General features: G+C 58.0%; 52 protein-coding genes, 1 tRNA gene and 3 pseudogenes (2 of these 56 running past the window's edge). 28 read left to right on the top strand and 28 right to left on the bottom strand.

Annotation, left to right across the window (positions count from 1 at the left end; genetic code table 11):
* Positions 1 to 1663, bottom strand: the 5' portion of a protein-coding gene (locus ACHPFG_RS24230) for an electron transfer flavoprotein-ubiquinone oxidoreductase (RefSeq protein WP_431700626.1). Its footprint begins 2 nt before the window's first position; the window shows 1663 of its 1665 coding nt (coding positions 1-1663); the start codon lies at positions 1661 to 1663; only part of the stop codon is in view: it crosses the left edge, with 1 base visible at position 1.
* A gap of 533 nt (positions 1664 to 2196) precedes the next feature.
* Between ACHPFG_RS24230 and ACHPFG_RS24225 the strand changes: the two genes are divergently transcribed.
* The 14 genes from ACHPFG_RS24225 (at position 2197) to ACHPFG_RS24160 (ending at position 13848) form a co-directional block, all read left to right on the top strand.
* Positions 2197 to 2946 carry an electron transfer flavoprotein subunit beta/FixA family protein gene (locus ACHPFG_RS24225; protein WP_065924817.1) on the top strand — a complete coding sequence of 250 codons (750 nt, stop codon included), beginning with the start codon at positions 2197 to 2199 and terminating at the stop codon, positions 2944 to 2946.
* Between the two features lie 2 nt (positions 2947 to 2948).
* Positions 2949 to 3878 (top strand): electron transfer flavoprotein subunit alpha/FixB family protein, encoded by a 930-nt coding sequence (locus ACHPFG_RS24220; protein ID WP_098478899.1) that lies wholly within the window; start codon positions 2949 to 2951, stop codon positions 3876 to 3878.
* Positions 3879 to 3961: 83 nt separating this feature from the next.
* Positions 3962 to 4777, top strand: coding sequence for a substrate-binding periplasmic protein (locus ACHPFG_RS24215; RefSeq protein WP_431700625.1), 816 nt, complete (start codon positions 3962 to 3964; stop codon positions 4775 to 4777).
* Between the two features lie 9 nt (positions 4778 to 4786).
* Positions 4787 to 5149 carry a DUF4398 domain-containing protein gene (locus ACHPFG_RS24210; protein WP_131699728.1) on the top strand — a complete coding sequence of 121 codons (363 nt, stop codon included), beginning with the start codon at positions 4787 to 4789 and terminating at the stop codon, positions 5147 to 5149.
* The gene (locus ACHPFG_RS24205) at positions 5146 to 5961 is read left to right on the top strand and encodes an OmpA family protein (protein WP_431700624.1); all 816 of its coding nucleotides are present in this window, start codon (positions 5146 to 5148) and stop codon (positions 5959 to 5961) included. The genes ACHPFG_RS24210 and ACHPFG_RS24205 overlap by 4 nt, the downstream gene beginning before the upstream one ends.
* A 271-nt stretch (positions 5962 to 6232) precedes the next feature.
* Positions 6233 to 7672, top strand: a complete 1440-nt coding sequence (locus ACHPFG_RS24200) for a PLP-dependent aminotransferase family protein (RefSeq protein ID WP_017527404.1) — start codon at positions 6233 to 6235, stop codon at positions 7670 to 7672.
* Positions 7673 to 7776: 104 nt separating this feature from the next.
* Positions 7777 to 8268, top strand: coding sequence for a translation initiation factor 2 (locus ACHPFG_RS24195; protein ID WP_431700623.1), 492 nt, complete (start codon positions 7777 to 7779; stop codon positions 8266 to 8268).
* A gap of 162 nt (positions 8269 to 8430) precedes the next feature.
* Positions 8431 to 8685, top strand: a complete 255-nt coding sequence (locus ACHPFG_RS24190) for a YkgJ family cysteine cluster protein (RefSeq protein ID WP_017527406.1) — start codon at positions 8431 to 8433, stop codon at positions 8683 to 8685.
* A 41-nt stretch (positions 8686 to 8726) separates the two neighbouring features.
* Positions 8727 to 9332 (top strand): START domain-containing protein, encoded by a 606-nt coding sequence (locus ACHPFG_RS24185; protein WP_431700622.1) that lies wholly within the window; start codon positions 8727 to 8729, stop codon positions 9330 to 9332.
* Positions 9333 to 9435: 103 nt separating this feature from the next.
* Entirely contained in the window at positions 9436 to 9672 is a 237-nt protein-coding gene (locus tag ACHPFG_RS24180; RefSeq protein WP_048731221.1) for a hypothetical protein, read from the top strand.
* Between the two features lie 213 nt (positions 9673 to 9885).
* Complete coding sequence (locus ACHPFG_RS24175; protein WP_015885395.1) at positions 9886 to 10227, top strand: ribonuclease E inhibitor RraB; 342 nt, start codon at positions 9886 to 9888, stop codon at positions 10225 to 10227.
* A gap of 456 nt (positions 10228 to 10683) precedes the next feature.
* Positions 10684 to 12093: a circularly permuted type 2 ATP-grasp protein gene (locus ACHPFG_RS24170; protein ID WP_131699724.1), complete on the top strand. Its 1410-nt coding sequence runs from the start codon at positions 10684 to 10686 to the stop codon at positions 12091 to 12093.
* 4 nt (positions 12094 to 12097) lie between these two features.
* Entirely contained in the window at positions 12098 to 13048 is a 951-nt protein-coding gene (locus ACHPFG_RS24165) for an alpha-E domain-containing protein (protein WP_053139428.1), read from the top strand.
* Positions 13045 to 13848 (top strand): transglutaminase family protein, encoded by an 804-nt coding sequence (locus ACHPFG_RS24160; RefSeq protein ID WP_431700621.1) that lies wholly within the window; start codon positions 13045 to 13047, stop codon positions 13846 to 13848. The genes ACHPFG_RS24165 and ACHPFG_RS24160 overlap by 4 nt, the downstream gene beginning before the upstream one ends.
* A gap of 28 nt (positions 13849 to 13876) precedes the next feature.
* On the opposite strand, the gene ACHPFG_RS24155 is transcribed toward ACHPFG_RS24160, so the two are convergent.
* Positions 13877 to 14683, bottom strand: a complete 807-nt coding sequence (locus ACHPFG_RS24155) for a c-type cytochrome (protein WP_131699722.1) — start codon at positions 14681 to 14683, stop codon at positions 13877 to 13879.
* A 648-nt stretch (positions 14684 to 15331) separates the two neighbouring features.
* Here ACHPFG_RS24155 and ACHPFG_RS24150 point away from each other — a divergent pair.
* The 3 genes from ACHPFG_RS24150 to ACHPFG_RS24140 all read left to right on the top strand — a co-directional run bounded on the left by ACHPFG_RS24150 (position 15332) and on the right by ACHPFG_RS24140 (position 19518).
* Positions 15332 to 16537 carry an acetyl-CoA C-acetyltransferase gene (locus tag ACHPFG_RS24150; RefSeq protein ID WP_431700620.1) on the top strand — a complete coding sequence of 402 codons (1206 nt, stop codon included), beginning with the start codon at positions 15332 to 15334 and terminating at the stop codon, positions 16535 to 16537.
* Between the two features lie 16 nt (positions 16538 to 16553).
* Positions 16554 to 18698, top strand: coding sequence for a 3-hydroxyacyl-CoA dehydrogenase NAD-binding domain-containing protein (locus ACHPFG_RS24145; protein WP_431700619.1), 2145 nt, complete (start codon positions 16554 to 16556; stop codon positions 18696 to 18698).
* Positions 18699 to 18792: 94 nt separating this feature from the next.
* On the top strand, positions 18793 to 19518 hold the full coding sequence (locus ACHPFG_RS24140) for an amidotransferase (protein WP_131699719.1): 726 nt from the start codon (positions 18793 to 18795) through the stop codon (positions 19516 to 19518).
* Here the strand turns inward: ACHPFG_RS24140 and ACHPFG_RS24135 are convergent.
* The 3 genes from ACHPFG_RS24135 to ACHPFG_RS24125 form a co-directional block, all read right to left on the bottom strand.
* Positions 19515 to 20486, bottom strand: coding sequence for a magnesium and cobalt transport protein CorA (locus tag ACHPFG_RS24135; RefSeq protein ID WP_167656070.1), 972 nt, complete (start codon positions 20484 to 20486; stop codon positions 19515 to 19517). The genes ACHPFG_RS24140 and ACHPFG_RS24135 overlap by 4 nt on opposite strands.
* Before the next feature lie 138 nt (positions 20487 to 20624).
* Positions 20625 to 21347: a lysophospholipid acyltransferase family protein gene (locus ACHPFG_RS24130; protein ID WP_131699717.1), complete on the bottom strand. Its 723-nt coding sequence runs from the start codon at positions 21345 to 21347 to the stop codon at positions 20625 to 20627.
* A gap of 212 nt (positions 21348 to 21559) precedes the next feature.
* A complete protein-coding gene (locus ACHPFG_RS24125) occupies positions 21560 to 22252 on the bottom strand; it encodes a crotonase/enoyl-CoA hydratase family protein (protein ID WP_065940705.1) in 693 nt (230 codons plus the stop codon).
* Positions 22253 to 22588: 336 nt separating this feature from the next.
* Between ACHPFG_RS24125 and ACHPFG_RS24120 the strand changes: the two genes are divergently transcribed.
* Positions 22589 to 22678: transfer RNA gene (locus ACHPFG_RS24120), tRNA-Ser, on the top strand.
* Between the two features lie 704 nt (positions 22679 to 23382).
* On the opposite strand, the gene ACHPFG_RS24115 is transcribed toward ACHPFG_RS24120, so the two are convergent.
* From ACHPFG_RS24115 to ACHPFG_RS24090, 6 genes and pseudogenes are all read right to left on the bottom strand, one after another.
* Entirely contained in the window at positions 23383 to 24036 is a 654-nt protein-coding gene (locus ACHPFG_RS24115) for a hypothetical protein (RefSeq protein ID WP_431700618.1), read from the bottom strand.
* An 83-nt stretch (positions 24037 to 24119) separates the two neighbouring features.
* Positions 24120 to 25295, bottom strand: a complete 1176-nt coding sequence (locus tag ACHPFG_RS24110) for an AAA family ATPase (protein ID WP_431700617.1) — start codon at positions 25293 to 25295, stop codon at positions 24120 to 24122.
* Between the two features lie 175 nt (positions 25296 to 25470).
* On the bottom strand, positions 25471 to 26634 hold the full coding sequence (locus ACHPFG_RS24105; RefSeq protein WP_431700616.1) for an Arm DNA-binding domain-containing protein: 1164 nt from the start codon (positions 26632 to 26634) through the stop codon (positions 25471 to 25473).
* Between the two features lie 266 nt (positions 26635 to 26900).
* A complete protein-coding gene (locus tag ACHPFG_RS24100) occupies positions 26901 to 27149 on the bottom strand; it encodes a hypothetical protein (RefSeq protein ID WP_078834491.1) in 249 nt (82 codons plus the stop codon).
* Between the two features lie 66 nt (positions 27150 to 27215).
* Complete coding sequence (locus tag ACHPFG_RS24095; protein WP_431700615.1) at positions 27216 to 27509, bottom strand: hypothetical protein; 294 nt, start codon at positions 27507 to 27509, stop codon at positions 27216 to 27218.
* 15 nt (positions 27510 to 27524) lie between these two features.
* Positions 27525 to 28430: pseudogene (locus tag ACHPFG_RS24090) on the bottom strand (bifunctional DNA primase/helicase); the annotation flags it as partial.
* Here ACHPFG_RS24090 and ACHPFG_RS24085 point away from each other — a divergent pair.
* Together ACHPFG_RS24085 and ACHPFG_RS24080 are read left to right on the top strand one after the other, a co-directional pair.
* Positions 28431 to 28988: pseudogene (locus ACHPFG_RS24085) on the top strand (hypothetical protein); the annotation flags it as partial.
* A gap of 64 nt (positions 28989 to 29052) precedes the next feature.
* A complete protein-coding gene (locus ACHPFG_RS24080; RefSeq protein WP_431700614.1) occupies positions 29053 to 30492 on the top strand; it encodes an SEFIR domain-containing protein in 1440 nt (479 codons plus the stop codon).
* A gap of 39 nt (positions 30493 to 30531) precedes the next feature.
* Here the strand turns inward: ACHPFG_RS24080 and ACHPFG_RS24075 are convergent, their stop codons facing one another.
* Complete coding sequence (locus ACHPFG_RS24075; protein WP_431700613.1) at positions 30532 to 32043, bottom strand: hypothetical protein; 1512 nt, start codon at positions 32041 to 32043, stop codon at positions 30532 to 30534.
* A 1271-nt stretch (positions 32044 to 33314) separates the two neighbouring features.
* On the opposite strand from ACHPFG_RS24075, the gene ACHPFG_RS24070 reads away from it, so the two are divergent.
* Positions 33315 to 34874, top strand: coding sequence for a sensor domain-containing diguanylate cyclase (locus tag ACHPFG_RS24070; protein WP_431700612.1), 1560 nt, complete (start codon positions 33315 to 33317; stop codon positions 34872 to 34874).
* A 43-nt stretch (positions 34875 to 34917) separates the two neighbouring features.
* Here the strand turns inward: ACHPFG_RS24070 and ACHPFG_RS24065 are convergent, their stop codons facing one another.
* From ACHPFG_RS24065 to ACHPFG_RS24040, 6 genes and pseudogenes are all read right to left on the bottom strand, one after another.
* The gene (locus ACHPFG_RS24065; protein WP_431700611.1) at positions 34918 to 35958 is read right to left on the bottom strand and encodes an EamA family transporter; all 1041 of its coding nucleotides are present in this window, start codon (positions 35956 to 35958) and stop codon (positions 34918 to 34920) included.
* A gap of 62 nt (positions 35959 to 36020) precedes the next feature.
* Complete coding sequence (locus ACHPFG_RS24060) at positions 36021 to 36356, bottom strand: hypothetical protein (protein WP_131699711.1); 336 nt, start codon at positions 36354 to 36356, stop codon at positions 36021 to 36023.
* Positions 36357 to 36447: 91 nt separating this feature from the next.
* The gene (locus ACHPFG_RS24055; RefSeq protein ID WP_259243267.1) at positions 36448 to 37026 is read right to left on the bottom strand and encodes a DUF4337 domain-containing protein; all 579 of its coding nucleotides are present in this window, start codon (positions 37024 to 37026) and stop codon (positions 36448 to 36450) included.
* 63 nt (positions 37027 to 37089) lie between these two features.
* Positions 37090 to 37455, bottom strand: a complete 366-nt coding sequence (locus tag ACHPFG_RS24050) for a DUF2784 domain-containing protein (RefSeq protein ID WP_431700610.1) — start codon at positions 37453 to 37455, stop codon at positions 37090 to 37092.
* Between the two features lie 49 nt (positions 37456 to 37504).
* Positions 37505 to 37831 carry a helix-turn-helix domain-containing protein gene (locus ACHPFG_RS24045; protein ID WP_131699708.1) on the bottom strand — a complete coding sequence of 109 codons (327 nt, stop codon included), beginning with the start codon at positions 37829 to 37831 and terminating at the stop codon, positions 37505 to 37507.
* A pseudogene (locus tag ACHPFG_RS24040) lies at positions 37815 to 38066 on the bottom strand (type II toxin-antitoxin system RelE/ParE family toxin); the annotation flags it as partial. The pseudogene ACHPFG_RS24040 and the gene ACHPFG_RS24045, both read right to left, overlap by 17 nt.
* 260 nt (positions 38067 to 38326) lie before the next feature.
* Here ACHPFG_RS24040 and ACHPFG_RS24035 point away from each other — a divergent pair.
* Complete coding sequence (locus tag ACHPFG_RS24035; RefSeq protein ID WP_092486836.1) at positions 38327 to 39016, top strand: HAD-IA family hydrolase; 690 nt, start codon at positions 38327 to 38329, stop codon at positions 39014 to 39016.
* 48 nt (positions 39017 to 39064) lie between these two features.
* On the opposite strand, the gene ACHPFG_RS24030 is transcribed toward ACHPFG_RS24035, so the two are convergent.
* On the bottom strand, positions 39065 to 39811 hold the full coding sequence (locus ACHPFG_RS24030; RefSeq protein ID WP_145337034.1) for a 3-oxoacyl-ACP reductase family protein: 747 nt from the start codon (positions 39809 to 39811) through the stop codon (positions 39065 to 39067).
* A gap of 126 nt (positions 39812 to 39937) precedes the next feature.
* Here ACHPFG_RS24030 and ACHPFG_RS24025 point away from each other — a divergent pair, with 126 nt between their 5' ends.
* Positions 39938 to 40861, top strand: a complete 924-nt coding sequence (locus tag ACHPFG_RS24025) for a LysR substrate-binding domain-containing protein (protein ID WP_431703516.1) — start codon at positions 39938 to 39940, stop codon at positions 40859 to 40861.
* Between the two features lie 13 nt (positions 40862 to 40874).
* Here the strand turns inward: ACHPFG_RS24025 and ACHPFG_RS24020 are convergent, their stop codons facing one another.
* The 3 genes from ACHPFG_RS24020 to ACHPFG_RS24010 all read right to left on the bottom strand — a co-directional run bounded on the left by ACHPFG_RS24020 (position 40875) and on the right by ACHPFG_RS24010 (position 44350).
* Positions 40875 to 41603: an aspartate/glutamate racemase family protein gene (locus ACHPFG_RS24020; RefSeq protein WP_053132703.1), complete on the bottom strand. Its 729-nt coding sequence runs from the start codon at positions 41601 to 41603 to the stop codon at positions 40875 to 40877.
* Between the two features lie 13 nt (positions 41604 to 41616).
* Positions 41617 to 43146, bottom strand: a complete 1530-nt coding sequence (locus ACHPFG_RS24015) for an NCS1 family nucleobase:cation symporter-1 (protein WP_431700609.1) — start codon at positions 43144 to 43146, stop codon at positions 41617 to 41619.
* Between the two features lie 469 nt (positions 43147 to 43615).
* On the bottom strand, positions 43616 to 44350 hold the full coding sequence (locus tag ACHPFG_RS24010) for a phosphoadenylyl-sulfate reductase (protein ID WP_027603661.1): 735 nt from the start codon (positions 44348 to 44350) through the stop codon (positions 43616 to 43618).
* 151 nt (positions 44351 to 44501) lie between these two features.
* Between ACHPFG_RS24010 and thrH the strand changes: the two genes are divergently transcribed.
* The gene (gene thrH / locus ACHPFG_RS24005; protein ID WP_141607070.1) at positions 44502 to 45119 is read left to right on the top strand and encodes a bifunctional phosphoserine phosphatase/homoserine phosphotransferase ThrH; all 618 of its coding nucleotides are present in this window, start codon (positions 44502 to 44504) and stop codon (positions 45117 to 45119) included.
* 139 nt (positions 45120 to 45258) lie between these two features.
* Here thrH and ACHPFG_RS24000 read toward each other — a convergent pair whose 3' ends face one another.
* The 6 genes from ACHPFG_RS24000 to ACHPFG_RS23975 all read right to left on the bottom strand — a co-directional run bounded on the left by ACHPFG_RS24000 (position 45259) and on the right by ACHPFG_RS23975 (position 50652).
* Complete coding sequence (locus tag ACHPFG_RS24000; protein ID WP_092486821.1) at positions 45259 to 45615, bottom strand: helix-turn-helix domain-containing protein; 357 nt, start codon at positions 45613 to 45615, stop codon at positions 45259 to 45261.
* Positions 45615 to 45917 carry a type II toxin-antitoxin system HigB family toxin gene (locus ACHPFG_RS23995; protein WP_131699703.1) on the bottom strand — a complete coding sequence of 101 codons (303 nt, stop codon included), beginning with the start codon at positions 45915 to 45917 and terminating at the stop codon, positions 45615 to 45617. Before ACHPFG_RS23995 ends, ACHPFG_RS24000 begins: the two co-directional genes overlap by 1 nt.
* A gap of 229 nt (positions 45918 to 46146) precedes the next feature.
* Positions 46147 to 47490 (bottom strand): aminodeoxychorismate synthase component I, encoded by a 1344-nt coding sequence (gene pabB / locus ACHPFG_RS23990; protein WP_431700608.1) that lies wholly within the window; start codon positions 47488 to 47490, stop codon positions 46147 to 46149.
* A 101-nt stretch (positions 47491 to 47591) separates the two neighbouring features.
* Positions 47592 to 48578, bottom strand: coding sequence for an alpha-L-glutamate ligase-like protein (locus tag ACHPFG_RS23985; protein WP_131699701.1), 987 nt, complete (start codon positions 48576 to 48578; stop codon positions 47592 to 47594).
* The gene (locus ACHPFG_RS23980) at positions 48578 to 50110 is read right to left on the bottom strand and encodes an inactive transglutaminase family protein (protein WP_065924790.1); all 1533 of its coding nucleotides are present in this window, start codon (positions 50108 to 50110) and stop codon (positions 48578 to 48580) included. The genes ACHPFG_RS23985 and ACHPFG_RS23980 overlap by 1 nt, the downstream gene beginning before the upstream one ends.
* A gap of 5 nt (positions 50111 to 50115) precedes the next feature.
* Positions 50116 to 50652, bottom strand: a complete 537-nt coding sequence (locus ACHPFG_RS23975) for an ATP-dependent zinc protease family protein (RefSeq protein WP_065924789.1) — start codon at positions 50650 to 50652, stop codon at positions 50116 to 50118.
* 273 nt (positions 50653 to 50925) lie between these two features.
* On the opposite strand from ACHPFG_RS23975, the gene ACHPFG_RS23970 reads away from it, so the two are divergent.
* The 4 genes from ACHPFG_RS23970 to acnD form a co-directional block, all read left to right on the top strand.
* Positions 50926 to 51636 carry a GntR family transcriptional regulator gene (locus ACHPFG_RS23970; RefSeq protein WP_131699699.1) on the top strand — a complete coding sequence of 237 codons (711 nt, stop codon included), beginning with the start codon at positions 50926 to 50928 and terminating at the stop codon, positions 51634 to 51636.
* Positions 51633 to 52526, top strand: coding sequence for a methylisocitrate lyase (gene prpB / locus ACHPFG_RS23965; RefSeq protein WP_027603670.1), 894 nt, complete (start codon positions 51633 to 51635; stop codon positions 52524 to 52526). The genes ACHPFG_RS23970 and prpB overlap by 4 nt, the downstream gene beginning before the upstream one ends.
* A gap of 42 nt (positions 52527 to 52568) precedes the next feature.
* The gene (gene prpC, locus ACHPFG_RS23960; RefSeq protein WP_431700607.1) at positions 52569 to 53696 is read left to right on the top strand and encodes a bifunctional 2-methylcitrate synthase/citrate synthase; all 1128 of its coding nucleotides are present in this window, start codon (positions 52569 to 52571) and stop codon (positions 53694 to 53696) included.
* A 210-nt stretch (positions 53697 to 53906) separates the two neighbouring features.
* A protein-coding gene (gene acnD / locus ACHPFG_RS23955; protein WP_431700606.1) for a Fe/S-dependent 2-methylisocitrate dehydratase AcnD crosses the window boundary here: on the top strand, positions 53907 to 56468 show its 5' portion. 33 nt of this gene lie beyond the right edge of the window; the window shows 2562 of its 2595 coding nt (coding positions 1-2562); the start codon lies at positions 53907 to 53909; its stop codon lies beyond the right edge, outside the window.

Raw genomic sequence — 56468 nt, 5'->3', positions numbered from 1 at the left:
ACATATTCGGGTAAGTCGGCCCGCCCGCACCTTCCGGTGTGACCCACGTGATGTTCTGCGAAGGGTCCTTGATGTCGCAGGTCTTGCAGTGCACGCAGTTCTGGGCGTTGATCTGGAAGCGCTTCTCGCCGTCTTCCTGGGTGATCACTTCATACACGCCGGCCGGGCAGTAGCGCTGCGCCGGTTCATCGTAGAGCGGCAGGTTGGTGCCGATCGGGATGCTTGGGTCTTTCAACTTCAAGTGGCACGGCTGCTCTTCTTCGTGGTTGGTACCGGAGATGAACACCGAGCTCAACTTGTCGAAGCTCAACTTGCCGTCGGGTTTCGAGTAGTCGATTTTCTGGCTGTCTTTGGCCAGCTTCAGGCAGGCGTAGTCCGGCTTGGTATCGTGCAGGGTGAACGGCATCTTGCCGCCGAGGATATTCTGGTCGAACCAGTTGAAGCCGGCGCCGATGATCGGGCCGAACTTGTGCATCGCCGGGCCGAAGTTGCGGCTGGCGAACAGTTCTTCGTAGAGCCAGCTGGCTTTGAAGCTGTCGACGTAGTTGGTCAGCTCATCGCCGCCTTCGGAGTCGGCAAACAGGCGCTCGGCCACGGCATCGGCAGCGAGCATGCCGGACTTCATCGCGGTGTGGCTGCCCTTGATCTTGGCCACGTTCATGGTGCCCAGGTCGCAGCCGATGAGCGCGCCGCCCTTGAAGACCATCTTCGGCAACGAGTTGATGCCGCCCTTGGCCAGGGCGCGTGCGCCGTAGCTGATGCGCTTGCCGCCTTCCAGGTACTGGGCCAGCACCGGGTGGTGCTTGAGACGCTGGAACTCATCGAACGGCGACAGGAAGGTGTTGCTGTAGGACAGGTCGACGATCAGGCCGACGACCACCTGGTTGTTTTCCAGGTGATAGAGGAACGAGCCACCGGTGTTCTCGTTGCTCATGATGTCCAGCGGCCAACCGGCGGTGTGTACCACCAGGCCTGGCTGATGCTTGGCCGGGTCGATTTCCCAGATTTCCTTGAGGCCGATGCCGTAGTGCTGGGCGTCGGCGTCGCTGTCCAGGTTGAAACGCTGGATCAACTGCTTGCCGATATGCCCACGGCAGCCTTCGGCGAACAGCGTGTACTTGCCACGCAGTTCCATGCCCGGGGTGTAGACGCCTTCTTTTGGCTGGCCTTCACGGTCAACGCCGAGGTCGCCGGTGATGATCCCGCGCACCACGCCGTTTTCATCGAACAGCGCTTCCTGGGCGGCGAAGCCTGGGTAGACTTCCACGCCCAGGTTTTCGGCCTGCTGGGCCAGCCAGCGGCACAGGTTACCGAGGGAGATGATGTAGTTGCCTTCGTTGTGCATGGTCTTGGGCACAAAGAAGTCAGGCACCTTGGTGGAGGTCTCGCTGCTGCGCAGCACATAGATGTCATCGCGCACCACGGGGGTGTTGAGCGGGGCGCCGAGTTCCTTCCAGTCCGGGAACAGTTCGTTCAGGGCACGTGGTTCAAACACGGCACCGGAAAGGATATGTGCGCCCACTTCGGAGCCTTTCTCGACCACGCAGACGCTGATTTCCTTACCGGCTTCGGCGGCCTTCTGCTTCAGTCGGCAGGCGGCAGACAGGCCCGCCGGGCCAGCGCCGACGATGACCACGTCGAATTCCATGTATTCGCGTTCCACAGGCTATCTCCTACTCAAGGCTCAACAGGCTTTTTTTCTAATGGGTGGAGGTTCGGTGTCGTGTCCGTCATCACCGTGCGCAACGGCAGGGGATGACCCACCTGTCTCTCTAGGTGGCGCATTATATATAGACCACTGTCAGCGTCCAATACAAACGTTTGTTTGAATTGCCCGCAGGCTAGGTAAATCAAAGCAACGCGGCTTATGACTGGCCATTTTGCCGTATTGACCAGAATAGGCGTTCCGGTCAATATACGGTCGGTTTTGCACAGACCGTAGGCAGACTGTAGGTTTCAAGAGCACGTCCAAAAGCACGGCAAAGGCAAAACAGGTGACGCGCGTTTAATTGATAGCGCGCAGTTTACACGCCGCGATAAAGAATGACCTCCCAGTCACCACTGACGAACGGTCATCATTTCCCGTGAGCAAGGTCATTCGCCGCCGTTTTTGGAGGTGCCCTTGTGTGCCGATGAGCATCAACCGCCAGGTTCGCCTAGGCGACTTTCTTTTCACCGGAGAGTAACGAGGAATCCATGAAGGTTCTTGTAGCTGTCAAACGCGTTGTCGATTACAACGTGAAAGTTCGCGTCAAGGCGGACAATTCCGGCGTCGACCTTGCTAACGTCAAGATGTCGATGAACCCTTTCTGTGAAATCGCCGTGGAAGAAGCCGTACGCCTGAAAGAGAAAGGCGTGGCGACTGAAATCGTTGTGGTTTCCATCGGCCCGACCACTGCTCAAGAGCAGCTGCGTACCGCCCTGGCACTGGGTGCCGACCGCGCTATCCTGGTTGAGTCCGCTGAAGAGCTGACCTCCCTGGCCGTGGCCAAGTTGCTCAAAGCCGTTGTCGACAAGGAACAGCCTCAGCTGGTGATCCTCGGCAAACAGGCGATCGACAGCGACAACAACCAGACTGGCCAGATGCTGGCTGCACTGACCGGTTATGGCCAGGGCACCTTCGCTTCGAAAGTCGAAGTGAGCGGCGACAACGTTGCCGTGACCCGCGAAATCGACGGCGGCGCGCAGACGGTTTCCCTGAAGCTGCCGGCCATCGTCACCACCGACCTGCGTTTGAACGAGCCGCGCTACGCGTCCCTGCCAAACATCATGAAAGCCAAGAAGAAGCCTCTCGAAGTGCTGACTCCGGATGCTTTGGGCGTTTCCACCGCCTCCACCAACAAGACCGTCAAAGTCGAAGCGCCGGCTGCACGCAGCGCAGGCATCAAGGTCAAGTCCGTGGCTGAACTGGTCGAGAAACTGAAAAACGAAGCGAAGGTAATCTAAAAATGACTATCTTGGTAATCGCTGAACACGACAACAAGGTGCTGGCCCCGGCCACCCTGAACACTGTTGCTGCTGCCGCTAAAATCGGTGGCGACATCCACGTACTGGTCGCCGGTCAAGGCGCTGGCGCCGTGGCTGAAGCCGCAGCCAAAGTCGCTGGCGTGAGCAAAGTACTGCTGGCCGACAACGCCGCTTACGCTCACCAACTGCCGGAAAACGTCGCCCCTCTGGTAGCAGAGCTCGGCGCTGGCTACAGCCACATCCTGGCTGCCGCCACCTCCAACGGCAAAAACATCCTGCCGCGCGTTGCCGCACAGCTGGACGTTGACCAGATCTCCGAGATCATCTCGGTAGAAAGCGCCGACACCTTCAAGCGTCCGATTTACGCCGGTAACGCCATCGCTACCGTGCAATCGACCGCTGCCGTCAAAGTCATCACCGTGCGTGCCACTGGTTTCGATCCGGTTGCCGCTGAAGGTGGTTCGGCTGCCGTTGAAGCCGTTGCTGCTGCCCACGACGCTGGTACCTCCAGCTTTGTCGGCGAAGAGCTGGCCAAGTCGGACCGTCCTGAACTGACCGCTGCCAAGATCGTCGTTTCCGGCGGCCGTGGCATGCAGAACGGTGACAACTTCAAGCACCTGTACGCCCTGGCCGACAAGCTGGGCGCTGCGGTCGGCGCCTCCCGCGCGGCCGTCGACGCAGGCTTCGTACCCAACGACATGCAGGTCGGCCAGACCGGCAAGATCGTTGCGCCACAGCTGTACATCGCCGTCGGTATCTCCGGCGCGATCCAGCACTTGGCCGGTATGAAAGACTCCAAAGTGATCGTCGCGATCAACAAGGACGAAGAAGCACCGATCTTCCAGGTGGCCGATTACGGCCTGGTGGCGGACTTGTTCGAAGCCGTACCTGAGTTGGAGAAGCTGGTCTAATCCAGCCGCTTCACTTATAAAGAGCCCGGTCTTGTGACCGGGCTTTTTTTTGCCTGGCTTTTTTGAACACCGGAGAAACCGCCATGGAACTGCGCCCCTGGGCCGTACTGCTGGGACTTACGCTGCTGCCGAGCCTGACCCTGGCCGCCGGCAAATGTGATCGCCTGGTGATCACCGGCAGCCCGGACGCACCGCCGCTGCTGTGGCGCGATCCCCAAGACCCGACGCACCTGATCGGTGCCACCGCCGACGTATTGCAACAGGTGGCCAAGGATCTTGGGTTGAAAATCGACCTGCTCTACGGTGGCAAGCGCTCCCAGGCCCTGGACGAAGTGCGCAGCGGGCGCATGGACATCCTCGCCGATGCACCGCTGAACCTTGGCGAGCTGGAAACCCTCGACTACATCCACCCGGCGCTGGTGCAGCTCGATTATCTGGTCTGGACCCGCAAGGATTCGGCACTGGCCTACACCACGGCGGCCGACCTGCATGGCCACAAGGGCGCGGTGTCGGAACGTGCGCGCTTGAGCCGCGACTTTGAAACCTTCGCCGCCCAGCAACTGACCCTGCAACGCCTGCCCACGTTGACCCCGGCCTTTCAGAAACTGCTGTTGGGGGAAGTGGACTACGTACTGGCCGGACGTTACTCCGGCATGGCCATGGCCCAGACCTTGGGCATGAGCAATGACCTGGTAGCCCGCGATGTGCCCGTCGATCAGCCCGGCCTGTACCTGGCGATTTCCCACAACTCGGCCTGCAATGATCCCTGGCTGCGCGGACAGCTGGCCAAAAAGATGACAGAATTGCGCGGGTCTGGTGTGACGGAAGCCGCGTTGCAGCGCAATCTGGAGCGTTGGAAAGCGCAATTGCAACAGCCCGTCGGCACCCCAACAAAGTAGGGATTTTCAGTGACTCTTCGACCTTTTTTCGCGGCCCTCGCCGTTGTCGCTCTGGCGGGATGTGCAGCCGATCCTGCGCCGAATGAACAAATTCGTCTTACCCAGCAAGCCCTGGTACAAGCCAACGCCGTGGGCGCCAGCGCCGATGAATCACCCGAACTTAAACTGGCCGAGGACAAATTCGCCCGGGCCAAGGCCGACATGGCCGAGCAATCCTACAAGGACGCGCGCATGCAGGCCGAACAGGCCGAGCTGGATGCGCGCCTGGCCGAAGCCCAAGTCCTGACCCGCAAGAGCCAGGAACAACTGAACGTGCTCAACACCCGCATCACGCGCCTGCGCAAGCAATTGCAGCTGGGAGAAGCCCAATGAACCCGATGATCCGTGGTCTGGGGTGTGCCGTGCTGTTGGGCAGTGCGGCACTCGGCGGTTGTGCCAGCCACACCAATGGCGAACAGGCCTTGCAACAGGCGGGCAGCGACTTCCAGAAGGTCAAGGAAGACGCCAACGTGCTGCGTATCGCACCCAAGGACGTCATCCGCGCCGGTGAATCCCTGGCACGGGCCGACCGCTTGTCCAGCTACTGGGGCAGCGGTGCCGACGTGGTGCATTACGCCTACCTGAGCCAGCGCTACAGCGCCATTGCCCGCGAACACACCGAGCAGGCACTCAACGAAGAACGTGCTGCCAAGCTCGAACTGGAACGCCAGCGCCTGCAATTGGCCCTGCGTGAAAGCAAGCTGATCAGCGTGCAGCAGCAGGGTAAATGGCTGGAAGAACAGATCGCCAGCCTGACCACCACCCAGACTGATCGTGGCCTGGTGATGACCCTGGGCGACGTGCTGTTCGATACCGGTGAAGCGGAGTTGAAAAACTCGGCCAACCGCACCGTGTTGAAAATCGTGCAGTTTCTGCAACTGAACCCCAAGCGTGTGGTGCGCATTGAGGGGTATGCCGACAATACGGGCGGTCAGCAGGAAAACCTCAAACTGTCCCGTGATCGCGCGCAATCGGTGGCCGATGTGCTGGTGGATCTGGGGATCGACGAAAAACGCATCCAGGTTGAGGGCTACGGCGACCAGTACCCGGTGGAAGCCAACGCCTCCGAACGTGGCCGCGCGCAGAACCGTCGCGTGGAAATAGTGTTCTCCGACGAGAAAGGCCAACTGGGCGCCGCGCGCTGAAGCCTTGCGCAAATCAAAAGTGTGGGAGGGGGCTTGCCCCCGATAGCGGTGGTTCAGTCAATATTTTGGGTGACTGACACTCCGTCATCGGGGGCAAGCCCCCTCCCACATTTTTCTGCACACCCCTGAAAATTCTATCCGCCACCCTTACAGTTTTTGCTATCACTGCCAGCCGCGCTCGACTATTGTGGCAACTGTCCCCGTACACTTCTAAACTGTGCCGGTATGTTTCACACAAAAATAAAATACCCGTGAAATCGAGTGCTGCGTCATGACCAATCTGTTGCTTTACCAACGTATCGCCCAGCAACTGGCTGAGGATATCCGTCGCGGTGTCTATCAACCGGGTGAGCGCGTGCCTTCGGTGCGCAAGATGAGCTCCCAGCTCAATGTCAGCCACGCCACGGTATTGCAGGCTTATGCCAACCTGGAAGACCAGGGGCTGATCCGGGCGCGGCCGCAGTCCGGTTACTACGTGCACCAGACGCCAGCGCTGACGGCGCCGACGCCGGACATCGCGCGGGTCGAGCGCCCGGGGTTGGTCACCCGCAGCAGCATTATCCAGCAGGTATTGGGCGAGTCGCGCCGCGAAGGCGTATTCCCGTTGGGCGCCGCCGTGCCGAGCGTCGATTATTTGCCGGTACGGGCGCTGCACCAGCAATTGGCCAAGGTCACGCGCTTCCAGAGCCCACGCGCTTTCAGCTACATGTTCAGCCCCGGTTTCGAGCCGCTGCGCCGCCAGGTGGCGATTCGCATGCGTGACGCCGGCGTGGTGGTGGACCCTTCCGAAGTGGTGATCACCCATGGCTGTGTTGATGCATTGCAGATGTCCCTGCGGGTGCTCACACGCCCCGGCGACTTGATCGCGGCTGAATCACCGACTTATTACGGCTTGCTGCAACTGGCCGACCTGCTGGGCCTCAAGGTCATCGAGATCCCCAGCGACCCGTCTACCGGCATGAGCCTGGAAGCCTTGCAACTGGCCGCCAACCAATGGTCGATCAAGGCCCTGGTGCTGACCACCCGCCTAAGCAACCCCCTGGGCGGCACCATGCCCGAGGAACGGCAGAAACAGTTGCTGCGCCTGGCGTCGGATTTCGATATCCAGATTGTCGAAGACGATATTTACGGCGAACTGATGTTCGAACTCGGCCGCACCAAGGCCCTTAAGGCCTACGACCGCCTCGACCGGGTCATCTATTGCTCAAGCTTCTCCAAGACCTTGTCGCCGGGTGTGCGCATCGGCTGGATGATCGCCGGCAAGTACCAGCAGGAAATCCAGCGCCTGCAAATGTTCAGCACCCACTCGGCATGCAGCGTCACCCAGATGGGCGTGGCGGCGTACTTGGAGAACGGCGGCTACGATCGGCACCTGCGTTACATTCGCCAGGAATACCGCAAGAATCTCAGCGCCTTCCAACTGGCGGTGCAGCAGTATTTCCCGGAAGGCACCCAGATGACCCGTCCGACGGGCGGCTTTATCTTGTGGGTCAGTTTGCCTGGGCGGGTCAATACTCAGGAACTGCACGTGCGTGCCCTGCAACAGGGCATCAGCATTGCGCCGGGGTTGATCTTCAGCAACACCGAGCAGTTCAACCACTGTATTCGCCTTAACTGCGGCACACCGTGGAACCGCGAAGCAGAGCGCGCGCTGATGACCCTGGGGATGCTGGCCAGCCAGTTATGCCAGGAAACCGCAGCCGGCTTTTGAGGTGTCGAAAAGGGACAACGCCGATAGCTGGCTGATCACCGTGCTTGTCATGCCGCGCACAACAAGCGAGCATATGGCCCTCTGCCGTTAATGCTGTAGGCAATATGACCTCGATTGTTCGCGCTGCTTTGGTGATTGGCCTGTTGAGCCTGTGTAACGTCAGCACAGTGCTGGCGGCGGCACCCGTGGCTGAAAACAAGCCCGCTGCCAATACCCAGCAGGATGCCCCGGTAAAAAAACCGACCTCCGCCAAGCAAGCCCCCGGCGCGAAGAAGCCAACCACCACGGCAAAAAAACGGGCGTCGACGGCGAAAAAATCCAAGTCAGCCCAGGAAGTGGCGCAAACCAAGCTGCCACCGGCACAGTTGGATTTGTCCCTGCCTTCGGACATGGTCAGGCATCTGCAGCCCCTGGGTACCGTGCCCAAGCCCAAAAGCGTGCCGTTGTTGCCGCCGATGTTCGGTGAAAAGCCCACCGACAACAGTGCGTTCCAGATCAACGGCCGTTTGCTCAGCAATGAGATGAAGCTGCAATTGCGCAACGAAGAGCGCCGTGAAGTGGAAGGTGCTGCGTTGGAGTTTGAGTTCAAGCAGTAAACTTTTTCCTACGAAGTGACGCAGGCCATCGACCATCTGTCGCAGACTGATCGGTCACTTTTGTTTTGTGCGAAAAACCCCTGTTAGACCATTTTAAAACGGCTGTTTAAGGGCGTACTCTAGCCCGGCCATCCCTATTGAGTCGTCGAGGACCTGCTGGTCATGAATTGCCGTGAAGGCTGTGGCGCCTGCTGCATCGCCCCCTCCATCAGTTCGCCCTTACCCGGAATGCCCAATGGCAAACCGGCGGGCGAACGCTGCCTGCACCTGTCGGTCGAACAGTTGTGCCAACTGTTCGGCCAACCGGAGCGCCCGGCGGTGTGCAGTGATTTCAAGGCGGATATCGATGTCTGCGGCACCGACCAGGCCGATGCGATCCGGTTGATCGGCTGGTGGGAGCAGATGACGGCGGCTTGATGGGCTTTACTATTGGAACTTCAACAATAAGGAATACAACAATGGGTTCGCTGAAACGACTGGCTGTGCTGTGCGGTTTTACGCTGTTATTTGCTGCCACTGCCCAGGCTGAGGATTGGCAAGTCGCCAAGGATGAAGACGGTATCAAGGTGTCCCTGAGCGAAGTCGCGGGCTCCAAATACAAGGCGTATCGCGGTGTGACCGTGATCAAGGCGCCTGTCGCCAAGATCCAGGCCCTGCAGGAAGATGTGGTCGGCGCCTGTTCGTGGATTCATGAGTGCAAATCCCAGAAGCTGGTCGACAAGAAAGGCGATGAGGCCTGGACCTACACCCAGTTCAAGGCGCCGTTCCCGGTGACCGATCGTGATTCGTACATCCATGTCACCACCACCAAGGACGCCGACGGCAGCGTAACCCGCAAGTTGCAGGGCGTGCCGACCTACAAGCCCGAAGAAAAAGGCTACGTGCGTGTCGCCCAGGTCGAGGGCTTCTGGAAACTGGTGCCTAAAGGCGCCAATGAGACCGAAGTCACCTACCAGGTACACACCGAGCCAGGCGGCAGCGTCCCGTCGTGGTTGGCCAACAAGTTCGTGGTGGAGGCGCCGTTCAACACTTTGAAAGCCTTGAAAGAACACGCTGAAAAATAAACGCAGTTGATCCGGTGCCTCCTGACCTGAGTGGAACGTTTGCCGAGCCCTCAAGGTCCAGATAGTTGTGAACCCACACACGGGTTTTATCGAGGAGGCACCGATGCAAAAGTGGCAGATTACCTTCGTTGATGATCACGGCGTACAGTCCGTGGAGCAGTTCACCTGCGAGCAGAAGCCCAGCCTCGAAGATGCGGCACACATGATTCGCAACAAGTTGGTGCCGGTGGCCGCCGAACTGGACCTCAATGATCTTGAGGGGCGCAAACCCGAGCCAACGGTCAAGATCCTCAAAGACCAGAACAGTATTCAAATCCTCGACATCTCTCCCGCCGCCTGAATATTCCCTGTATGCCATTCAAGCACCTCTGGTGGAGGTGATAGCTTCGCGCTACTCTGCAAGTGAGATCAGCGAATGAATCGCTAAGGTCTGGTCTTGTCAGCTACATGCTTGTTTTCCCGTGGTGATGTTGTTGCCGTGGTACCCGCGCCGTAAGCGCGCGGGCTTTGGGAAGCACGGAAAGTCTATCCATCGGTTTGAGGAGGACGTTTCATGAGCACAGCCTATCAAGAAGACATCAGCACCAACGTTCTGCGCCGCATGAAAGAAGGCGGCTTCGACTTTTCACGTTTCCACCCCATTGAGTTCTACGCCATTTTCCCGGATGAGGAACGGGCGCGCAGGGCTGCGGGTGAATTTCGTGGCGAGTCCCTGAATGCCCAAGTCAGCGCGCGCGACGATGGCGCCTGGTACTTGGAACTGAGCAAGATCATGTTTGCAACCTACGACGGCATAGGAGACTTCGAGCAAGACTTTGAAGCGGTGGTCGAGCCGCTGGGAGGGATCATCGAAGGATGGGGCGTCAAGCAGGAGGTGCGTGGGTTACCCATGTAGCGCGACTGTATGAGCAACGCAGCGTATCGGCTGACCTTAGGGTCGGCCGATTTTGTATGGGCTGCGTGAAGGTTTGCGGAACTTGCGCTGCCCTTTCTTGCACCAAAAAAAAAGCCACCCGAAAAGGGTGGCTGAAAGGGAAGACCGTAGGAGCCGGTCAGTACACGAGCCTCAAGGTACCGAGTGCGGGATGGGTAAGGCTGTAGGACGTGTCCTGTTCAACTGATGGGGCCGATTATCCGCAGGCTTGCGTGGGCAGTGAAATCAACTCTGACTATGCTGTTGATAGCCAAAGCTTGCATTGCCATGAAGCGTGCAGCAGTGCAGTGGGGATTCTGCGCACCAGGACGGTGCGATCAGGTCTTTGCTTATATTCAACCCACTGATTTTTAAGTGTTTATGCCGCTGGCACGGGCCTTGCGATGGTTCTTGCGTCCGGGTGACAAGGAGTACGGCATGATCCGCACTTATTACGACGAAATGTACGATGGGGCAGGGCAGGTTCGCCCTCACTACCGCGAGTTCGCCCGCTGGTTGTCCGAAACCCCCGCTGAACTGCTGGCCCAGCGCCGGCGCGAAGCCGACTTGCTGTTTCACCGCGCCGGGATCACCTTCACGCTTTACGGGGACGAGCAGGGCACCGAGCGCCTGATTCCTTTTGACACCATCCCTCGCAGCATTCCCGCCAGCGAATGGCGAATGGTCGAACGTGGCTGCATCCAACGGGTCAAGGCGCTGAACATGTTTCTCGCCGACCTCTATCACGACCAACGCATCATCAAGGCCGGGATCATTCCCGCCGAACAGGTGCTGGCTAACGAGCAATACCAGTTGGCGATGCAGGGGCTGAACCTGCACCGCGATCTGTATTCCCACATCTCCGGGGTCGACCTCGTACGCGATGGCGACGGCACCTACTACGTGCTGGAAGACAACCTGCGTACACCGAGCGGCGTGAGCTACATGCTCGAAGACCGCAAGATGATGATGCGCCTGTTCCCCGAGTTGTTCGCCGCCCAGCGTATCGCGCCGATCGATCATTACCCCAACCTGCTGCTCGATACCCTTAAAAGTGCCAGCCCCCTGGATAACCCCAGCGTGGTGGTACTGACCCCGGGGCGCTTCAACAGCGCGTTCTTTGAGCATGCGTTTTTAGCCCGGGAAATGGGTGTGGAGTTGGTGGAAGGCGCGGATCTGTTTGTGCGCGACGACCGCGTATTCATGCGCACCACCGACGGCCCCAAAGCCGTGGACGTGATCTACCGTCGCCTTGACGACGCATTCCTCGACCCGCTGGCGTTCAACCCGGACTCCATGCTCGGCGTGCCCGGCCTGCTGGCGGCGTATCGCTCGGGCAATGTGGTGCTGGCCAATGCCATCGGCACCGGGGTGGCGGATGACAAGTCTGTGTACCCCTTCGTCACCGAGATGATCCGTTTTTACCTGGATGAAGAACCGATCCTGCAGAACGTTCCCACCTTCCAATGCCGTAAGCCCGACGAATTGTCACACGTGCTGGCCAACCTGCCGGACCTGGTGGTGAAGGAAACCCAGGGCTCCGGCGGCTACGGCATGCTGGTGGGGCCGGCGTCCACGGCCGCTGAAATCGAAGCCTTCCGCGCCCGCATCAAGGCCAAGCCCCACGCCTATATCGCACAGCCAACCCTATGCTTATCCACCTGCCCGACCTTTGTCGAAAACGGCATTGCGCCGCGCCATATCGACCTGCGCCCGTTCGTGTTGTCCGGCAAGGAAACCCGGGTGGTACCCGGCGGCTTGACCCGTGTCGCGCTGCGCGAAGGGTCGCTGGTGGTCAATTCATCCCAGGGCGGCGGCACCAAAGACACCTGGGTGGTCGAGGACTGATGCCATGTTGAGTAGAACTGCCTCGGATTTGTACTGGATGTCGCGCTACCTGGAACGCGCTGAAAACCTCGCGCGCATGCTCGATGTCAGTTATTCGCTGTCGCTGATGCCCCAGGATGGGCGCGGTGATGGCCTGCATGAACTGGCCATGCCGCTGTTGATCACCGGCACGCTGGATGATTATCGCGAGCGCCACGGTGAATTGCATGCCGAACGCCTGTTGCATTTTTTCGCACTGGATGCGGCCAACCCGGCCAGTATCTACAGTTGTCTCGGCGCCGCGCGGGCCAGTGCCCATGCCGTTCGTGGGCGAATTACCGCGGACATGTGGGAAAACATCAACGCCACGTGGCTGGATATTCGCGAAATCTCACAGCAGGGTCTCAGCCGCTACGGCATGAGCCGGTTTTGCGAGTGGGTCAAGGAGCGTTCCCATCTGTTTCGGGGGGCGACCTACGGCACCATCATGCGCAATGACGCCTTTCGTTTTATTCGGCTGGGTACGTTTATCGAGCGCGCCGACAACACCCTGCGCCTGCTGGATGCGCGTTATGAAATGGCCGGCGACCAGGCCGACGCCGTCACCGATGGCACCGCCCACGCCTACTATCAATGGAGTGCCTTGCTGCGCGCGTTATCGTCGTTCGAGGCCTACACCGAGATCTACCGCGACGCCCCTGGGGCCCGACAAGTCGCGGAGCTGTTGCTGTTGCGCGCCGATGTACCGCGCTCGCTGCGAGCCTGCAGCGAAGAGATCGACCAGATCCTCGCCAGCCTGCCCGGCATCAACGGCCGTCCGGCCCAGCGCCTGGCCGCCGAGATGGACGCGCGCCTGCGGTTTACCGCCATCGATGAAATCCTCGAGGAAGGCCTGCACGCCTGGCTTACCGACTTTATCCCCTTGGTTCGCCAGTTGGGCGACGCCATCTACAGTTCCTACCTGGAGGCTGCATGAGACTCTCCATCAGTCACGAAACCACTTACCACTACGACGACCAGGTACGCGCCAGCATCCAGTACCTGCGCCTCACGCCCCACGACAGCGAGCGCCAGCATGTGCTCAGTTGGCAACTGGACCTGCCACGCCCGGTGCGCGCGCAGATTGACCCGTTCGGCAACATCCTGCACGTGCTGACCCTGGACGAACCCCACGACGCGATCATCATCGGCGCCCGTGGCCAGGTGGATATCGATGAGCTGCGTGAGGCTGAACACGAGAGCCAGTCAGCCTTTCCGTTCCTGCGCTGTACCCGCCTGACCGAGCCCGACGAAGCCCTGCGCGCCTTTGCGCAACAGCATTGCCACCAGCGGCGTGATCGCAGCGCGTTGATCGACCTGATGCACGCCCTCAACCAGTCGATGGTCTACACGCCGGGTGCCACCGAAGTCGACACCTGCGCCGCCCAGGCCTTCGCTGGGCGGGCGGGGGTGTGCCAGGACCATACCCATGCGTTCCTCGCCTGCGCGCGCAGCCTGGGCATTCCTGCGCGGTATGTGTCGGGGTATTTGTACACGGAAGACAGCACCCACCTGGCCAGCCACGCCTGGGCCGAAGCCTGGCTGGATGACGCCTGGTACAGCTTTGACGTGACCAACCAACTGGCCCGGCCGGAGCGGCATTTGAAACTCGCTGTGGGCCTGGACTACCTCGACGCTTGCCCGGTGCGCGGCATGCGCCGTGGCGGTGGGCATGAGCAGATGCATGCCAAGGTGTTCGTGGCGCCGACGCCGGTGGTCCTGGTCCAGCAGCAATAACCCGCTTGCCACAGAGATTAAGGTGGGGTCAGTGTTGTTGTTTACGCCCCGCCATATGCTTCAAGTACCCCACCAGCAACTCCAGCTCGCTGTCAGGCAACACACTGGCGGCGAACGCTGGCATCTTCGCCTGCGGCCAGTGCCTCAGGCTCTGCGGGTCGCGGATATAGCGCTTGAGGAAGTCGCCGCTGAAATATTCCGTAGGGTTGTAGGGCACATTCAGGTCGGGTCCCACCTGTGCATCGCCGGCGCCATTGAGGCGGTGGCAGGCCAGGCAGTTCTTCTGGAACAGCGCAAAGCCCTGGTTGACCGGATCATCGACCGCCAATGTCGGGTCGGGCAACAACGCGGGAAAACGTTCAGCTACGGTCTTCAACTGCTTGATCGCGGAAATCTGGAACGGCCACTGCTCCGGGCTGATATGCCCGGCCTGCGGATCGGTCCACACCAGGTAGAACGGCCCGGCACTCGGCTTGCCGTCTGCCAATGGGGGCCACGGGTGGGCCGGGTCTTCCACGGCCAGCCAGGCGCGGGCGCCGTTTTTTTGCAGCAACGGTGCGGCCGTCAGTTCCGCGGCGAATCCATCCAGGGCAACGGCTTGCAGATGGTTATCGGGCTGGATATCCGGTAAGAGCACTGCCAGCGGTACTGCGCGATAGGTCATGTTGCGCTTGTAGGAAACGTCATCAACGACCTGCACTGTCTGCGCGTCCGGATGCTTGAGCAGGTCAGCGGTTTGCCACGTCTTGCGGGTGTGATCCAGCTCGACGGTCAATTGCGCCGCCGAAGCGGGCAGGGCGAGCAACACGGCTAGGAATGCGAAGATCGGTTTCAAGGCGGCGGCCCCGTGTTAAGTGGTGATAGGGCTCACGATACCGGAAAAACGCGCGTAAAAAGGCAGCCCCCGCACAGGATCGCTATGCACGAAGTCCCGGCAGGTGCTGCCAAAAGCTGTAATCCTGATGCAATAAGTGCACAGAATGGAGGGGGCTGACCTTTACCCAATAACCTTGGTCAGGTTGGGCAAGATCAGAATCAGGGTGGTGGCGAACAGAATAAGTCCCGCCTGACGTACTTTCGAATGTTTGAACATGGCTGACTGCCTTTTGTTGTTATTCCTGAGCGTCAAATGCGTGCCGGTGTATTTCAGTATCGCAAGGTGACGTGTCGCTTTTCTTACAGCTGCTCCAGCAAAACCCGGCAGCAACTTCTTACTGATTGAACCTTAGAGCCCTCGTTATGCGCCGCTTAGACCCATTTCATATCACTTAATAAGTATTTCTACTTAAAAAGGCATGAGGCATAACGCCATCTTGGCGCCAATGCCTTGGCTAGACAGCTAAAACGATTAATCAGGCAATTACCTTAGGTCCCTACCGTTCGTCCGAGCGTGGCGGTCAAAAGCAATGAGCGCATCCGTCATTGAAACCGTGTCAATCGGGCCTAAGGTAAGGGCACACATGCACAGCGGTTCGAGGACGTCATGACCCAAGCTTTGATCTTTGATGCGATACGCACGCCCCGCGGCAAGGGTAAGGCCGACGGCGCCTTGCACAGCGTCAAGCCGGTAAACCTGGTGGCGGGCTTGCTCACCGCGCTTGCGCAACGCAACCACCTCGACACCCAGCAAGTGGATGACATCGTGCTCGGCTGCGTCACCCCGGTGGGCGACCAGGGCGCCGACATAGCCAAGACCGCTGCTTTAGTGGCGGACTGGGCCGTCAGCGTTGCAGGGGTACAGGTCAACCGCTTCTGCGCCTCGGGCCTGGAGGCGGTCAACCTCGGCGCGATGAAAGTGCGTTCCGGCTTTGAGGACCTAGTGGTGGTCGGCGGCGTGGAGTCCATGTCCCGAGTGCCCATGGGCAGCGATGGCGGCGCCTGGGTGCTCGACCCGCAAACCAATATGCACAGCCACTTCACGCCCCAGGGCATTGGCGCCGACCTGATCGCCACCCTGGAAGGTTTCACCCGTGAGGACGTCGATAGCTTTGCCCAGCAGTCCCAGCAGAAAGCCGCCAGGGCGCGTGCAGACGGGTCCTTCAACAAGTCGTTGATCGCCGTGCAGGACCAGAACGGCATTGTGCTGCTGGACCACGATGAGTTTATTCGTGCCGACTCCACCCTCGAAGGCCTCGGCAAGCTCAAGCCCAGCTTCGAAATGATCGGGCAGATGGGCTTCGACGCCACCGCATTACGGGTCTACAGCCATGTGGAACGCATCCACCATGTCCACACACCGGGTAACAGCTCCGGCATTGTCGACGGCGCCGCATTGATGTTGATCGGCTCCGAAACGAAGGGCCGCGAGCTGGGCTTGCAACCTCGGGCGCGCATCGTCGCCACGGCTGTCACCAGCACTGATCCGACCATCATGCTCACAGGCCCGGCGCCGGCCACCCGCAAAGCGCTGGCCAAGGCCGGTTTGCGCGTAGAAGACATCGACCTGTTCGAGGTCAACGAAGCCTTCGCCTCGGTGGTGCTCAAGTTCATCAAGGACATGGGCATCGATGCCGCGCGCGTCAACGTCAACGGCGGCTCCATCGCCATGGGCCACCCGTTGGGCGCCACGGGCTGCGCGATCCTCGGCACCCTGCTCGACGAACTGGAGGTGCGCCAGCAGCGCTACGGCCTGGCCACTCTGTGTGTCGGCGGCGGCATGGGCATCGCCACCATTATCGAACGTCTCTGAGCCCAAGGAATTTGTCATGACCGATGCCATTCGTTACGAAAAAGGCCAGGACCGGATCGTGGTGCTGACCCTCGACATGCCCGGCCAGAGCGCCAACACCATGAACGCCGTGTACCGTGAGGCGATGGCGGCCACCGTCGCACGCCTGCAAGCGGAAAAGGACGACATTGCCGGTGTGGTTATCACCTCGGCGAAGAAGACTTTTTTCGCCGGCGGCGACCTCAATGAACTGATCAAGGTCGACAAGGCCCACGCCAAGGATTTCTACGACAGCGTCCTGGTGTTGAAGGCGCAACTGCGCAGCCTGGAAACCCTCGGCAAGCCGGTGGTGGCCGCCATCAATGGCGCAGCCCTCGGCGGTGGTTGGGAGATTTGCCTGGCGTGTCACTACCGCGTCGCGCTGGATGACAAGTCGGTGCTGCTCGGTTTGCCGGAGGTCACCCTTGGCCTGCTGCCAGGCGGCGGGGGCGTGGTGCGTATGGTGCGCATGCTGGGGCTGGAAAAGGCTTTGCCGTATTTGCTCGAAGGCAAGAAGGTCCGGCCACAGCAGGCCCTGCAAGCGGGACTGATCGATGAGTTGGCAGCGGATCGCACTGAACTGCTGGGTAAATCCCGCGCCTGGATTCTCGCCAATCCGCAGGCCAAACAGCCGTGGGACAACAAGACCTATCAGATCCCCGGCGGTACGCCGTCCAGCCCGAAAGTTGCGCAAATGCTCGCCATCGCACCGTCGATTTTGCGCAGTAAAACCCATGGCTGCTTCCCGGCCCCGGAGAAAATTCTCTTCGCCGCCGTGGAAGGCGCGCAGGTGGATTTCGATACCGCGCACGTGATTGAAACCCGCTACTTCACCGAATTGGTCACCGGGCAGGTGGCGAAAAACATGATGGGCACCTTCTGGTTCCAGCTCAATGAAATCAACGCCGGCAGCTCGCGGCCTCAGGGCTTTGCGCCTTACGTGACGCGTAAGGTCGGAGTGCTCGGCGCCGGGATGATGGGCGCCGGCATCGCCTATGTCAGCGCCTGTGCGGGCATCGATGTCGTGCTCAAGGACATCAACCTGGCAGCCGCCGAGAAGGGCAAGGCACATTCGGCGGCGCTGTTAGACAAAAAGGTCAGCCGTGGGCAATTAACCGCCGAGGAGCGCGAAACCACCCTCGCGCGGATTCATCCTACGGCTTCAGATACTGATCTGGTCGGCTGCGACCTGATCATCGAGGCCGTCTTCGAAGACCGTGAACTCAAGGCCAAGGTCTCGGCTGCCGCACACAGTGTGGCCGGTGCCGACGCGGTCATCGCCTCCAACACGTCCACTTTGCCCATCAGCAGCCTGGCCACGGCGGTGCCGGATCAAGGCAAGTTCATCGGCCTGCATTTCTTCAGCCCGGTGGACAAGATGCCCCTGGTGGAAATTATCAAGGGCGCCCGCACTTCGGACGAAACCCTGGCCCGGGGTTTCGATTTCGTCCTGCAGATCCAGAAAACTCCGATCGTGGTCAACGACAGTCGTGGGTTCTTCACCTCGCGGGTGTTCGGCACTTTCACCCATGAAGGCATCGCCATGTTGGGCGAAGGCGTGGCTGCGCCGATGATCGAGACTGAAGCGCGCAAGGCAGGTATGCCGGTGGGGCCGTTGGCGGTGTCCGACGAAGTGTCCCTCAGCCTGATGAGCCATATCCGACAGCAGGCTGCCAAGGATCTGCAGGCGGAAGGTAAAGCAGTGCCGAATCATCCGGCGACGCTGGTAATTGATCTGTTGGTGAACGAGTACAAACGCGCGGGCAAGGCGGCGGGGGGCGGTTTCTACGAGTACCCGGCGGGCGGGCAGAAGCATTTGTGGCCTGAGTTGAAAGCGCGCTTCGAGCGGGCCGACCAGCATATTTCGGCGCAGGATGTGCGCGACCGTTTGCTGTTTATCCAGGCCATCGAGACCGTGCGATGCGTGGAGGAGGGCGTGTTGATGTCCACCGCGGACGCCAACGTGGGGTCGATCTTCGGGATTGGCTTTGCCGCCTGGAGCGGTGGCGCGTTGCAGTTTATCAACCAGTACGGCCTCAACGACTTTATCGCCCGCGCCCGCTACCTGGCCGAACAGTATGGGGAGCGGTTCTCACCGCCGGCGTTGCTGTTGGAGAAAGCTGCACAGAACACGACCTTCTGACGGTTTTGGGTATGTACAGGGCTTGCCTTGTCAGGGTATTTCAAGGCAGGCTCTGGGGTGTGCATTATTCCCATCACCGTGTCAGGTATTTTTTATGTCGCTACGCGTCTGTATCCTGGAAACCGATATCCTGCGTCCAGGCTTGATCGATCAGTACCAAGGGTATGGGCAGATGTTCAAGCGCCTGTTCTCCAAGCAGCCGATTGCCGCCGAATTCGTTGTGTACAACGTGGTGCAGGGCGAATACCCGTCGGACGACGAAGTGTTCGATGCGTACCTGGTGACCGGCAGCAAGGCCGATTCCTTCGGCACCGACCCCTGGATCCAGACCCTCAAGACCTACCTGCTCCAACGCTATGAGCGCGGCGACAAGTTGCTGGGCATCTGCTTCGGCCACCAATTGCTGGCGCTGCTGCTGGGCGGCAAGGCCGAGCGCGCGGGGCAGGGCTGGGGCATGGGCATTCACGACTACAAACTCGATGCCAAAGCACCGTGGATGAGCCCCGAAGTGCCAGAGCTGACGCTATTGATCAGCCACCAGGACCAGGTCACCACCTTGCCGGACAATGCCACGGTCATCGCCTCCAGCGAATTCTGCCCGTTCGCCGCTTACCATATCGGCGACCAAGTGCTGTGCTTCCAGGGGCATCCGGAATTTATCCATGACTATTCCCGCGAGTTGCTGGAGATTCTTCAGACAACCCTGGGTGAAAAAATCTACACAAACGGCGTAGCCAGCCTGGCGCGCGACCACCACGGCGTGACCGTGGCGGAATGGATGATGCGCTTCGTGGCGCACAAGCCTGAGGCCCGGGTTTAAAGCCAGCCCGAGCGCTTGAAACTGGCCCACAAGCTCGTGCAACCGAACGCAATAAACCCGAGCACCGCAAAATAGCCGTAGTGCCATTGCAGCTCGGGCATGTTCTGGAAGTTCATCCCATAAATCCCCGCCACTGCGGTGGGGAACGCCAGGATCGCCGCCCATGCGGCAAACTTGCGCTGCACCACGCTCTGGCGCGAGGCCTCCAGCAATACACCGATCTCGATGGTCTGGCTGGCGATGTCGCGCAGGGTGGTGAGGTCTTCCATCTGCCGCGTTACGTGGATCTGCACGTCACGGAAATACGGGCGCATATTCTTGTCGATAAACGGGAAGCTCAGCTTCTGCAGCTCCTGGCTGATCTCTACCATCGGTGCCACGTAACGCTTGAGTCGCAGCACATCGCGGCGCAGGCCATGGATCTTCTGGATATCGCGCTCGCTCAGCGAGCTGCACAGCACGTTGTGCTCCAGTTCATCGATCTCGGCGTGGATCGCCTCGCTGACCGGCTGGTAGTTTTCGGTGACGAAATCCAACAGGGCATACAGTACGAAATCTTCCCCATGCTCCAGCAACAGCGGGCGCGCCTCACAACGCTGGCGCACAAAACCGTAGGACGCCGAGTGGCCATTGCGTGCGGTAATGATGTAGCCGTTGCCGGCGAAGATATGGGTCTCGATAAACTCCAGCTTGCCGTTCTCGCGCACCGGTGAATAGGTGACGATAAACAGCGCATCACCGAAGGTTTCCAACTTGGGGCGGCTGTGTTTTTCCAGGGCATCTTCGATGGCCAGTTCATGCAGGTTGAACTGGCGTTGCAGATTGGCCAGCTCCTGGGCGTCGGGCTCTTCCAGGCCGATCCACACAAAGTGCCCGGGTTTGGCGGCCCAGGCCGCGCCTTCGTCAAGGGTGATATCAGTGACTTTCTTTCCGGCGCTGTACACGGCGGCCGCAACAACTCTACCCATGGTGCTGATCACTTCTTATTAGGAGGACAGGTGTTGGGCAGCTTAGCTTGAATGACGTTCCGTTGCGGCGTTTGCAGGTGCTCGCTTTTTGTGACGAGCAAGCTTGTTTGCGATGGGGGCCAAGCCCCCATAAGGGTTTCAGGCGGATTGCACTTCGCGATCCATCGCTGCAATGCACTCATCCATCTGCGCCTGACAGGTCTGCATCAACTGCGGGATGTCATCCGAAGTCAGACCCACAGTAGGAATCGGCGGCAACGAGCGTATGAGCACATCACCACTGTTCCAGCGATTGAGCCGCATATGGGTAACGTAATTGCTGACACACACCTGCACGATGGGCACGCCAGCGGCGATGGCCATATGAAACGCGCCTTTCTTGAACGGCAACAGGCCTTTGCCCAAGTTGCGCGTGCCTTCCGGAAACACCCAGATCGACGTGTCCTGATGCTGCAACGTATGAGTGGTGGTGAGCATCGCGCGACGTGCCTTGTGCGCATTGCCGCGGTCGATCAGCACATTGCCCGCCAGCCAGAACAACTGGCCGAACAGCGGTACCCATTTCAGGCTCTTTTTGGCGATACACACAGTGCGATGGGGCACCACGGTGCCCAGCACAAACAGGTCATAGTTGGACTGGTGGTTAGCGATGATCACGCACGTGCCGGGCTTGTTGCGCAGGGAGTCGACATCGGTCTTCACCTTCAGCCGCAGAATCCACATGGCCGGCAGCGCATAGAGGCGCGCGCATAAACGACTGTTGTCCGGGTTGAACGGTCGGCAGGCCCCGAGCAGAACGCCCAGTACACCGGCGACCATAAAGTGCAGGCCCATCAACAGCATACGTAACAGAAAAAGCATCGACACGGCCCATCGTGACAAAAGGTGGCGCAGTGTACGGATGTGCACTGTATTCGGCAATTGCCCCTAAAGAGGTAGGAGATGGGCGATGTTTAAGCACATGTTTCAACATGTACCGACATAGGCAGGCTAGAGCGGCTAAAGATGTTTCGGATTCATGTGTAAGAAAAAGCCCGACGCAAGGTCGGGCTCTGATGTTTCGGTTGCAGGGCTTAACTCAGGATATGGCCCTGATCCTGGATGATTGCTTCATCCAACGCCTCCAGCAGCGCCTTACGCACCTTCAGCTTGGTGTGCTTATGCGCATTCATATTCAATTTCTTCAACTGACGTGCCGCTTCCAGCGCCGCCGCCTGCAGCTCTTCAGGTGCCACCACCTTATCGAGGAAGCCGGCCTGCAACGCGCCTTGCGGGTCAAACATCTCGGCATTGATCACCGACCGATGAAACGCCGATTTACGCAGACGGTCCCGCGCCAACTCGATACCGGCGTGGTGCATGGTCATGCCGATCGCCACCTCATTCAGGCCAATGCTGAACGGGCCTTCCACCCCAATCCGATAATCGGCCGACAACAACAGGAAAGCCCCCTTAGCCACCGCATGCCCAGGGCACGCCACAATCACCGGGAACGGGTGCGACAACAGGCGACGCGCCAACGTCGAACCCGACGTCACCAGGCCGATCGCCTCTTTAGGGCCGGCCGTCATCACCTTCAAGTCATAACCACCCGACAGAATCCCCGGCGTGCCGGTGATCACCACCACCGCCCGATCTTTCTCGGCCTGGTCCAGCGCTGTATTGAACGCACTGACCACATCCGGAGAAATGGCATTCACCTTGCCGTTGCTCAGGGTCAGGGTCGCGATACCGTCTTCGAGGTGGTAAGCAATCAACTCACTCATGACGCGGTTCCTTGTAGGATTTGTTATAGAGAGGCTGTTTATAGCGGCGCATGCGCAGACGTTACCCACCACGCCCGCCCTGGTAAAGCACTGTGACTGACTGCCCAGTCAGACTTTTCCCGCAGGGTGAGGGCTGTAAGGCCTGGGGCATGGCGCAACACCCGCCCCAGACGCAGGCCGCCCATGCCCAAGAATGGCAGAATCACCACCCCTTGCCGGGCGACTACCGGCATAGCCGTCTAACCGCATGAAAATTCTGAAAAAAACCTTTGCCATCAGAAAGGCTTTCGACTACATTAGCGCGCCTCGACAGACTGAACTGGTTTGACGAGATACGGTGAAGTGTCCGAGTGGCTTAAGGAGCACGCCTGGAAAGTGTGTATACAAGAAATTGTATCGAGAGTTCGAATCTCTCCTTCACCGCCACATTCAGTAAGCGCAAGCCCCTGATTTTCCTAGAGAAAGTCGGGGGTTTTCGGTTTTTTACGTCTGAAAAATGCCCATATGGGACTGGGTGGCAACCTAACCTCAATGACGGGCGCCGGCTCTTTTCAAATGTCCGTCGGTCGCTCCAAAGGGACTCTGCAAATAAAGAGATTCATTGGCGGCTTTTTTCTATCAATTACAGCCGGCATTCAGCAAGCTGTGAATCAGCGGTAATGGAGCTCGCTATGATTGCGTTATCCGCGACTTATCCGTTGCGCTGATCTACTCAAAGATGGGTTCGATGCGCTCATCGCCATGCTTTGCTCGAAGCAAGCACTCTCCAACGGCTGTATCAGCCTCTGATAGACATGATTCGGCCGGTTTGAAGGTTATGGTCTCTACGGGGTGTGTGAGACATTCCCGGTCGGTGTTTTGGACTGCGCAACAACCCTTCGCTTTCTCGTGTGAGCATTACCTTATCGGGGGGCACGCCTGTTGAGCCCATCCAGCGTTCGAAAGCTGGTCGCGTCGGGCTATTCTCGCAAGTTGAGCAACAAGTTAACGTTCAGTTGAAAAACTTCTATTTAATGGTTAGTTCCTATTGTCAATAGGTGCGGTGGATATCTTGTGTTCGCAAATGTTAATTCGGGTTGTCTGCGCGTTCGGGATTTCAGTCCTGTTAAATTTGGTAAGTTTGATTGTTTTTATATTTGTCGCAAAACTTCAACTAGTCGATGATAAAATTTTGCGAAACTTGACATCTCTTCTGCAAGTCTTCGGCAATTCATGTTGTTATTTTCAAGCCAGGTTAACAGACGCTCGCTATTCGCTTCTCCTCCAAGCACCTCACTGAGCATTTTTTTTGCAGCGTTTGGAGATCTATCATTTCCTGAGAGGTCTTCCAAAACAACACAATGCTGATAGGGGTTTTCTTTTGCCGCGCACAGAAACCAGGACTCTGATTTTGGTCTTGGCATCATCGGAACACCCTTTGTAAAATCGGCCCGTTTGAAGCCTTCATTCATTGAGGAGGTTTTTTGCGACCAAATATCACCAGGGGCGGTGTTTGTGCCGTCAGTATCTCGGAAGAGGACTGCAATAGCGACATCTTGCTCCGCCGCTTCTAATTCTTTCGTTATCTCACCGAGCATCCAAGCATTGAAATAAAAGAAACCAGTTTCAATTCCGTGTTTGCGACCTGCAAGGACAAATCCGCGTCTCTGGTTTTTCTTTTCTACTAGGCGCTGCGTCAGATAAGCTTCGCTGTAATACCTATATATACCCGGGTGAACCTGCATCGGGCTGTATTGCAACACTTCTTCGATTATTTGATCGATGATAACTGTAAGTGGGCCCATCCTGTACATGTCATCCTGACAAAATCCAGAGTGATTTATACAGGACCCAAGATCACTCACACCCTCACCACTACACACTACAATCACATAGCACCATTAGTCTTGGTTGAGCTTTCGTCCGCGTCTAGTTTTGCACACTCACTAGTAAGCTCAGACAGGCTCGTATCCACGAAAGCCTCGCCAGGTCCCATTATCATTAGCTTTTTTCCCATTCTTGGTATACTGAATAGTGGTCGGCTTCTAGTTCCACCGCTAAATGTACGATATATAAAATGAACGGTTTGTTTGGCTACTTCATCGGATAAATAATTTAATATCATCGGGCTGTGTGTGGTTACGATAACCTGTTGTCCGGTGTTCTGTAGGATATTAACTAGACGCTCCACGATTTCGGGGTTAACGCCGTTCTCAATTTCATCGAAAAGTAATGTTGCATTGCCAGCGCCAGCTTGAGCCAGAATAGCCAATATTCGGAGTAAACCATCATTTACATGCTTCGCATCTGTTTCTACAAGCTCCCCGTTGAATTGTTCGATAATGGAAAGCTTTTTCCATCCTGCTCGTTCTTGCTTGACTTTGAAATCAACTACAGATGGGTAGAACTCACGCAGCAATGTCGTAAGTCTCTCCCGCTCCTCCCCCTTTATACTATAAAGAAAAGAGGATAGCCTCTCTCCGCCTGTACCAATATCTGTAGCCGCTTCTCGCAGCGAATATCGCATTAAATGAGGGGAGAGAAGTTCTAATGATCTTATATTTGAAATTATATTTCGGACTTCAATGGTTTCCGGATTAAGTGCTTCATCTTTCAGCGCTGAGAGAATGGATCCTGTGTAATTGAAGTCAACTTTTGAAGGTTGTCCGTCAAGTATAGAATATCGACCTTTTGATAAGGCGAATACGTTTTTATCTGTGTCCTTGAACACTCTTTCTAATGTGCACGAAAGACTGCTTCTATTGAAGCTTCCGAGCCAGTTAAAATTCTCACCACTTTCAGTTTTAACTGTAATTGCGATGATAATATTAGAGGTGCTGCTTAGCTTGGAGTGTAAGTCGGAAGCGCTCCATCCTCGTTTGGAAAGCCAGCTATTAATGTCGCCGCGCATCAAGTGCGAAGCAAAGTCTAGCGCTTGAAGTACGCTGCTCTTGCCGGCCCCGTTTAATCCAACGAGGCAAGTAAAGCTATCCATGCCCGTCGCTTGGTCTAAATTGAAGTCAACTAGTGATTTAAAGCCGTGTACGCTGAAACCTATGATCATAAAATTCTCAATTTTGTATCCTCTCGATACCATGCCAATTTTTACAGCATTTCTTCGCGTTTAGGCAATTGTAATTCGAGATGCTTTTGCTCCGCGTGTCCTCTCCTCAGAGACGAATCGCGCCCAGTTTAATCGACGCAATGAATATCTGCTTCTGGACGATTCCTCTTGACCTCTAAAGCCCCAACGCTAGCTGTAACATCCCGACGACATCTGGCCCATCCTCGTTGATCCACGTCCCATAGTGCTGTCGGATCATGTTTCCATTGGTATGTCCCATCTGTTCGGCGATCCAGTCGATTGATGCTATCCCCGTGGTAAGCAACTGGCTGGCGTATGTGTGTCGGCACTGACCAGTTCCTCGATAGCGAACCCCGGCCGCGAGTAAGTGCGCCTTAAAAAATCTGTCGCGAACCACGAAGTCGCTGACGTGCGGTAGACCACTTTTCGTATTCAGGAATACAAAGTGCAGTTTGTGTTGCCGCACGGTCCGATTATCCCTTTCAACGATATCAACAGTCTGTGCCTTCTTTTTTCGATTTAGCGCATCGATCTTTTGCAGCGCATTCCACGCGGGCGCGAGCAGGCGGACCTTGCGCGTCGAACGCCGAGTTTTCGTTACCCGATAAGCGCCGCGCACTTTGGACCTGCGGAACGTCACGGTGCCTTGCTCCAGGTCGACATCCTCCCAAGCCAAGGCGATGGTCTCGGAAACCCGGGGGCTAGCCCATATCATGAACTGAACCATTAACAGCTCTTGTGTGCGGCTGGTGTGGGTCTCTAGGATCTGTTTGATTTCCGCCCGGGTGAACGGGTCCGGCGCCTCGGGATCTGGTAGGCGCACCATCAAACCTTCGGTTGGGTCATGCGCGACTTTCATCCGCGTGCGGTAGAGCCGGAACACCTGACGCACGTTGCTGATGATGTCGCGGATAGTCTTGTTCTTGAGGGTTTTGGACAGGGTGCCCTGGATCCACTCCTGTAAGTCCAGGTGATCGATCGCGTTGATCTGCACTTTGCCCCAGCGCGGGCGCACGTGCACTTCGGCCTTGTTGGCGTAGCCCCGGTAACTCGATGCTGCAACGCTGTTGGCCTTGATCCGTAACCACAGGTCCAGGTAGTGGCCGAAGGTGTTTTCCACCAACCTGGCTGAATTGGGGAAGTGGCGTGCGTAGTCAAACGTGCCGGTCTGGATTTCGTATTCAATGATGTCGGCCAGGCGCCGTGCCTGGGCTACGATTGCAGGTGTGTTGCCTCCCGGGATTGTTTCCCGGCATTTCTCCCCGTTGTATTGAAAATAGATTCTCACGGACTTCCCGCGAGCTTCGACCCCACTCATGTAAACCCCTAACGCTGTGCTTGTGTATCGACAGTCTGACGATCGGAAACAAAAAGGCCCGTTTCCGGGCCAAGTATCTGGAAGCGCATCGTCTGGTGGACGCGGCTTATGACTTCGGCTTCTGGTTGCGTAGATGGGCGTTCTGCAGCTGGCGCCGTCGGCTGCATTTCAGATGATTACCCTGTGCGCGCCACCTGCCGCACTGATCGCAGACGCTGGTGTAATCGATGTTCCAGGGAAAGCGCCGTACTGGTGCTGAATGATTGCTAGACATTGCGTGTTGCGCCCTGGGTTGCGGGTTTTGCGAGTAACTGGGCGATCACGGCCGCATCTTTTTCGCTCAGTTCCCCCAGGTTGCTGGCCATGTGGCTGAGGCATTCAAGGCGGGTTCGTGATTCGGGTGTTTTGTGCACCAGGTAGCCAATGACGGCCGCGCCGATGATCGCGGTGGCCACCAGGTGACGTGCCGGTGTGGTAGCCTTCGCGCCGCTGCTGCTTAGGTTCTGTGCTTGCATGGTATTGCCCTCTGTTGCGGTTAGGTGTCGGGGAGCTGCAACTCCTCGACACTGCTTCTTTTAAGGTCAGTCCTTACGGGCCAAGTGGATCACCAGTCCGTCAAAATCCGGCTCATGCTCAACGAATGACTGCCACTCCAACACCCTCAAAATCTGTTGCCTGCTGCAGTCGTCCACCAGGATTTCGCGCTGGCCACCGGCTGCCCGAACTTCCAGGATCTCCAACAAACCATCTTCCCCATAAGCACCGGCCTGGATGATCGGCGCGCTCTCACCGGTGAAGTCCAGGCGGTCCTGCACTCCCTGCAGCTTGCTAGTTTTGCCGTCGCCGGCATTGCCCATAAACACTTGGATCTGCATCGGTCTTGCTCTCCTTTACGCCTTGAATGTCCAGCACTTCACTGTGGTCGGCCGGGGTTGTGAGCACGGGTTACGGCCGTTGAACGCAGCACGTACAGCGCTGTGTACGGCCTTGTTGCTGTCTAGGAACTTGCGGGAGCGGGACTCTTTGAGCAGGTCGCGCAACGTGGCTACGTCGGCCAGCTTCTGTTTGTGTTCGGCGGCGCGCTCGCAGAATTCGTTGAGGTTGATAGCGATCACGGTGGGGTCGCTGCTGTGGTCGACCACAGGGTCTTCGCTCAAGGATTCGAGGTAGTCGTAAACCTCCCAAAACTCGGCCACGGCTGCATGGTCGGAGCTGATCGACGCCTGGCGCTCGATGGCCATACGCACGATCTGGCGCTGTGTGGCGGCGACCTGTGGGTCACTCAATTTCAGTACCAGGCGAATGCCGTCCAGAAGAGAGAGCATTTGCGCGTGGTCTTTGCTGATGCGCTCCACGCGGATGTAGCCGCGCAGGTCATAGCCGCAACTGGTGCAATTGCCCTGGTCACTGGCATAGGCCGTGCTGCAGGCGAAGCAATGGGTGTGCAAACGGCGCAGCTTCGATTCGTGTTCGGGCATACGTTGGGCGAACAGCTCAAGCACCGCGGATTCCTTGCCCACGGCCCGCAACAGGAAGTGGCTGAGGGGGCCGCCGTCCAGGGCGTTGAGTTGATCAGCAGCAGCACGGCTTTCCGGCGTGACGGTCGGGCGTACAAAGTGCAACTTCACAATCCGCGTCATGATCGCTTCGTGGGCGACCACGGCCGCGTTCTGGCTGATCGCGATCGTTCCCCTGAATGGAGGCTCATACGTTTCGTTGCCGGCCGTCTTGACGCCTTTGGTGGCCAATGTGCCGCCGCCGTAGAAGTCTTTCAGCTCGTCCCATTCGAAGGTTTTGACGCCGATGGCAACTGGCTGCGGCAAACGGACGGCAAGATCATGGACAAGGCGATCGAACGGGAAGTGGAGGCGATGCAGAACACGGAGAGCTTCCAGAGTCACACCAGGACGGTGGATGACCATTCGACCGAGTCGGTAGGTGGGATCAAGAAGATCGAGGCGTTGGGCGCGTTGAAGCTTCTGTCGGGCGGATCCGCGAGCCTGGCGGCGGTGGATGATTTGCACCAGGCGACCGGGCGGGATTTGAACCTGGTGGTGGGACAGAAGCACAACGCCACGGTAGGTGGGGATATGGAGGAAAGGATTCAGGGGATGCGCGAGAGCGTGTCGGAGGTCAGTCAGCGGTTCGTTGCCCCTAAGACCTGGTTGGGTTCAGAGGGGGTTAACGTACTAAAGATCCTCTGCGACTTACTCGATATGCTGCAAGAAATGAATGTTCAACTCGCTGGGCATGTGCACGGACAGAGCCCTACTCCAAATAATGCGCCTTCGTTTTTCGAAAAGTCCGAGAGGGTAAAAAAAATGTTTGGTCTGTTGAAGGCTATCACGCAATAGAAAAACCGATACAATCTGCAAACGTCAATGTGTGGCGGATGAGTTTTCTAAGGATGGGGGAGTTATGCAGCCTAAGGTATTTATTTCATATAGTTGGTCTTCGCCGGTTCATCAGGAAACGGTTAAGTCCTGGGCGGATAGACTGATTGAGGACGGGGTAGATGTTGTTCTCGATATTTATGACCTGAAGGAAGGTCAAGATAAGTACGAATTCATGGAGAGCATGGTTATCGATAAAACGGTATCTCATGTTCTAGTGATCTGTGATAAAGGTTATTCCGATAAAGCTGACGGTCGGGTTGCCGGGGTCGGTGTGGAATCGCAGATTATTTCAAAAGAAGTGTATGACAAAGTAAAGCAGACGAAATTTATACCTATTGTTTGTGAGTATGATGATCAAGGTGAAGCTTGTACACCTTTGTTTATGAGTTCTCGAATTTATCTTAATTTTTCTTCATTGGAACATGTTAACGAAAATTGGGAGAGGCTAATAAGGCTGCTTAATAATAAACCTCTTTTTCAAAAGCCAAAGCTGGGTAAGCCTCCTTCATATATTACGTCTGATGACTCTGAGCCTCAGATGCCTAGCGTAAATAAACTTGCGTCTTTAAAACAGGCGGTATTGCTTGGAAAGCCCGGTGTGGCAGGTTATAGGGCTGAATTTCTTGAGTCATGTATAGCATTCGCTGACGACTTAAGGGTTCGGGAGACTCCAGCAAGTACGGATATTGAGTTCGCTGAAAAAATTCTCACTGATGCTACTAAGTTAAAGGGCGTACGAGACCAATTGGTTGATTGGGTTTTGTTGGAGGGGGCAAGCGCGGAGGACTATGCTTTGAATGGTATTATCTCTGACTTGCTAGAGCGACTTTTAGAGTTGAAATCTAGGCCTGAAGGACTTAGTTCCTACAGTGATAGCTGGTTTGAAGGGCATGAGCTTTTTGTTTATGAGACTTTTATATATATAGTTGCCGCCCTTTTAAAGCTTGAGCGGTATTCGGTTTTAAAGGCATTGTTTGAATCTCACTACTTGCTTGGTTCTACTGCTCGTTATAATGATCGGAAGTTTGTTCAGTTTGATGGGTTTTGGGCGTGTTCTCGTGTTTTGAGTCTTGTGCTGAAGCCTGCTGATGGAGGTAACTTTAAAAGTACGGCCGCTGAGCTAATTAGGTTGCATGCTGATCGCCATGATATAACGTTTGCTGCATTGAGAGAGGCTGAATTGCTTATATTGTTAATGTCATATCTCCCACCATATAAGCAATGGTTTCCTCAGACCCTGTATTACTCAAGCTTTCATGAAGAGCATAAATTTTTTCTACGAACAACTCAGCGCAAAAACTTTGTTAAACTCCAGGCGATAACTGGAGGTAAAAGCGTTGAAGAGCTTAAGCAAGCTGTCACAGAACGCAGCAAAAACCTTCAGTACGAGTTTCGTTCGTTTTCTGGAAATAGTGCCTTTTGGGACCAGATGAATCTCAAAAATATGGATACATTGCTTTAGGTTTCGCTTGTTGGCTAGACTGGGGCATCTTCTAGATGCCTAGTTTGAATTGTTTACCCCGAAACTAAAAGTATGTACGTCGTCTGGGTAACTTTGCAGAAGCCGCTCTATCGTTTCACTCGCCTCAAGTCCGCATTTTTGCTCCCGTGGCACTACTCGGCTCTCCAAGAGAGTGGGGCGTCCTTTTATTAATCCACCTTCAAGGATCGTGCCTTCGATCGAAAAATAACCAAGTAGGCGATACTCTCCAATAGAAACGTCGTGGAGAAATACGCAAACCCCTTTTTCGTCTATTGTGTAGTCTGATGTTCCAAGTTTTAAAGTTGCCGGATGAAAACGTCCGTCAAACAGTGTATATAAATTTATTATGCGCTCGCGATTGTCATAAATCTCGGAGTACGTCACGTTAACATCATCTGTAAAGTCAAACTTGTCTAGTATGTATTGCGTGTATTGCAAAAGCTTTATGCGGCTGCCTTCGGTATTCAAGTTTGGTCTTGTTTTAACGGAATATAGTTTTGTTGAGTTTTCTCCGGTTAGGTCTATCACGCATCCTTCTTCTCGAATTAATGAAAGAGCCTTAAGGTTTTTTAATAGTGTGCGTAGTGGTAATTCTGTGTTCTCCGTGAAGAAGATTTCTGTATTCATCCCGTTTTCGTGCAAATGTAAGCTAAAGTGATCTGTTCTTACATGCATTTTTAATGATGATGAATCCTTGTTTATGTATACGGAGCATGGGAATTTTAAGTTTGGTGCTTGCCTTTGAGGGCTTACGATAAGATGGCCTACCCAATCTGGATTTTCTCTAAAAATTTCGATTGTTCCTCCCTCTGCTGAGATCATTTTAGCGAGCGATTTTAAGCCAAATCTTGATTCCCAAATATTGAAATTTGTCAGTGATGCTGTGCCAGTCTTACCTAACAACATGTCCTCAATCGCTTGGATATTTTCTTCGCCTTCTACAGTGAACTCGACTGTTGCTGCGCTTTCCTCATATCCAACCCTCTCTAAAAATGCCCTCTTTTCAACAACGCATGCGTCGTAGTTTGGGCCTATTGCGGTTAAAAATTTTTCTTTTAGATATGAGGAGTTTGGTTCTTTCAGCATGTCGTTATTGTCGAAGCTGACGGACATGGTATGTGAGTTAAGTTTGAAGCTTTTGTCCTCTAATTCCCTTGTTCTCAATTTGCTCATGATCTTTCTAATGAAGTCATGATCTACGTATTTAATGTAAATATTTTCAGGGGTGTCTGCGTTTTCCTCAAATTCTAGCAGGACGTAAAAAGCTGGGATTGCGCATGTTGCGAGACTATGGAGATTTGAGTATTCGACATCCCATCGTAATCTGTTTTTTTCCGTGGATTTGACTTGGACCCGGCATTCTATTGCGCTTCTATGCATGCTGCTAGCATCGCCGGCGGTCCTATTTATTGGGATTTCCAAGTGATAATCCCACCCTCGTTTATCCAGTGTGGCAGGGTTCGCAATGATGCCCTTGGAAACGCATAGGCTGAAAAACTGACCTTGCCCCAATTGTCCTAGGTCGCGCATGGAATATCTCGGGTTGTCATTAGGTTTTTGAGCCTGATTGATAAATCTAATGCTTGCAAGAAAATGTGGACTGGGAAAACACTTATCCCCCTCCCGCCGACGGGCTTTGTGTCCCTTTTTTGTGCAAAAGGGGAGTGGGTTGCAAACGCGGCTCCCGCCCAAGCCCGCTGCGGGGTCTGGGGGATGTTTCGCAATTGCACAGAGTGCAAGGCTTTGCAAAAAAGTGCAGTGACCTTGCACATGTGTCACGGGGCGGCAGGGGACTGGTCACCCAGGCGAGGTGTCCAGTTTACGGGGACTACGGTTGTTAAAACTGGCTGGAGGTGGTGTTTTCGTTTTCGGCACCGTTCATATCCGAGGTCAACCAGCTGCTGTCGAACCCTACGCAAAACCGCCTGTGAGGCCCAGACTATCGGGGTTTCCAGCACTCTGAGGCATTGCACAGCATCACCATCAATTTTAGGACTGTCAGTCCCAATCAATAGCGTATGGAAAAAACGCCGAAACGGTGGGCGGATGGCTTTTTTTCAGGCAAGGGGTGGGAAAAGGGTAATTTTAGTAATTGACAGGTCAGAACGGGCTGTAGCCCTTGTAGAGCGTGGCTTTCAGTCATTACCTTGGAGGGTAATATTAGGTAACGAGAGAGGTAATATTTTGTTCAAGTCCCCATTTTACTGGGTTTGGCGGCTCGCTGGCATTACTAGCACTGAAAGTAATTTTCTAACCTATTACTTACCCTATTATTACCTCTATAAAACCATATCAACTAACTGATTTTATTAGGGTTTATCCGGTTTTTCACTGCTCATTACCAAAATTACCTTTTTCCCATGCCTCAACATAAATCGTTCAAAACGCCTGTCGTGACCGTTTTCTGCAACCTGGTGCATTTAAGCCATGGGACTGCCATGGGACAGATCCTGCGCGCACCACCGGGCTGCAGCCCTTGTAAACCGGGGGCCTTGGTTTCGAAAACTGCAAACGGGTAGTTTCGAATCTCTCCTTCACCGCCACATTATGTAAACACAAACCCCCGGTTTTCCTAGAGAAGGCTGGGGGTTTGTGGTTTTGGGCGTTTGAAAAGACTGTGTAGGGCCGATACGAGGCTGGCGGTGTTTCCTGCGTGCTGTGCCCGGCAGGTGCAGGGCAGTGTTCTGCGTCTATCGTATAGTTGCTTTCGGCCAGGGTGAATGGTCAAGTGTCTGGTAAACCCAGGCGAACGATGCTTCATCGAATGGTTTGTAGTTCCTCGCTCCAACCGGATTGCGTTAATGACCACACGACCGAAGCCCAAGCTCAACCTCCGCTTTCTGATTCTTATTTTTGTACTGCTTTCTGCCGTCGCCACCCTGGTCAACAGTTTTTGGGTGACCTTCAAGATTCAGAAGCAGGAGCTGATTGAGAATGCGCTGGACGTCAACAAAGCCTACGCCTCTCGCATTGCAGCGAGTGTCGAGCAGGTGCTGAACAGCGACCTCGATAAGTTGAAGTACGGTTCAGTTGGCATCGGCAGGGCTTTTGGCGACACGTCATATTTGGCAGACGAAGTTCAACGCCTGTTTGGGCAGGATGCCAGTTTCAACTCGGTACTTATCGCCGATGCGGCCGGAACAATCATCGCGTCAGCCCCCGAGAGTCTGAATCTCAATGGTCGTACGCTGCAGCACAAAGAGCCCCTCAGCCTGCGCACGGCGAAAATCAGCCACGCCTTCAAGTCCATCGCAGGCAACCTGGTGGTCTTCATCTCCCACCCCATATTTGACGTAAAAGGCGAGTACCTGGGCCTTATAGGCGGGAGTATTCAACTTGAACAGAAAAATACCCTTCAGGCCCTGATGGACACCAATGTCCGTAAGGATGGGGCGCATGTTTATCTGATCGACAGCTCCCGGCGGGTGCTCTATCACACTTATCCGACGCAGATAGGCAGCATCATGGACAAGGGTTTGATCGCTGAAGCGGCGATCAGCCAAGACGTGGGTACTTTGGAAGCGCCGGATGAAAGTGGCGTGGAAATGCTCGCGGGTTTCGCCAAGGTGCCCAGCAGCGGCTGGGGCGTGATCTCGCAGCAGCCACTCGCCAATATAGAGGCCGTCCTGCAACAGACCATGGCCAAGGTTGCGCAGGGGAAAGCGCCACTCGCTCTGTTCGGCATCGTATTGATCTGGTGGCTGGGTGCGAGGATTTCGGCGCCACTGTCCAGGCTCGCCGATTGTGCCAAGCGCCTGGATACACCTGACAGCTACGAACGCATCAGCGCAGTCCCCACGCGCTATTTCGAAAGCTGGCAGATTCGCAGAGCGCTGTTGCTGGGCGCCACCTTGCTGCAGGAAAAGATCGGCAAGTTGAACCAGCAGGCACAGACCGATGCACTGACCGGGCTGGCCAACCGTCGCGCGATGCAGGACGTCCTGTCGCGCTGGCTGGAGGCTGAAAAAGGCTTTGCCGTCGTCTCCATGGACATCGATCACTTCAAGCGCGTCAACGATACGTTTGGCCATGGCGTAGGTGATGAGACGCTGAGGGCCATCGCGCAACTCATGCAGCAGAACTCACGGACCAACGACTTGCCCTGTCGCGTGGGTGGCGAGGAGTTCGTGTTGTTATTGCCCGGCAGTTCGCTTCAGATCGCGGCGGACGTCGCCGAGCGACTGCGAGCGTCGATCGCCGCTGCGGATATAGAGACTGTCGGGCACATCACTGTCTCGCTTGGCGTCGCCTTATGGCATCCCACTGGCGACTCGATTTCAGCGGTGCTTGAGAGGGCCGACCAGTTGTTGTACCAGGCTAAGCAGAGCGGACGTAATCGTGTGGTGGTGGAACAGCTTTGATGTGGCGTGACGGTCACCTGTGATAAGAACGACCGCGCCGGCTTCAATGCCGATGCCGATGATGCACATCCGGAAAGTGCGCATGGTTGTGCCTCAGCGGACTGTGCACATGCACATGGCTATGGGGTTCCGCCGGATCCCACTCAAACCCATGCTCATGCTGATGATGTTCATCATGCATATGACGATGCCCGTGTTCCGTCGCGTCATGCTGATGTTCATGGGCATGCCGTTCCGTCAGGTGCAGCCAAACGCCCACGGCCATCAACGCCGATGCAATCCAGAAAGCCAGTGTCACTGATTCACCCAACATCAGCACCGCAATCGCGGCACCCAGGAACGGCGCGGTGGAAAAATAGGCTCCCGTGCGTGCACTGCCCAGTCCGCGCAGCGCCAGTACGAACATCACCAGGCTGATGCCATAGCCCAGAAAACCAACCAGCAAGATAGGCGCCAGCTGCGCCATGCCCGGGATCTGCGCCCCGAGATAAAGCGCCAATCCGCCATTCACCATCCCTGCAATCAACCCCTTGGCCCCGGCGATAAACAGCGCGTCCGACGCAGACACTTTGCGTGTCAGGTTGTTATCGATTCCCCAGCACAGGCACGCCACGGCAACCGCCAGCGGCCCCGTCCAATCGTGGCTCGTGCCACCGCCGTCGGCCCCTGACAACACCACGCCGCCCAGCACGATGGCGATCATCCCCAGGACGATGCGACGGTCGGCGTTTTCCCTGAACACGACCCAGGCGATAACGGCGGTCAGCACCGATTCCAGGTTGAGCATCAGGGAGGCGGTGGCGCCAGCGGTGCGGGTCAGGCCGAACATCAACGCGACCGGCCCGAGGATGCCGCCGAATGCGATGGCGCCGAGCAGCCAGGGCCATTCCGATGGGGTCAGTCCGCTGGGTTTCCAGCCACGATCACGAATCAGGCGCACGCCGGCGAGGCCGACGCCGCTGCCGAGGTAGAGCAGGCCGGCGAGCAGCACGGGCGAGAGGCCCAGGCCGAGGTTTTTAGCGAGTGGGGTGCTGGCGCCGAACAGCGCGGCGGCGGCGAGTGCGTAGAGGATACTGAGGTTCATGGGCCGTCCTCGAAAGGTCGGCCCATGATACGTCGCGGGCTCAGGTGAAAGCCCGGGCGATTTTACTGCGCGGTTTTCAGCTTGATCACATCACCGGAAATCTTGGTGGTGTAACCGCTCAGCACCCAGGCCCAGAACCAGTTTTCCTGCACTTGGGTGTTGATCAGCGCATCGCCGCCTTTTGCTTTGATGGCGGCATTCTGGGCGCGCACGAAACGGCTGTTCTGGCCGATCGGGATCACGCCGAACAACATGATGCCGGTGGCGCTGGCTTCACTGTGGCCCAGGACGGTGTATTGGCTGCTGTCGTATTGCGGGGATTTGATGGCGGTGCCGGTGCAGCCTGCAAGCGTGAAACCGAGAACTGCTGCTGCAACCACTTTACTGATGTACTTCACTGGGAAACTCCATGGACTAAAGCCCGAGATTCAATTCTCGGGGGCTGTACTTTAATCGCCCCGGCAAGGGATTGAAATCAATCTTCCCCCGTCAGATATGCAACCACGCCAGGCTACCTAACACCACCGCCACACCCGCCGCCGCATAGGACATGCGCTTCAACCATTCCCTTCTCGTCAACAACGTAATCGCCGCCAGCGAAATCGCGATCTGAATCGCGGTCATCGCCTGGGCCCAGCGATGGTGCTGGTGCAGGGCCTGCTCGGATTTTTCATCCCATTCCTTTGAGGTCGCCTCCAGTTTCTCCGCCTGCTTGCGTACCTCTTCCTTCTGGCTTTTGTAGCGCTCGATCTCATCCTTGTAATGCGCGGCATCCACACCGGGAATATGGGTCGCGAGTTCCGCCAGGTTCTGCCGGCTGGACTTGGCCTGGTAGTAGTTCCATTGGTTGGCGGCTTCGGTCTTGATGATGGCCGCGTTGTTCTTGTCCATCGCTGCCTCGCTCTCGGTTGAGCCGGCCTGGTAGCTGAGCATGGCGCCGAGGGTGGCCATCAGCGCGGTCATGACGGCGATGCGACTGGCGAAATTGTCCCCACGGCCGTGGGCGTGTTCGGTGGTGTGTTCAAGGTGTTTTTCGTGAGGGCTGGGGACTTCGAAGGCTTCGGACATGGGGGGCGCGCCGGTCAAGGAAAACGGACTGAGGGAGTCTGATTCTTCACCAGTGAAGCTGTCTCAAGCCTGTACGTAACGTCGGATCAAGCGCACATACACCGCAATATTGATCGCCAGCACCAACCCGCCCAAGCCCAGTTGGATCTGTGGCGTCAGCCCGGCCGGGTAGATCAACGTGAGGATGTAATGCTCGATAAACCCTCCGCCATAACCGTCCTGCCCGGCGAGGTGGCGAAACAGGTTTTCCCAGCGGGTCAGCGGGCAGGGCAGGTGGAACACTTCGACCGCTACACCCCACGCAGCGGCGGGCAGGTGCAGCCAGATAATCGGGCGCCATTTCAGCGCCAGCAGCCCACCAAACAGTACGAACAGGATGAAACACAGGTGGAACAGCACGAGGCTGTCTGCGGCTAGACGATAGAGCATGTTTGGTTTCGCTTTCAGGTGACTGGAGGCGCGGACTGTCCCGTTGAGGCTATAGCTCCAGTTGACCGGGGTTGATGCCAAATGCCTTGGCAATCTTTTCCCGCGTCGTCCGGCGAGGTTTGTTCACCGCCTCTTGCTGGGCAAATGCGGATTGGGAAATGCCCAGGCGTTGGGCGACTTCTTCCTGGGTCAGGTTCAGGTGTTCGCGCCAGGCTCGGATCGGAGTTGCGCCATCGACCAGGCGGCTGACGACCGCGTGGGGGATGAGGTTTGGATCGTTCTGCTGGGCCAGATAGTGTTCATAAGGAATCACCACGAAAGCTGGCTTGCCCTCCGTGTTGTGGATGATCTGTATGGCAGTAGGTTCGCTCGTCACGTTTCTTGACCTCTTGAATGCTGACCACGTGGATATCGCCGTCCCAATCGAAAAGGACTCGGTAACGCCTTACCCTTAATCGGTAACTGCAGGGGTGGTTGACCAACGCCTTGACGTTGACTGCGTCGGGCATGCGTTCAAGTGCGAAGACGGCATCGCGCACTTGTTGCTGATGATACGAATGCAATCGAAGCAATTGCTTGACGGCTTTTCGGGTCCAGTGGATTAAGTTCATCAGAGGTTAATAAGTCTTTTATAAGGTTTGCAAGGGGTGTTTTTCAGCGGTGAGCCATCGAGCGGACGCTCTGTTCTCACAAACCCTAGACGGCCGCATCGCACGCGGGCGGGTAAAACTGTTGCGCGGTATGAAACACTTATCGCACACAGACTGCAGTCTTGTGCCGACTCAATACCTGGCCGCGAAGGTTGCTTGCAGGCAACCCAGGCCGTTATTGTGCTGAATCCTTTTAGTCCTTCCTCCAGGGTTGTGTAGTGATGAATGCACCGCGTACCGCAGTCGGTCCGATCAAGGCCGTGATTTTCGATATGGACGGGTTGTTGCTGGATACGGAAGGCATCTACACCGAAGTCACGCAGATCATCGCCGAACGCTACGGCCGAACCTACGATTGGGGCATCAAGCAGCACATCATCGGGCGCGGTGCCCAGGATTTGGCCGACTATGTGGTCAAGGCGCTGGACCTGCCGATTACCCCGGCTGAATTCCTCGAAATTCGCGAACCGCTGATGAGCGAGCGCTTTCCCAAGGCCTTGGGCATGCCTGGTGCCGAGGCGCTGGTGCGGCACTTGAAGGCGCACAACATTCCGATTGCCGTGGGCACCAGTTCGTCGCGCAATTCGTTTGGCCACAAGACCACCTTGCACCGCGAGTGGTTTGGTTTGTTCGACACCATCGTCACCGCTGACGACCCGGAAGTCGGCGCCGCCAAGCCTGCGCCGGACATCTTCCTCACCGCTGCGCGCCGCCTGGGCGTTGCCCCTGAGGATTGCCTGGTGTTCGAGGATTCGCCGTTTGGTGTAACGGCGGCGAAGGCCGCCCGTATGACCGCCATCGCCGTGCCCGATGAAGCCATGGCCGACAGCAAGTACCAGCATGCCGACCAGATCATCCGCAAGCTTGCGGACTTCGACCTGGCGGCCTATGGCCTGCCCCCCATCTCCTGAACCAACAAGGTCAACAGGTGGGAGGGGGCAAGCCCCTCCCACCTGGGGTTATGCGCTGAACCCACCATCGATAGTCAGGCTGGCACCGGTGATATACCCCGCTTCCGGCCCGGCCAGATACGCCACGAAACTGGCAATCTCTTCCACATGGCCGTAACGACCCACCGCCATCAACCCGATCAGGCTCTCGGCAAAATCACTGTTTGCCGGGTTCATATCGGTGTCCACCGGCCCGGGTTGCACGTTATTGATCGTGATGCCCCGTGGCCCCAAGTCCCGCGCCAAACCTTTGGTCAAGCCGACCAGTGCCGCTTTGCTCATCGCATACGGGCCACCGCCGCCAAAGGGCATGCGTTCGGCATTGGTGCTGCCGATGTTGATCACCCGGCCACCTTCACCCATATGCTTGGCGGCTTCCTGGGTGGCGATAAACACGCTGCGCACGTTGATCGCCAAAGTCTGGTCGAAGTCTTCCAGCTTGAAGTCTTCCAAGGGGGCGATGGCCAGCACGCCGGCGTTATTCACCAGGATGTCCAGGCGGCCAAAGGCTTCCACGGTGGCGTTGACCGCGTTGCGGATCGCAGTGGCATCGGCGCTGTCGGCGTGAATCGCCAAGGCTTTGCCGCCTTCGCTGATCACGCTGTTCTGCAGAGCTTCAGCCTTGGCGGCAGAGCTGACGTAGGTAAAGGCAACGGCTGCACCCTGTGCTGCCAGGCGCTTGACGATGGCGGCACCGATGCCGCGGGAACCGCCTTGGATCAAGGCGACTTTGCCGCTGAGGTTGTGTGTGGTCATGTCGATCTCCGAGTCGTTCAAGGCGTAATGCCCTGTTGTTGGAGCCGAGTATCGACCTCGCTCGCCGCTGCCGGTAGACCGTGATTGCTATAGTCTGTGTAAACCAAAAGTTTAGAGTGGGGCGTGATGGAGAGCTTTGGCAGTATCGAATGCTTTGTGCGCAGCGCCGAAGGCGGCAGCTTTGCCGAGGCGGCGCGGCACCTGAGTCTGACCCCGGCGGCGGTCGGCAAAAGCGTCGCCAAGCTGGAGGTGCGCCTCGGCGTGCGGCTGTTCCAGCGCAGCACCCGGCGTCTGGCGCTGACCGAAGCCGGCAAGCTGTTCCTGGCCGAAGTCAGCGGCAGCCTCACCACCATCCAGAATGCCGTGGCCAACCTGGCCAGCGCCGAAGGCCGGCCGGTGGGCACGCTCAAGGTCAGCATGGGCACGGTGTTTGGCAATCGCTATGTGGTGCCGTTGCTGGGGGCATTCATGGAGCGTTTTCCGGATATCAGCCCGGACTGGCATTTCGATAACCGCCAGGTGGACCTGATCGGCCAGGGCTTCGATGCCGCCATCGGCGGCGGTTTTGAGCTGCCCCAAGGCGTGGTAGCGCGCAAGCTGGCGCCGGCGCACCGGGTGCTGGTGGCCTCCCCGGGTTACCTGGCGCAACGCCCACCGGTGCGCGAGCCCGAAGACTTGTCGCGGTGCAAAGGTATCCTGATCCGCTCACCGCAAACCGGGCGTATCCGTTCCTGGCAGTTGACCAGTGTCGAACGTGAACACCGCCCGCTGGTGCTCAAGCCCGGCATGACCATGAGCGACTCCGAAGCCGCCTGCTGCGCCAGTGCCCAAGGCCTGGGGATTGCGCTGGTGAGCATGCCCATGGCCGTGCCGTTCCTCGACAGTGGCGAGGTGGTCAGGGTGTTGCCCGACTGGTACGTCGACGACGGCAATATTTCGGTCTACTACGCCGAGCACAAACTGCTGCCCGGCAAGACCCGGGCGTTTGTGGATTTCATCATTGAGCAGTTTGCCGAAAAGAAACTGGGGCAAAGATTCAGCGCAATCTAAAACCAGGTGCAGCTCAGCGGCCGAACCGAGTCGGCCAGCCAATCACCTGCTTCGGCCGAGGCGTCGCGTAAGTCCGTATCTTCGACGTCGACAACCCCAGCCGCACCAGGGATTCGGCGATGGTCACCGCCGCCGTCACGCCATCCACCACCGGCACCCCGGTGCGCTGGCGAATCTGCTCATCCAGCCCGGCCATGCCGCCGCAACCCAGACAGATCACTTCGGCCTTGTCTTCGCGAATAGCCAATTCCGCCTGGCGCACGATGGCTTCCATGGCGGCCAGCGGGTCTTCTTCCAACTCCAGCACCGCCATGCCGCTGGCGCGCACCGAGGCGCAGCGCTGGTACAGGCCGGCGAGTTTCAAGCGGTCTTCGATCAGCGGCACGGTGCGGTCCAGGGTCGTCACCACTGAATAGGCATGGCCCAGGAACATCGCGGTGCTGGCCGCTGCTTCGGTGATGTCCACCACCGGCACATTCAATAATTCCTGCAAGCCTTCCCGGCCGTGTTCGCCGTAGCCGGCCTGGATCACCGCATCGAACGGTTGGTCGTAAGCCATCACCCGGTCCATCACGGCGATGGCGGCCAGGTAGCTTTCAAAATTGCCCTCCACCGATTCCGCGCCGAAGTACGGGGTAAGCCCGACAATCTCAGTGCCCGGCGAAGCCACGGCCCGCGCTTGCTGGGCGATGGTTTCAGTGATGGATTCGGTGGTGTTGACGTTGACCACGAGGATACGCATGGAAGGTCCTTACTCAATGACTGACGTTATCGACGGCAATGCTTTCGCCGCTGACATCGGCGTAGAACGGCTGGCGCTTGGCGATCAGCAGGTACAGCAACCCTGCAATACCGGCGCCAAACAACCAGGAAAACGGCGAGACGCTGGCAAATCCAGGCAACAGCGCCAGCAGGATGGCGATCACGGCGGCAGGAATAAACGCCGCCACTGCACGCATATTCACCCCTCGGCTGTAGTAATAAACGCCATTCGGGTCTTCGCTATACAGCTGTGGCACGTCCACCTGGCTTTTACGAATCAACCAGTAGTCGACCATGATCACCCCGTACAACGGCCCCAGCAGCGCGCCCAGGCCGGAGAGGAAATACACGATCACCAACGGGCTGTTGTAGAGGTTCCACGGCAGGATCAGCACGGCCACGGCGGCGCTGATCAACCCGGCGCGACGGAAGTTCAGGTACTTGGGCGCCAGGTTGCTCAGCACAAAGGCCGGCGCGACGAAGTTGGCCATGATGTTCACCGCCACGGTGACGATCAGGAATGCCAGGCAGCCGAGCACGAGAAAGAAGGTATTGGGGATGGCGGCGATGATTTCGGTCGGGCTTTCGATCACCCGGCCATTGAGCTGGAACTGCCCGCCGCAGAGCAGCACGGTGATTGCGGCAAACACCAGGATATTCACCGGCAGGCCCCAGAAATTGCCGACCAGGATGGTCTTGCGGCACGGCGAAGAGCGTGCGAAGTCGCAGAAGTTGAGGATCAGCGTGCCGTAGATCGCCAGCCACAACGCGCCCCCGGCAAAGATATTGCGCCACATCTCGCCGCCGGTGAGCGGCTCGCGGATCGACCAGGCGATGTTGCCCCCGGCCTGGAAGTACATCCAGCCGGCCAGGGCGGCCACCGTCAGCAAAATCACCGGCCCGGCGAAGCCTTCATAGCGCCTCACCATCTCCATGCCATAGGCCAGGATCACCAACTGCACGAACCAGATCACTACAAAACACGCCCAACCCAGGGTCGATAACCCCAGGATCGAATTATGGTCATAGTCGGCAAAGCCTGGATGAATCGCCGTCAGCAGTACACGGAAAACCACCGACGCCAGGTAGGTCTGGATACCAAACCAGGCAATCGCGATCACCGCGCGGATCAACGCCGGAATCTGCGCACCGTGAATGCCGAAACTGATGCGGCTGATCACCGGAAACGGCACGCCGGTCTTCTGGCCCATATACCCCGACAAGTTCATGAAGAAGTACACCAGCGCCGCGCCGATGCCCAGGGACAACAGGATCTGCCAGCCGCCCAGGCCCAGCGCATAGAGGCCGATGGCGAACGAATAGTTGGCGATGTTGTGCACGTCATTGGTCCACAGCGCAAAGATGCTGTAGCGCCCCCAGCGTCGGCCTTCGACCTTGGTCGGCGCCAGGTCCTTGTTGTGCAGGCGTGGGCTGAGCACCAAGGGGCCGGGGCCCGCGGCGTCTGGGTTCAGGGCGGAGGAGGGCAGATCCAGTGCGATGTTATTCGAGAGGCTTGTACGCATTCCGGCAGGCTCCAGCACATCTGCCGAGAAGCCGCAGATGGCAAAGTGTATGTAGGTTTTGTATTTATTGTATACAAAGCGCATTCCACGTTAAGCCACATACGTGCCAGTTTTGAATCTATGAAAGTCCTGGGTAATTTCGTTTTTATAGGTTGGTTAAATAACTGGCTGAATTTGAAGAAATATAAATTGACCGATTGAACAGCTATTTATTTTTGGGTGGTCAGCGTGCGATTCGCCAGGTCAACCGAGGGGAGGGGAGAGGTGTTACGTTATGGTGCGGCTGAATAAAAATTGCACACATAAATGGCACCGATGGTTACATTTGTGTGTACATTTCCAACACTCAACACAAAACAAATGTGGGAGGGGGCTTGCCCCCGATTGCAGTGTGTCAGCAACCATTGAACTGGCTGACCCACCGCTATCGGGGGCAAGCCCCCTCCCACATTTTTTTACAGCATCAACTTCAAGCCTTGCTGATGATATTCCCGGCATGCAGCCCGCATTCCTTCTGCGTGGCTTCCTCCCACCACCAACGACCTTCGCGCTCGTGCTGGTTCGGCAGCACGGGACGGGTGCACGGTTCACACCCGATGCTGATAAAGCCGCGCTCATGCAGGCTGTTGTACGGCAGTTCCAGCATGCGGATGTAACCCCAGATCTCTTCGCTGGTCATCTGCGCCAGCGGGTTGAACTTGTACAGGGTGCGTTCCGGGGTGGAGAAGGCCGTGTCGATTTCCAGCGCCGCTACCTGGCTGCGGGTGCCGGGGCTCTGGTCGCGGCGTTGGCCGGTGGCCCAGGCGCTGACGCCGGAAAGCTTACGGCGCAGCGGCTCGATCTTGCGCACGCCGCAGCATTCGCCATGGCCGTCCTTGTAGAAGCTGAACAGGCCTTTCTCCTTGACGAAGGGTTCCAGCTTGCTCTGGTCCGGGGAGATCAGTTCGATATCGATCTTGTAGAAGTCGCGCACCTGCTCGATAAACCGGTAGGTCTCCGGGTGCAGGCGGCCGGTGTCGAGGCTGAACACCTTGACGTTCTTGTTCAGCTTCCAGGCCATGTCCACCAGCACCACATCCTCGGCACCGCTGAAGGAAATCCACAGGTCATCACCGAACTGGCTGAACGCCAGCTTGAGAATGTCCTGGGCAGACTTGTTGGCATAAGTCGTGGCGAGTTCAACGACGTCGAAGGCTTGGTTCATCAGGACGGTTCCTACAGGTCAATGGCGCTGAGCGCTCTATAGGGGAGCGATGGTATCAAAATCCGCCCTGCGTTGCGGCGGCGGGCTTGAATCGCTAGAGTTCGGCAGTCCTTTTGCTCGCTCAACTAACAACATCTAATGGGAGTGTCTTGTGGAAATTGCCTGTCTCGACCTGGAAGGGGTGCTGGTGCCAGAAATCTGGATCGCCTTCGCCGAAAAAACCGGTATTGAATCCCTGCGGGCCACCACCCGGGACATTCCCGACTACGACGTGCTGATGAAGCAGCGCCTGCGCATCCTCGACGAACACGGGCTCAAGCTCGCCGACATCCAGGAAGTGATCGCCACCCTCAAACCGCTGGACGGCGCCATCGAGTTCGTCAACTGGCTGCGCGAGCGCTTTCAGGTGGTGATCCTGTCCGACACCTTCTACGAGTTTTCCCAGCCGCTGATGCGTCAGTTGGGCTTCCCGACCTTGTTGTGCCACCGCCTCATCACCGACGAAAACGACCGCGTGGTCAGCTACCAACTGCGCCAGAAAGACCCCAAGCGCCAGTCGGTATTGGCGTTCAAGACACTCTACTACCGCGTGATCGCCGCTGGCGACTCCTACAACGACACCACCATGTTGGGCGAGGCTGACCGTGGGATTCTGTTCCATGCGCCGGAAAATGTGATCCGCGAATTCCCGCAATTCCCGGCGGTGCATACGTTTGAAGATTTGAAGAAAGAGTTCATCAGCGCGTCGAATCGGCAGTTGAGCCTGTAATTTCTTTCGGTCCGGCTGAGGGCCCTATCGGGAGCAAGCCCCCTCCCACATTCGACACCATTCCAACAGATAAACGAGGTCGAATGTGGGAGGGGGCTTGCTCCCGATGGGGAAAGTAGCGCCACTACCCATGTTTCTGTCAGCTCCCTGCAAGCAACCGCTCATAAGGAATACTCAAGCCTTCATGCAGCCGCTTGATCATCGACAGGCTCAGCTTGCGCTTGTGGTTCAGCACTTCGGATACACGTCCGCTGGTGCCGATAAATGGCTCCAGGTCGCGGGCAGTCATGCCCAGTTGCTCCATGCGAAATTTAATGGCTTCCACCGGATCAGAAGGTGGCATTGGGTAATGTTCGGCTTCGTACTTCTCAATGAGTACTGCAAGAATTTCCAGCTCATCGCCTTCAGTCGAGCCGATGTCCGCTCCCCAGAGCTGCTGCACCCGCGCGAGTGCCGCAGTGAGGTCTTCCTGGGAGTGTATGGGTTTGATGTTCATTACACGGTCTCCGCATTGATCTGGTCGTACTGCGCATGAGTCCCTACGAACCGTATGAACCCAAGCTGTCGCTGGTAATCGATCGCCATGATCACTCGATATTTGTTGCCGCCCACGTTGAATACAACCCTGCTACCTTTGAGAATGCTCGCGGTCCTGAGCGCTGCCTTGAGTGCTTGTGGCGTAGGGTAAATGGCCTTTTCCATATGCCGATACAATTCAATAAGCGGCGCTTTCGCATCGATATAGGCGGGTTGGCTTTCCCAGAATATTCGTAAGGTCGAGAGGGCGATTATCCGCATCGCTGCAACCTCCCGATTTGGGAGATGATAGGCGCGGTTGAGAGGGGGCGCAAACTCGGAAATATTTCCTGACGGGTAGGCAGTCGCTTCATGTGATCCTTCACAGACGGCGGGTGGACGGTTGGAGCCGGACGCTATCTTCCGACGTTCAACTACGTCTACTGCGGTTCTGATTCAGGTTTTTTCTACTGCTCGGCGCTACGTCTGAGAGCCAGGAAGGCACTGTGCGCTACAGGCTTTCCAGCGTTTGTAACAACACCCGCACCTTCGTCAGCGACTCCTGGTACTCCGCCTCCCACTGCGAATCCGCCACGATCCCACCGCCGCCCCAGCAACACACTTGGCCATCCTTGACCAGTAAGCTGCGGATGGCGATGGAGCTGTCCATCTCGCCGCGCACATCCAGGTACACCAGCGAACCGCAGTACAGCCCGCGTCGGGTTGGCTCCAGTTCGTCGATGATCTGCATCGCGCGAATCTTCGGGGCGCCGGTGATCGAGCCACCAGGGAAGCTGCCGGCGATCAGGTCGAGGGCGTCTTTATCGTCGGCCAACTCGCCGGTCACGCTGCTGACCAGATGATGCACGTTGGGGTAGCTTTCCAGGCTGAACAGTTCCGGCACGTTTACCGAGCCGATGCGGCAGGTGCGGCCGAGGTCGTTGCGCAGCAGGTCGACGATCATCAGGTTCTCGGCGCGGTCCTTGGGGCTGGCCAGCAGTTCGGCAGCCTGGGCGGCGTCTTCTTCAGGCGTGAGGCCGCGGGGTCGGGTGCCTTTGATCGGGCGGGTTTCGACGTGGCGCTCGCTGATGTGCACGAAACGCTCCGGCGACAGGCTCAGGACCGCGCCGTCGTCCGGCAGGCTCTGGAACCCGGAAAACGGCGTCGGGCAGGCTTCGCGAAGGGCGCAATAGGCTGCCCAGGGATCACCCATGCACGGTGCGCGAAAGCGCTGGGCGAAGTTGACCTGGTAGCAGTCGCCGGCCTGGATGTAATCCTGGATACGCACGATGGCTTGGCGGTAGGCCTCGGCGCTGAGGTCGGGCGCCATCGCGCCCTGGAGTTTGAACGTCGCAGAGGTGTCGACAGCCCCATGGCTGAACAACGCGATCAGCCGTTGCCGTTCGCTATCTGCCAGCGAGGGATGAAACACCAACTGGCTGCTCTGGGCCTGGTGGTCACTGACCAGCGCCCAGGCGTACAGCCCGAAGCGCGCGTCCGGCAGGTGCAGGTCATCCACCGCCAGGTGCGGCATGTGCTCCAGGTGCCGACCGAAGTCGTAGCTCAGGTAGCCGATCAAGCCGCCGGCGAACGGTAGCTGCAAACCGTCGGGAATCGCGGCTTCACCCAATCGCGTGAGGTTTTCCCGCAAGCGTTGCAGGAAAGCAGCGCCGCTTTCGTCAGGCGCTACCGTCAAGGTCGCTTCGGGCCAGGCGCTGAGCAGGTCGTAACGCCCACGCTCGGCCGTCGGCCGGCCGCTGTCGAGCAGCACCGCGCCGGGAGCGTGGCGAATCGCCGCAAAATACTCGGCGGGGTTGGCCCGGTAGGGCAATGGGTGTACGGAGCAGGTCGACATGCGGGGTTGAATCAGCCAATGGCGCGGGGGAGGGGGATTGTAGTCCCCTGTAGGATTTGCTCCTAGAGGGGATGTCGGGGATAGACAGTTCGAAGGCCGGATCAGCCTTCCACGGGCGGAATATGCCCGAACATCTCCTGCACAAACTTCACCCGCTCTTCCGGGGTTTCGGTCACGCCGGCCGCTTTCAGTTCTTCCAGTCGCGCCTCCACCGCATGGGTGCGCAAGGTCAGGCCGCAGTCGTTGGCGATCTGGATATTCAGCCCCGGCCGCGCATTCAGCTCAAGGATCAGCGGGCCTTTTTCCTGGTCGAGCACCATGTCCACGCCGATATAGCCCAGCCCGCACAGCTCGTAGCAGCCGGCCGCGAGCTTCATGAACCCGTCCCAGTTGGGCAGTTGCACGCCATCCACCGCGTTGGTGGTGTCGGGGTGCTTGGTGATGATGGTGTTCAGCCAGGTACCGCGCAGGGTCAGGCCGGTGGCGAGGTCGACGCCCACGCCGATCGCGCCCTGGTGCAGGTTGGCCTTGCCACCGGACTGGCGGGTCGGCAAGCGCAGCATCGCCATCACCGGGTAGCCCATCAGCACGATGATGCGAATATCCGGCACGCCTTCGTAGCTGATGCTCTTGAAGATCTGGTCAGGCACCACGCGGTATTCGATCAGTGCACGGTCGCGGTGGCCACCCAGGGAGTAGAGGCCGGTGAGGATGCTGGAAATCTGATGTTCGATCTCTTCATGGCTGATGATCTTGCCGGACACGGTGCGGTAGCGCCCCTCAAACCGGTCCGCCACCACCAGGATGCCGTCGCCGCCGGCGCCCTGGGCCGGTTTGATCACGAAGTCGCTGCGCCCGCCGATGATCTCGTCGAGTTTGTCGATTTCCTTCTCGGTGGAGATCACCCCGTACATTTCCGGCACATGGATGCCGGCGGCGATCGCCCGTTCCTTGGTGATGATCTTGTCATCCACGATGGGGTACAGGCTGCGCTTGTTGTACTTGAGCACGTAGTCGGCATTACGCCGGTTGATGCCCATGATCCCCCGCGCTTCCAGGGCCTTCCAGGTCTTCCAGAAGCCGAACATTACGAATCAGCCTTGAGGAAGGCCTTGAATCGCACCAGCTCGGTCAGGCGGTAGCCGCGATAGCGCCCCATGGCCAGCATGAAGCCCACCAGGATCAGCAGGATCGCCGGGAAAGTGAATACGAAGTAGATCAGCTCCGGCACGCTCATGATGATGTGCGCCAGGGACGCGGCGAACAGCGTACCAATCGCCACTTTCATGGCATGGCTGGCGCCGCGCTCTTCCCAGGTGATCGACAGGCGTTCGATGGTCATGGTCAAAATCACCATCGGGAACAGCGCCACCGACAACCCGCGCTCCAGCCCCAGCTTGTGGCTGAACAGGCTGATGGCCGCGATCAGCACCACCACGAAGGTCAGCACCACCGACAACCTCGGCAGCATCTGCAACTTCAAGTGTTCCAGGTACGACCTGAGTGACAGGCCCAGCGCCGTGATAATCGTGAACAGCACAATCCCGAAGCCCAGCTGTGTCTCGCGGAACGCCAGGGCAATCAGCACCGGGGTAAAGGTGCCCAGGGTCTGCAGGCCGATCAGGTTGCGCAGGATCAGGATCACCAGCACGCCAATCGGGATCATCACCATGATCATGAAGGTCTGCTGGGTTTGCAGGGGCAGGCCGTACAGCGAGTATTCGAGGAAGTTGGCGTCGGTGTTCTCGTCGGTCAGCTTGGCCAGGCGAATCGCGTTCATTTCGCTGTTGTTCAAGCTGAAGGTGACCATGGCTTTCTTGCCGCCATCGACGGTGATCAGGTTTTCATCGCCGGTCCACCACAGCAGGCGGTCGGCGGGCAGGCCCGGTTCGCCGGTTTCCGGGTTGAAGTACAGCCAGTCGTTGCCATTGAAGCTACGCAGCCACAGCTCCGGGGTTTGCGGCTGGTCGGCCACCAGGCGGATGGTGTGGACCTTTTCCACCGGCACATGGGCGATGGACAGCAGCAACTCGACGATCTTGGCCTTGTGCGGCGTCGACGGGTCGCCGGCCAGCAACAGCTTCACATTGTCGTCGTTGAGGTTGTTGGTGCGCTTGATGGCTTCGGTGATGAAGGTCTCGACGTCGGCCGAATGCTGGCGAATCGGCGCCAGCAGGGCCTCGGCGGCGATTTTCTCCGGGCCTTCCACGGCAATACTGTCGCGGAAGGTCGGGCCCTTGATCTTGGTTTTTTCGCCGCTGTAGCGCTTGGTCAGCACCAGGCGGTAATACAGGGTCTGGTTGCCCTTGGCGCGGCGTGCCGACCAGGTGACCTTACGGTTGCCGTCGATGCGGTTGACGCTCACCCCGTAGTTGTTCGAGATAAAGCTCTCATTAAGGCTGACGAAGTCGCGGCTCAAGGGCGGCACGAACATCTGGATTTTCACCGGGTCTTTCGGGTTGGCGACGAACTCGACCTTGGCGTCGATGTTCCACAAGTCGTCGGTGGCGTCCTCGGTGACGGGAATGCCCAGCACGAAGATCTGGTAGGCGGTGACCGAAATACCCAACACCACCAGGATGGCGATCAGGATTCTCAGGTGCAGGGTTAGAGCGCGCATTCGGTTTACTCGGCGGTATGAGCGTCGGCGGCGCAGGCAGGTTTGCCTGCTGCGTATTTAAGACTGGGGTCGACCAGCGCATCAAAGCGTTTGAGCGCTTCGGAGCCGATCAGCAGCGGGTATTGGAAAGCGCTGCGGTCAGTCAAGTTCACTTCGATGCTGCGTAAAGCGGTGCCCATGCAGATATCCAGGGCAATCACTGGACGGGCGGTGTAGTTCTTGTCCTCATCGGGGTCGTAGTCGCCGGCGCGACGCTTGATCTTGCTGACGCGGGCCAGGGGGCGTTCGATGGGATGGGAATGGGCGGTGTCGATGGCCAGGTAGAAGCGCACCCAGGATTCGCCGTTGCGCTTGAAGCGCTTGATGTCGCGGGCGCTGAGGGAGGCGGTCTTGGCGCCGGTGTCGAGCTTGGCGGCTACTTCCAGGTCGATGCCGGCCAATTGGGCGTATTCATTGAGGCCATACACAGTCTTCTCGGCGGCAGCGCCAAGGCTCGGCATGGACAATAGGCAAAACAGTAGGGGGAAGGGCTTGAGTCTCATAGATCCTGAGGCGGTGCAGTGCGATGTTCAATTCAAGGCGACTGGCATTGCTGCGCAAGCTCCCTTCGTGCGCCGTTTCATCAAGTGATGTCAGGCAAATGCGGCGGGCATTCTAACATGATGCTTTTTTGGCGCCAGCGCTGGCAGCCGGCCATGCCCTGAGGGCGTGCAGCCGGGATTATTAGACGATTGTCGACAATATCGATTTATTCTTTGACTGGAGGCGGTTTATTGGCTAGTTTTTGCCGCATTGCTTTCAAGGGTGTCGACAATATGCTGGGTCAATCAGAAGCTCCGATAATGGCGTCGGACGAATCCCAAACGATGTCCGAGAACGTCTTCCGACGCATCCAGGCCGCCATCGTCAAGGGTGAGATCGCTCCCGGCAGCAAGATTTCCGAGCCGGAACTGGCTCGCACCTACGGCATCAGCCGTGGCCCGCTGCGCGAGGCCATCCACCGCCTCGAAGGCCAGCGCCTGCTGGTGCGCGTCCCTCATGTGGGCGCCCGGGTCGTGTCCTTGAGCCACGCCGAGCTGGTTGAACTGTATGAAATCCGCGAATCTCTGGAAGGCATGGCCTGTCGCCTGGCCGCCGAGCGCATGACCGACGTGGAGATCGAAGAGCTGCGCCAGGTGTTGCACACCCATGAGCGCGACGCCGCGTTCCAGGCGGGTGTCGGCTACTACCAGCAGGAAGGCGACTTCGATTTTCATTACCGGATCATTCAAGGTGCGGGTAACCGCACCCTCACTCAAATGCTCTGCGGCGAGCTGTACCAGCTGGTGCGCATGTACCGCATCCAGTTCTCCGCCACCCCTAATCGTCCACGCCAGGCCTTTGCCGAGCATCACCGCATTCTTGATGCGATTGCCGATCGCGACGGTGAACTGGCCGAGTTGTTGATGCGCCGGCATATCGGTGCTTCCAAACGCAATATTGCCCGTCATTTCCCAGGCGGCGCCCCTGATAGAGGTGAGTCATGAGTTCGAACAACAAAAGCACACCCGGCCAGCGTTTCCGTGACGCAGTCGCCAGCGAGCACCCTTTGCAGGTGGTCGGCGCGATCAACGCCAACCACGCGTTGCTGGCCAAGCGCGCCGGCTTCAAGGCGATCTACCTGTCGGGCGGCGGGGTGGCGGCCGGTTCCCTCGGCGTGCCGGACCTGGGCATCACCGGCCTGGATGACGTACTCACCGACGTGCGCCGTATCACCGACGTCTGCGACCTGCCGCTGCTGGTGGACGTGGACACCGGTTTCGGTTCCTCGGCGTTCAACGTCGCGCGCACCGTCAAATCGATGATCAAGTTCGGTGCCGCCGCGATTCATATCGAAGACCAGGTCGGCGCCAAGCGCTGCGGCCATCGTCCGAACAAAGAGATCGTGTCCCAGCAGGAAATGGTCGACCGCATCAAGGCCGCCGTGGACGCGCGCACCGATGACAGCTTTGTGATCATGGCGCGTACCGATGCCCTGGCCGTCGAAGGCCTGGAGTCTGCCCTGGAGCGTGCCGCCGCCTGCATCGAAGCCGGCGCCGACATGGTGTTCCCGGAAGCCATCACTGAACTGGAGATGTACAAACTGTTCGCCGCCCGTGTGAAGGCGCCGATCCTGGCCAACATCACCGAGTTCGGCGCGACGCCGCTGTACACCACCGAACAGTTGAAATCTGCCGATGTTTCCATCGTGCTGTACCCGCTCTCGGCCTTCCGCGCCATGAACAAGGCCGCCGAGAACGTCTACACCGCGATCCGTCGCGACGGCACGCAACAGAACGTGATCGACACCATGCAAACCCGCATGGAGCTTTACGATCGCATCGATTACCACACCTTCGAGCAGAAGCTTGACGCGCTGTTCGCCGCGAAAAAGTGACGAACACGCCTCCCTGAATAACGACAAAATTGGAGAAAAACCATGGCTGAAGCAAAAGTATTGAGTGGCGCCGGCCTGCGTGGCCAGGTCGCCGGGCAGACCGCACTGTCCACCGTGGGCCAGGCCGGTGCCGGCTTGACCTACCGTGGCTACGATGTGCGCGAACTGGCGGCCGATGCACAGTTTGAAGAAGTCGCTTATCTGCTGCTGTACGGCGAACTGCCGACCCAGGCCGAACTGGCCGCCTACAGCGCCAGGCTGAGCAAGCTGCGTGACCTGCCGCAAGCGCTGAAAGAAGTGCTCGAACGCATCCCCGCCGACGCCCACCCGATGGACGTGATGCGCACCGGTTGCTCGTTCCTCGGCAATATCGAGCCGGAAAAAGACTTCACCGTGCAACGCGACGTGACCGACCGCCTGCTCGCCGCGTTCCCGGCGATCATGTGCTACTGGTACCGCTTCAGCCACGACGGCAAGCGCATCGATTGCGTGACCGACGAGCCGAGCATCGGCGGCCACTTCCTGCACCTGCTGCACGGCAAGAAGCCGAGCGAGCTGCATGAAAAAGTCATGAACGTGTCGTTGATCCTTTACGCCGAGCACGAGTTCAACGCCTCGACGTTTACGGCGCGGGTGTGTGCCTCGACATTGTCCGACCTGTATTCCTGCGTCACCGCCGCCATCGGCTCCCTGCGCGGCCCGCTGCACGGCGGCGCCAACGAAGCGGCGATGGAAATGATCGAGCGTTTCGGCTCGGCGGAGGAAGCCGTCGAAGGCACCCTCGGCATGCTGGCGCGCAAGGACAAGATCATGGGCTTCGGCCACGCCATCTATAAAGACAACGACCCGCGTAATGAAGTGATCAAGGGCTGGTCGAAAAAACTCGCTGACGAAGTGGGCGACACCGTGCTATTCCCGGTCTCCGAAGCCATCGACAAGACCATGTGGGAACAGAAAAAACTGTTCCCCAACGCCGACTTCTACCATGCCTCGGCGTACCACTTCATGGGCATCCCGACCAAGCTGTTCACGCCGATCTTCGTCTGCTCGCGGCTTACAGGCTGGGCGGCCCACGTATTTGAGCAGCGTGCCAACAACCGCATCATCCGTCCAAGCGCCGAGTACACCGGCGTTGAACAGCGCAAGTTCGTGCCAATCGAACGTCGCTGAAGACCGACGATCCCAGGACTGGAATGAGGTCAAAGTGTGGGAGGGGGCTTGCTCCCGATGGCGGTGTGTCATTCAACACCTATGGCAACTGATAAACCGCTATCGGGGGCAAGTCGAAACGTCGCACCGCCCCTCCCACATTTGAATCGCATTTCAATTCTGGATCGGCCCAGGTCTTCCTTTTGCAATCACCGTGACCGAGTCCTGACGATGAACACTGAATTTCGCAAACCGCTCCCCGGCAGCCGCCTGGATTACTTCGACGCCCGCGCGGCCGTCGATGCAATCAGCCCCGGCGCCTACGCCACATTGCCCTACACCTCTCGTGTGCTCGCCGAGAACCTGGTGCGCCGCTGCGACCCGGCCACCCTCAATGCTTCCCTGAGCCAACTGATCGAACGCAAGCGCGACCTCGACTTCCCCTGGTTCCCGGCCCGTGTGGTGTGCCACGACATCCTCGGCCAGACCGCGCTGGTCGACCTCGCCGGCCTGCGTGACGCCATCGCCCTGCAAGGCGGCGACCCGGCCCAGGTCAACCCGGTGGTCCCGACCCAGTTGATCGTCGACCACTCCCTGGCCGTCGAAGCCGGCGGTTTCGACCCGGACGCATTCGAGAAAAACCGCGCCATCGAAGACCGTCGCAACGAAGACCGCTTCCACTTTATCGAGTGGACCAAAAAGGCCTTCAAGAACGTCGACGTGATCCCGCCAGGCAACGGCATCATGCACCAGATCAACCTGGAGAAAATGTCCCCGGTGATCCAGGTGCGTGACGGTGTGGCCTTCCCGGATACCTGCGTCGGCACCGACAGCCACACCCCTCACGTCGATGCCTTGGGCGTGATCGCCATTGGCGTCGGCGGCCTCGAAGCCGAGAGCGTCATGCTTGGCCGCGCCTCGTGGATGCGCCTGCCGGAAAGCGTTGGCGTCGAACTGACCGGCAAGCTGCTGCCAGGCATCACCGCCACCGACATGGTGCTGGCCCTGACCGAGTTCCTGCGTCAACAGAAAGTGGTCGGTGCGTGGCTGGAGTTCTTTGGTGAGGGCGCCTCCAAACTGACCCTCGGCGACCGCGCGACCATCTCCAACATGGCCCCGGAATACGGCGCCACGGCGGCAATGTTCTATATCGACCAGCAGACCATCGCCTACCTGAAACTCACCGGCCGCGAAGACGAACAAGTCACCCTGGTCGAGCAATACGCCCGTCATACCGGCTTGTGGGCAGACGACCTTAAAGGTGCGCAATACGAGCGTGGCCTCACCTTCGACCTGTCCAGTGTCGTGCGCAACATGGCTGGCCCGAGCAACCCGCACGCCCGCGTCGCCACCCGCGACCTGGCCGCCAAAGGCATCTCCGGCCAGTGGGATGAAGTGCCGGGGCAAATGCCTGACGGCGCAGTGATCATCGCCGCCATCACCAGTTGCACCAACACCAGTAACCCGCGCAACGTGATCGCCGCCGGGCTGCTGGCGCGTAACGCCAACAGGCTTGGGTTGACGCGCAAGCCGTGGGTCAAGTCGTCCCTGGCACCCGGTTCGAAAACCGTGGCCATGTACCTGGAAGAAGCCGGCCTCGGTCATGAGTTGGAAAAGCTCGGCTTTGGTGTGGTGGCGTTTGCCTGCACTACCTGCAACGGCATGTCCGGCGCGCTCGACCCGGTGATCCAGCAAGAGATCATCGACCGCGACCTGTACGCCACCGCCGTGCTCTCGGGTAACCGTAACTTCGACGGGCGTATTCACCCGTACGCCAAGCAGGCGTTCCTGGCTTCGCCGCCGCTGGTGGTGGCCTATGCCATTGCCGGCACCATCCGTTTCGACATCGAGAAGGACGTGCTCGGCTTCGACGGCGACGGCAAGGAAATCCGCCTGCAGGACATCTGGCCGAGCGATGAAGAAATCGACGCGGTGGTCAAGGCCTCGGTCAAGCCGGAGCAGTTCCGCGCGGTGTATATCCCGATGTTCGCCATTCACGAAGACACCGGCCCGAAAGTCGCGCCGCTGTACGACTGGCGCCCGCAGAGCACCTATATCCGCCGCCCACCGTACTGGGAAGGCGCCCTGGCCGGTGCGCGGCCGCTCAAGGGCATGCGCCCGCTGGCGGTGCTGCCGGACAACATCACCACCGATCACCTGTCGCCGTCCAACGCGATCATGCTCGACAGCGCTGCCGGCGAATACCTGGCGAAAATGGGCCTGCCGGAAGTCGACTTCAACTCCTACGCCACTCACCGTGGCGACCACCTGACCGCGCAGCGCGCGACGTTCGCCAACCCGAAACTGTTCAACGAAATGGTGCGGGAGAACGGCAAGGTCAAGCAGGGCTCCCTGGCGCGGATCGAACCGGAAGGCAAGGTCACGCGGATGTGGGAAGCCATCGAAACCTACATGGAGCGCAAGCAGCCGCTGATCATCATTGCCGGCGCCGACTACGGCCAGGGCTCGTCCCGCGACTGGGCCGCCAAGGGCGTGCGCCTGGCGGGTGTGGAAGCGATTGCCGCCGAAGGTTTCGAGCGCATCCACCGCACCAACCTGGTGGGCATGGGCGTGTTGCCGCTGGAGTTCCTGCCGGGCACCGACCGTCACACCCTGCAGATTGATGGCAGCGAAACCTACGACGTGATCGGCGAACGCACCCCGCGTGCGCAGCTGACGCTGGTGATCAATCGCAAGGATGGCGAACGTGTCGAGGTGCCGGTGACGTGCCGCCTGGACACCGCCGAAGAAGTGTCGATCTACGAGGCGGGCGGCGTGTTGCAACGTTTTGCC

It is taken from the genome of Pseudomonas sp. BR20, from assembly GCF_050780135.1.
GTDB lineage: Bacteria > Pseudomonadota > Gammaproteobacteria > Pseudomonadales > Pseudomonadaceae > Aquipseudomonas.
This window is presented reverse-complemented; position numbering and strand designations above follow the sequence as displayed.

Excerpts from the sequence above, each read along its gene's own strand:
- ACHPFG_RS24225 (WP_065924817.1), top strand. The coding sequence starts at position 2,197 with ATGAAGGTTCTTGTAGCTGTCAAACGCGTTGTCGATTACAACGTGAAA.
- ACHPFG_RS24220 (WP_098478899.1), top strand. The coding sequence starts at position 2,949 with ATGACTATCTTGGTAATCGCTGAACACGACAACAAGGTGCTGGCCCCG.
- ACHPFG_RS24215 (WP_431700625.1), top strand. The coding sequence starts at position 3,962 with ATGGAACTGCGCCCCTGGGCCGTACTGCTGGGACTTACGCTGCTGCCG.
- ACHPFG_RS24205 (WP_431700624.1), top strand. The coding sequence starts at position 5,146 with ATGAACCCGATGATCCGTGGTCTGGGGTGTGCCGTGCTGTTGGGCAGT.
- ACHPFG_RS24200 (WP_017527404.1), top strand. The coding sequence starts at position 6,233 with ATGACCAATCTGTTGCTTTACCAACGTATCGCCCAGCAACTGGCTGAG.
- ACHPFG_RS24195 (WP_431700623.1), top strand. The coding sequence starts at position 7,777 with ATGACCTCGATTGTTCGCGCTGCTTTGGTGATTGGCCTGTTGAGCCTG.
- ACHPFG_RS24190 (WP_017527406.1), top strand. The coding sequence starts at position 8,431 with ATGAATTGCCGTGAAGGCTGTGGCGCCTGCTGCATCGCCCCCTCCATC.
- ACHPFG_RS24185 (WP_431700622.1), top strand. The coding sequence starts at position 8,727 with ATGGGTTCGCTGAAACGACTGGCTGTGCTGTGCGGTTTTACGCTGTTA.
- ACHPFG_RS24180 (WP_048731221.1), top strand. The coding sequence starts at position 9,436 with ATGCAAAAGTGGCAGATTACCTTCGTTGATGATCACGGCGTACAGTCC.
- ACHPFG_RS24175 (WP_015885395.1), top strand. The coding sequence starts at position 9,886 with ATGAGCACAGCCTATCAAGAAGACATCAGCACCAACGTTCTGCGCCGC.
- ACHPFG_RS24170 (WP_131699724.1), top strand. The coding sequence starts at position 10,684 with ATGATCCGCACTTATTACGACGAAATGTACGATGGGGCAGGGCAGGTT.
- ACHPFG_RS24165 (WP_053139428.1), top strand. The coding sequence starts at position 12,098 with ATGTTGAGTAGAACTGCCTCGGATTTGTACTGGATGTCGCGCTACCTG.
- ACHPFG_RS24160 (WP_431700621.1), top strand. The coding sequence starts at position 13,045 with ATGAGACTCTCCATCAGTCACGAAACCACTTACCACTACGACGACCAG.
- ACHPFG_RS24150 (WP_431700620.1), top strand. The coding sequence starts at position 15,332 with ATGACCCAAGCTTTGATCTTTGATGCGATACGCACGCCCCGCGGCAAG.
- ACHPFG_RS24145 (WP_431700619.1), top strand. The coding sequence starts at position 16,554 with ATGACCGATGCCATTCGTTACGAAAAAGGCCAGGACCGGATCGTGGTG.
- ACHPFG_RS24140 (WP_131699719.1), top strand. The coding sequence starts at position 18,793 with ATGTCGCTACGCGTCTGTATCCTGGAAACCGATATCCTGCGTCCAGGC.
- ACHPFG_RS24135 (WP_167656070.1), bottom strand. The coding sequence starts at position 20,486 with ATGGGTAGAGTTGTTGCGGCCGCCGTGTACAGCGCCGGAAAGAAAGTC.
- ACHPFG_RS24130 (WP_131699717.1), bottom strand. The coding sequence starts at position 21,347 with ATGCTTTTTCTGTTACGTATGCTGTTGATGGGCCTGCACTTTATGGTC.
- ACHPFG_RS24125 (WP_065940705.1), bottom strand. The coding sequence starts at position 22,252 with ATGAGTGAGTTGATTGCTTACCACCTCGAAGACGGTATCGCGACCCTG.
- ACHPFG_RS24115 (WP_431700618.1), bottom strand. The coding sequence starts at position 24,036 with ATGGGCCCACTTACAGTTATCATCGATCAAATAATCGAAGAAGTGTTG.
- ACHPFG_RS24110 (WP_431700617.1), bottom strand. The coding sequence starts at position 25,295 with ATGATCATAGGTTTCAGCGTACACGGCTTTAAATCACTAGTTGACTTC.
- ACHPFG_RS24105 (WP_431700616.1), bottom strand. The coding sequence starts at position 26,634 with ATGAGTGGGGTCGAAGCTCGCGGGAAGTCCGTGAGAATCTATTTTCAA.
- ACHPFG_RS24100 (WP_078834491.1), bottom strand. The coding sequence starts at position 27,149 with ATGCAAGCACAGAACCTAAGCAGCAGCGGCGCGAAGGCTACCACACCG.
- ACHPFG_RS24095 (WP_431700615.1), bottom strand. The coding sequence starts at position 27,509 with ATGCAGATCCAAGTGTTTATGGGCAATGCCGGCGACGGCAAAACTAGC.
- ACHPFG_RS24080 (WP_431700614.1), top strand. The coding sequence starts at position 29,053 with ATGCAGCCTAAGGTATTTATTTCATATAGTTGGTCTTCGCCGGTTCAT.
- ACHPFG_RS24075 (WP_431700613.1), bottom strand. The coding sequence starts at position 32,043 with ATGCGCGACCTAGGACAATTGGGGCAAGGTCAGTTTTTCAGCCTATGC.
- ACHPFG_RS24070 (WP_431700612.1), top strand. The coding sequence starts at position 33,315 with ATGACCACACGACCGAAGCCCAAGCTCAACCTCCGCTTTCTGATTCTT.
- ACHPFG_RS24065 (WP_431700611.1), bottom strand. The coding sequence starts at position 35,958 with ATGAACCTCAGTATCCTCTACGCACTCGCCGCCGCCGCGCTGTTCGGC.
- ACHPFG_RS24055 (WP_259243267.1), bottom strand. The coding sequence starts at position 37,026 with ATGTCCGAAGCCTTCGAAGTCCCCAGCCCTCACGAAAAACACCTTGAA.
- ACHPFG_RS24050 (WP_431700610.1), bottom strand. The coding sequence starts at position 37,455 with ATGCTCTATCGTCTAGCCGCAGACAGCCTCGTGCTGTTCCACCTGTGT.
- ACHPFG_RS24035 (WP_092486836.1), top strand. The coding sequence starts at position 38,327 with ATGAATGCACCGCGTACCGCAGTCGGTCCGATCAAGGCCGTGATTTTC.
- ACHPFG_RS24030 (WP_145337034.1), bottom strand. The coding sequence starts at position 39,811 with ATGACCACACACAACCTCAGCGGCAAAGTCGCCTTGATCCAAGGCGGT.
- ACHPFG_RS24025 (WP_431703516.1), top strand. The coding sequence starts at position 39,938 with ATGGAGAGCTTTGGCAGTATCGAATGCTTTGTGCGCAGCGCCGAAGGC.
- ACHPFG_RS24020 (WP_053132703.1), bottom strand. The coding sequence starts at position 41,603 with ATGCGTATCCTCGTGGTCAACGTCAACACCACCGAATCCATCACTGAA.
- ACHPFG_RS24015 (WP_431700609.1), bottom strand. The coding sequence starts at position 43,146 with ATGCGTACAAGCCTCTCGAATAACATCGCACTGGATCTGCCCTCCTCC.
- ACHPFG_RS24010 (WP_027603661.1), bottom strand. The coding sequence starts at position 44,350 with ATGAACCAAGCCTTCGACGTCGTTGAACTCGCCACGACTTATGCCAAC.
- ACHPFG_RS24000 (WP_092486821.1), bottom strand. The coding sequence starts at position 45,615 with ATGAACATCAAACCCATACACTCCCAGGAAGACCTCACTGCGGCACTC.
- ACHPFG_RS23995 (WP_131699703.1), bottom strand. The coding sequence starts at position 45,917 with ATGCGGATAATCGCCCTCTCGACCTTACGAATATTCTGGGAAAGCCAA.
- pabB (WP_431700608.1), bottom strand. The coding sequence starts at position 47,490 with ATGTCGACCTGCTCCGTACACCCATTGCCCTACCGGGCCAACCCCGCC.
- ACHPFG_RS23985 (WP_131699701.1), bottom strand. The coding sequence starts at position 48,578 with ATGTTCGGCTTCTGGAAGACCTGGAAGGCCCTGGAAGCGCGGGGGATC.
- ACHPFG_RS23980 (WP_065924790.1), bottom strand. The coding sequence starts at position 50,110 with ATGCGCGCTCTAACCCTGCACCTGAGAATCCTGATCGCCATCCTGGTG.
- ACHPFG_RS23975 (WP_065924789.1), bottom strand. The coding sequence starts at position 50,652 with ATGAGACTCAAGCCCTTCCCCCTACTGTTTTGCCTATTGTCCATGCCG.
- ACHPFG_RS23970 (WP_131699699.1), top strand. The coding sequence starts at position 50,926 with ATGCTGGGTCAATCAGAAGCTCCGATAATGGCGTCGGACGAATCCCAA.
- prpB (WP_027603670.1), top strand. The coding sequence starts at position 51,633 with ATGAGTTCGAACAACAAAAGCACACCCGGCCAGCGTTTCCGTGACGCA.
- prpC (WP_431700607.1), top strand. The coding sequence starts at position 52,569 with ATGGCTGAAGCAAAAGTATTGAGTGGCGCCGGCCTGCGTGGCCAGGTC.